This is a genomic window from Lentzea alba (assembly GCF_011067745.1).
Classification (GTDB): domain Bacteria; phylum Actinomycetota; class Actinomycetes; order Mycobacteriales; family Pseudonocardiaceae; genus Lentzea; species Lentzea alba.
This window is the reverse complement of sequence record NZ_JAAMPJ010000002.1, coordinates 566,974-623,206: the sequence shown is the minus strand read 5'-3', so window position 1 is coordinate 623,206 and position 56,233 is coordinate 566,974. Positions and strand designations below refer to the sequence as shown.

57 protein-coding genes and 1 tRNA gene (2 of these 58 running past the window's edge) are annotated in these 56,233 nt (G+C 68.0%); 29 read left to right on the top strand and 29 right to left on the bottom strand.

Annotated features, from left to right (window positions below):
• The 3 genes in view from G7043_RS11350 to G7043_RS11340 are tightly spaced (each overlapping or abutting the next) and all read left to right on the top strand, a layout consistent with a single transcriptional unit that may run on beyond the window.
• Positions 1-775, top strand: partial view of a FecCD family ABC transporter permease gene (locus G7043_RS11350; RefSeq protein ID WP_242642102.1) — the 3' portion only. The gene continues 221 nt to the left of window position 1, outside the view; only the last 775 of its 996 coding nucleotides appear in the window; its start codon lies beyond the left edge, outside the window; its stop codon occupies positions 773-775.
• Positions 772-1,818, top strand: coding sequence for a FecCD family ABC transporter permease (locus G7043_RS11345; protein WP_242642101.1), 1,047 nt, complete (start codon positions 772-774; stop codon positions 1,816-1,818). Before G7043_RS11350 ends, G7043_RS11345 begins: the two co-directional genes overlap by 4 nt.
• Positions 1,815-2,612 (top strand): ABC transporter ATP-binding protein, encoded by a 798-nt coding sequence (locus tag G7043_RS11340; RefSeq protein WP_166045509.1) that lies wholly within the window; start codon positions 1,815-1,817, stop codon positions 2,610-2,612. Before G7043_RS11345 ends, G7043_RS11340 begins: the two co-directional genes overlap by 4 nt.
• 87 nt (positions 2,613-2,699) lie before the next feature.
• Here G7043_RS11340 and G7043_RS11335 read toward each other — a convergent pair whose 3' ends face one another.
• Positions 2,700-3,497, bottom strand: coding sequence for a (2Fe-2S)-binding protein (locus G7043_RS11335; protein ID WP_207310935.1), 798 nt, complete (start codon positions 3,495-3,497; stop codon positions 2,700-2,702).
• 321 nt (positions 3,498-3,818) lie between these two features.
• Between G7043_RS11335 and G7043_RS11330 the strand changes: the two genes are divergently transcribed.
• The 5 genes from G7043_RS11330 (at position 3,819) to G7043_RS11310 (ending at position 9,671) form a co-directional block, all read left to right on the top strand.
• On the top strand, positions 3,819-6,383 hold the full coding sequence (locus G7043_RS11330) for an ATP-dependent Clp protease ATP-binding subunit (RefSeq protein ID WP_086662495.1): 2,565 nt from the start codon (positions 3,819-3,821) through the stop codon (positions 6,381-6,383).
• 372 nt (positions 6,384-6,755) lie between these two features.
• A complete protein-coding gene (locus tag G7043_RS11325; protein WP_390827108.1) occupies positions 6,756-7,427 on the top strand; it encodes a YbaB/EbfC family nucleoid-associated protein in 672 nt (223 codons plus the stop codon).
• The gene (locus G7043_RS11320) at positions 7,424-7,738 is read left to right on the top strand and encodes a WXG100 family type VII secretion target (RefSeq protein ID WP_166045508.1); all 315 of its coding nucleotides are present in this window, start codon (positions 7,424-7,426) and stop codon (positions 7,736-7,738) included. Before G7043_RS11325 ends, G7043_RS11320 begins: the two co-directional genes overlap by 4 nt.
• A 5-nt stretch (positions 7,739-7,743) precedes the next feature.
• On the top strand, positions 7,744-8,877 hold the full coding sequence (locus G7043_RS11315; protein WP_166045507.1) for a WXG100 family type VII secretion target: 1,134 nt from the start codon (positions 7,744-7,746) through the stop codon (positions 8,875-8,877).
• 2 nt (positions 8,878-8,879) lie between these two features.
• Positions 8,880-9,671 (top strand): hypothetical protein, encoded by a 792-nt coding sequence (locus tag G7043_RS11310; protein ID WP_166045506.1) that lies wholly within the window; start codon positions 8,880-8,882, stop codon positions 9,669-9,671.
• Between the two features lie 21 nt (positions 9,672-9,692).
• On the opposite strand, the gene G7043_RS11305 is transcribed toward G7043_RS11310, so the two are convergent.
• Entirely contained in the window at positions 9,693-10,325 is a 633-nt protein-coding gene (locus G7043_RS11305; protein ID WP_166045505.1) for a DUF6928 family protein, read from the bottom strand.
• 74 nt (positions 10,326-10,399) lie between these two features.
• Here G7043_RS11305 and G7043_RS11300 point away from each other — a divergent pair, with 74 nt between their 5' ends.
• Positions 10,400-11,422, top strand: a complete 1,023-nt coding sequence (locus G7043_RS11300; RefSeq protein WP_313887806.1) for an endonuclease/exonuclease/phosphatase family protein — start codon at positions 10,400-10,402, stop codon at positions 11,420-11,422.
• On the opposite strand, the gene G7043_RS11295 is transcribed toward G7043_RS11300, so the two are convergent.
• From G7043_RS11295 to G7043_RS11285, 3 genes are all read right to left on the bottom strand, one after another.
• Positions 11,394-12,188, bottom strand: a complete 795-nt coding sequence (locus tag G7043_RS11295; protein WP_166045744.1) for an SIR2 family NAD-dependent protein deacylase — start codon at positions 12,186-12,188, stop codon at positions 11,394-11,396. The two genes, G7043_RS11300 and G7043_RS11295, sit on opposite strands and share 29 nt — an antisense overlap.
• Complete coding sequence (locus G7043_RS11290) at positions 12,188-12,499, bottom strand: antibiotic biosynthesis monooxygenase family protein (RefSeq protein WP_166045504.1); 312 nt, start codon at positions 12,497-12,499, stop codon at positions 12,188-12,190. The genes G7043_RS11295 and G7043_RS11290 overlap by 1 nt, the downstream gene beginning before the upstream one ends.
• A 97-nt stretch (positions 12,500-12,596) precedes the next feature.
• A complete protein-coding gene (locus G7043_RS11285; RefSeq protein ID WP_166045503.1) occupies positions 12,597-14,051 on the bottom strand; it encodes a M1 family metallopeptidase in 1,455 nt (484 codons plus the stop codon).
• On the opposite strand from G7043_RS11285, the gene G7043_RS11280 reads away from it, so the two are divergent.
• A complete protein-coding gene (locus G7043_RS11280) occupies positions 14,050-14,814 on the top strand; it encodes an alpha/beta fold hydrolase (RefSeq protein WP_207310934.1) in 765 nt (254 codons plus the stop codon). The two genes, G7043_RS11285 and G7043_RS11280, sit on opposite strands and share 2 nt — an antisense overlap.
• Here the strand turns inward: G7043_RS11280 and G7043_RS11275 are convergent.
• From G7043_RS11275 to G7043_RS11265, 3 genes are all read right to left on the bottom strand, one after another.
• The gene (locus G7043_RS11275; RefSeq protein ID WP_207310933.1) at positions 14,763-15,272 is read right to left on the bottom strand and encodes a 2'-5' RNA ligase family protein; all 510 of its coding nucleotides are present in this window, start codon (positions 15,270-15,272) and stop codon (positions 14,763-14,765) included. The two genes, G7043_RS11280 and G7043_RS11275, sit on opposite strands and share 52 nt — an antisense overlap.
• Positions 15,272-16,141, bottom strand: coding sequence for an A/G-specific adenine glycosylase (locus tag G7043_RS11270; protein ID WP_166045502.1), 870 nt, complete (start codon positions 16,139-16,141; stop codon positions 15,272-15,274). The genes G7043_RS11275 and G7043_RS11270 overlap by 1 nt, the downstream gene beginning before the upstream one ends.
• 77 nt (positions 16,142-16,218) lie before the next feature.
• Entirely contained in the window at positions 16,219-16,731 is a 513-nt protein-coding gene (locus tag G7043_RS11265) for a beta-class carbonic anhydrase (protein ID WP_166045501.1), read from the bottom strand.
• A 152-nt stretch (positions 16,732-16,883) separates the two neighbouring features.
• On the opposite strand from G7043_RS11265, the gene G7043_RS11260 reads away from it, so the two are divergent.
• Positions 16,884-17,552, top strand: a complete 669-nt coding sequence (locus G7043_RS11260; RefSeq protein WP_166045500.1) for a hypothetical protein — start codon at positions 16,884-16,886, stop codon at positions 17,550-17,552.
• Positions 17,553-17,555: 3 nt separating this feature from the next.
• Here the strand turns inward: G7043_RS11260 and G7043_RS11255 are convergent, their stop codons facing one another.
• Together G7043_RS11255 and G7043_RS11250 are read right to left on the bottom strand one after the other, a co-directional pair.
• A complete protein-coding gene (locus G7043_RS11255) occupies positions 17,556-18,659 on the bottom strand; it encodes a LacI family DNA-binding transcriptional regulator (protein WP_166045499.1) in 1,104 nt (367 codons plus the stop codon).
• 134 nt (positions 18,660-18,793) lie between these two features.
• Positions 18,794-19,831, bottom strand: a complete 1,038-nt coding sequence (locus G7043_RS11250) for a LacI family DNA-binding transcriptional regulator (RefSeq protein ID WP_166045498.1) — start codon at positions 19,829-19,831, stop codon at positions 18,794-18,796.
• Between the two features lie 223 nt (positions 19,832-20,054).
• Here G7043_RS11250 and G7043_RS11245 point away from each other — a divergent pair, with 223 nt between their 5' ends.
• The 3 genes from G7043_RS11245 (at position 20,055) to G7043_RS11235 (ending at position 23,191) form a co-directional block, all read left to right on the top strand.
• A complete protein-coding gene (locus G7043_RS11245; protein ID WP_166045497.1) occupies positions 20,055-21,314 on the top strand; it encodes an extracellular solute-binding protein in 1,260 nt (419 codons plus the stop codon).
• A 102-nt stretch (positions 21,315-21,416) separates the two neighbouring features.
• The gene (locus G7043_RS11240; protein WP_166045741.1) at positions 21,417-22,295 is read left to right on the top strand and encodes a carbohydrate ABC transporter permease; all 879 of its coding nucleotides are present in this window, start codon (positions 21,417-21,419) and stop codon (positions 22,293-22,295) included.
• Positions 22,295-23,191, top strand: a complete 897-nt coding sequence (locus G7043_RS11235; protein ID WP_166045496.1) for a sugar ABC transporter permease — start codon at positions 22,295-22,297, stop codon at positions 23,189-23,191. The genes G7043_RS11240 and G7043_RS11235 overlap by 1 nt, the downstream gene beginning before the upstream one ends.
• On the opposite strand, the gene G7043_RS11230 is transcribed toward G7043_RS11235, so the two are convergent.
• On the bottom strand, positions 23,188-23,730 hold the full coding sequence (locus G7043_RS11230) for a dihydrofolate reductase family protein (RefSeq protein WP_166045495.1): 543 nt from the start codon (positions 23,728-23,730) through the stop codon (positions 23,188-23,190). The genes G7043_RS11235 and G7043_RS11230 overlap by 4 nt on opposite strands.
• A 55-nt stretch (positions 23,731-23,785) precedes the next feature.
• Complete coding sequence (locus tag G7043_RS11225) at positions 23,786-24,130, bottom strand: winged helix-turn-helix transcriptional regulator (protein WP_166045494.1); 345 nt, start codon at positions 24,128-24,130, stop codon at positions 23,786-23,788.
• 85 nt (positions 24,131-24,215) lie between these two features.
• Here G7043_RS11225 and G7043_RS11220 point away from each other — a divergent pair, with 85 nt between their 5' ends.
• From G7043_RS11220 to G7043_RS11200, 5 genes are all read left to right on the top strand, one after another.
• Positions 24,216-24,974 (top strand): NAD(P)H-binding protein, encoded by a 759-nt coding sequence (locus tag G7043_RS11220; protein WP_166045493.1) that lies wholly within the window; start codon positions 24,216-24,218, stop codon positions 24,972-24,974.
• Positions 24,975-25,054: 80 nt separating this feature from the next.
• Positions 25,055-26,149, top strand: a complete 1,095-nt coding sequence (locus G7043_RS11215) for an ABC transporter ATP-binding protein (RefSeq protein ID WP_166045492.1) — start codon at positions 25,055-25,057, stop codon at positions 26,147-26,149.
• A gap of 98 nt (positions 26,150-26,247) precedes the next feature.
• Positions 26,248-27,159 (top strand): metal ABC transporter solute-binding protein, Zn/Mn family, encoded by a 912-nt coding sequence (locus tag G7043_RS11210; RefSeq protein WP_166045491.1) that lies wholly within the window; start codon positions 26,248-26,250, stop codon positions 27,157-27,159.
• The gene (locus tag G7043_RS11205; protein WP_166045490.1) at positions 27,156-27,947 is read left to right on the top strand and encodes a metal ABC transporter ATP-binding protein; all 792 of its coding nucleotides are present in this window, start codon (positions 27,156-27,158) and stop codon (positions 27,945-27,947) included. The genes G7043_RS11210 and G7043_RS11205 overlap by 4 nt, the downstream gene beginning before the upstream one ends.
• Positions 27,944-28,759 carry a metal ABC transporter permease gene (locus G7043_RS11200; RefSeq protein ID WP_166045489.1) on the top strand — a complete coding sequence of 272 codons (816 nt, stop codon included), beginning with the start codon at positions 27,944-27,946 and terminating at the stop codon, positions 28,757-28,759. Before G7043_RS11205 ends, G7043_RS11200 begins: the two co-directional genes overlap by 4 nt.
• Positions 28,760-28,974: 215 nt before the next feature.
• On the opposite strand, the gene G7043_RS11190 is transcribed toward G7043_RS11200, so the two are convergent.
• From G7043_RS11190 to G7043_RS11165, 6 genes are all read right to left on the bottom strand, one after another.
• Positions 28,975-30,333, bottom strand: a complete 1,359-nt coding sequence (locus G7043_RS11190; RefSeq protein ID WP_313887805.1) for a GGDEF domain-containing protein — start codon at positions 30,331-30,333, stop codon at positions 28,975-28,977.
• Between the two features lie 320 nt (positions 30,334-30,653).
• The gene (locus G7043_RS11185; RefSeq protein WP_166045487.1) at positions 30,654-31,877 is read right to left on the bottom strand and encodes an MFS transporter; all 1,224 of its coding nucleotides are present in this window, start codon (positions 31,875-31,877) and stop codon (positions 30,654-30,656) included.
• Between the two features lie 594 nt (positions 31,878-32,471).
• Positions 32,472-33,443, bottom strand: coding sequence for a 23S rRNA (guanosine(2251)-2'-O)-methyltransferase RlmB (gene rlmB / locus G7043_RS11180; RefSeq protein ID WP_166045486.1), 972 nt, complete (start codon positions 33,441-33,443; stop codon positions 32,472-32,474).
• 5 nt (positions 33,444-33,448) lie between these two features.
• Positions 33,449-34,843, bottom strand: coding sequence for a cysteine--tRNA ligase (cysS, locus tag G7043_RS11175; RefSeq protein WP_166045485.1), 1,395 nt, complete (start codon positions 34,841-34,843; stop codon positions 33,449-33,451).
• Positions 34,840-35,463: an HAD family hydrolase gene (locus tag G7043_RS11170; protein WP_166045484.1), complete on the bottom strand. Its 624-nt coding sequence runs from the start codon at positions 35,461-35,463 to the stop codon at positions 34,840-34,842. The genes cysS and G7043_RS11170 overlap by 4 nt, the downstream gene beginning before the upstream one ends.
• Positions 35,464-35,488: 25 nt before the next feature.
• Positions 35,489-36,436, bottom strand: coding sequence for a toll/interleukin-1 receptor domain-containing protein (locus G7043_RS11165; protein ID WP_166045483.1), 948 nt, complete (start codon positions 36,434-36,436; stop codon positions 35,489-35,491).
• A 53-nt stretch (positions 36,437-36,489) separates the two neighbouring features.
• Here G7043_RS11165 and G7043_RS11160 point away from each other — a divergent pair, with 53 nt between their 5' ends.
• Entirely contained in the window at positions 36,490-36,786 is a 297-nt protein-coding gene (locus G7043_RS11160; protein ID WP_166045482.1) for a DUF6191 domain-containing protein, read from the top strand.
• Here the strand turns inward: G7043_RS11160 and G7043_RS11155 are convergent.
• From G7043_RS11155 to G7043_RS11140, 4 genes are read right to left on the bottom strand one after another with little or no spacing between them, the layout of a single operon-like run.
• On the bottom strand, positions 36,783-37,175 hold the full coding sequence (locus G7043_RS11155; protein ID WP_166045481.1) for a PPOX class F420-dependent oxidoreductase: 393 nt from the start codon (positions 37,173-37,175) through the stop codon (positions 36,783-36,785). The two genes, G7043_RS11160 and G7043_RS11155, sit on opposite strands and share 4 nt — an antisense overlap.
• A complete protein-coding gene (ispF, locus tag G7043_RS11150; RefSeq protein ID WP_166045480.1) occupies positions 37,106-37,633 on the bottom strand; it encodes a 2-C-methyl-D-erythritol 2,4-cyclodiphosphate synthase in 528 nt (175 codons plus the stop codon). The genes G7043_RS11155 and ispF overlap by 70 nt, the downstream gene beginning before the upstream one ends.
• Positions 37,630-38,322 (bottom strand): 2-C-methyl-D-erythritol 4-phosphate cytidylyltransferase, encoded by a 693-nt coding sequence (gene ispD, locus G7043_RS11145; RefSeq protein WP_166045479.1) that lies wholly within the window; start codon positions 38,320-38,322, stop codon positions 37,630-37,632. The genes ispF and ispD overlap by 4 nt, the downstream gene beginning before the upstream one ends.
• Before the next feature lie 44 nt (positions 38,323-38,366).
• Positions 38,367-38,855 carry a CarD family transcriptional regulator gene (locus G7043_RS11140; RefSeq protein WP_065915127.1) on the bottom strand — a complete coding sequence of 163 codons (489 nt, stop codon included), beginning with the start codon at positions 38,853-38,855 and terminating at the stop codon, positions 38,367-38,369.
• Positions 38,856-39,085: 230 nt separating this feature from the next.
• Here G7043_RS11140 and G7043_RS11135 point away from each other — a divergent pair, with 230 nt between their 5' ends.
• Positions 39,086-39,865 carry a hypothetical protein gene (locus G7043_RS11135; protein WP_166045478.1) on the top strand — a complete coding sequence of 260 codons (780 nt, stop codon included), beginning with the start codon at positions 39,086-39,088 and terminating at the stop codon, positions 39,863-39,865.
• Positions 39,866-39,943: 78 nt separating this feature from the next.
• Here the strand turns inward: G7043_RS11135 and G7043_RS11130 are convergent, their stop codons facing one another.
• Complete coding sequence (locus tag G7043_RS11130; protein ID WP_207310930.1) at positions 39,944-40,369, bottom strand: hypothetical protein; 426 nt, start codon at positions 40,367-40,369, stop codon at positions 39,944-39,946.
• Between the two features lie 110 nt (positions 40,370-40,479).
• Here G7043_RS11130 and radA point away from each other — a divergent pair, with 110 nt between their 5' ends.
• From radA to G7043_RS11110, 4 genes are read left to right on the top strand one after another with little or no spacing between them, the layout of a single operon-like run.
• Positions 40,480-41,865 (top strand): DNA repair protein RadA, encoded by a 1,386-nt coding sequence (gene radA / locus G7043_RS11125; protein ID WP_313887804.1) that lies wholly within the window; start codon positions 40,480-40,482, stop codon positions 41,863-41,865.
• A complete protein-coding gene (locus G7043_RS11120; protein WP_166045476.1) occupies positions 41,858-42,418 on the top strand; it encodes a hypothetical protein in 561 nt (186 codons plus the stop codon). The genes radA and G7043_RS11120 overlap by 8 nt, the downstream gene beginning before the upstream one ends.
• Entirely contained in the window at positions 42,387-42,920 is a 534-nt protein-coding gene (locus tag G7043_RS11115; protein WP_166045475.1) for a hypothetical protein, read from the top strand. Before G7043_RS11120 ends, G7043_RS11115 begins: the two co-directional genes overlap by 32 nt.
• Before the next feature lie 28 nt (positions 42,921-42,948).
• Positions 42,949-43,719, top strand: coding sequence for a hypothetical protein (locus G7043_RS11110; protein WP_166045474.1), 771 nt, complete (start codon positions 42,949-42,951; stop codon positions 43,717-43,719).
• A 61-nt stretch (positions 43,720-43,780) separates the two neighbouring features.
• On the opposite strand, the gene otsB is transcribed toward G7043_RS11110, so the two are convergent.
• The 3 genes from otsB to G7043_RS11095 form a co-directional block, all read right to left on the bottom strand.
• Entirely contained in the window at positions 43,781-46,312 is a 2,532-nt protein-coding gene (gene otsB, locus G7043_RS11105; protein WP_166045473.1) for a trehalose-phosphatase, read from the bottom strand.
• Between the two features lie 45 nt (positions 46,313-46,357).
• The gene (locus G7043_RS11100; protein ID WP_166045739.1) at positions 46,358-47,791 is read right to left on the bottom strand and encodes an alpha,alpha-trehalose-phosphate synthase (UDP-forming); all 1,434 of its coding nucleotides are present in this window, start codon (positions 47,789-47,791) and stop codon (positions 46,358-46,360) included.
• Between the two features lie 70 nt (positions 47,792-47,861).
• A complete protein-coding gene (locus G7043_RS11095) occupies positions 47,862-49,208 on the bottom strand; it encodes a threonine/serine exporter family protein (protein ID WP_313887803.1) in 1,347 nt (448 codons plus the stop codon).
• A gap of 260 nt (positions 49,209-49,468) precedes the next feature.
• Between G7043_RS11095 and G7043_RS11090 the strand changes: the two genes are divergently transcribed.
• Positions 49,469-49,541: transfer RNA gene (locus tag G7043_RS11090), tRNA-Thr, on the top strand.
• 62 nt (positions 49,542-49,603) lie between these two features.
• Here G7043_RS11090 and G7043_RS11085 read toward each other — a convergent pair.
• The gene (locus G7043_RS11085) at positions 49,604-51,280 is read right to left on the bottom strand and encodes a hypothetical protein (protein ID WP_166045472.1); all 1,677 of its coding nucleotides are present in this window, start codon (positions 51,278-51,280) and stop codon (positions 49,604-49,606) included.
• A gap of 40 nt (positions 51,281-51,320) precedes the next feature.
• Here G7043_RS11085 and mgrA point away from each other — a divergent pair, with 40 nt between their 5' ends.
• Positions 51,321-52,349, top strand: coding sequence for an L-glyceraldehyde 3-phosphate reductase (gene mgrA / locus G7043_RS11080; RefSeq protein ID WP_166045471.1), 1,029 nt, complete (start codon positions 51,321-51,323; stop codon positions 52,347-52,349).
• A 126-nt stretch (positions 52,350-52,475) separates the two neighbouring features.
• Here mgrA and G7043_RS11075 read toward each other — a convergent pair whose 3' ends face one another.
• Both G7043_RS11075 and G7043_RS11070 read right to left on the bottom strand, forming a co-directional pair.
• Entirely contained in the window at positions 52,476-53,906 is a 1,431-nt protein-coding gene (locus G7043_RS11075; protein WP_166045470.1) for a sensor histidine kinase, read from the bottom strand.
• Complete coding sequence (locus G7043_RS11070; protein ID WP_313887802.1) at positions 53,903-54,601, bottom strand: response regulator transcription factor; 699 nt, start codon at positions 54,599-54,601, stop codon at positions 53,903-53,905. The genes G7043_RS11075 and G7043_RS11070 overlap by 4 nt, the downstream gene beginning before the upstream one ends.
• A 135-nt stretch (positions 54,602-54,736) precedes the next feature.
• Here G7043_RS11070 and G7043_RS11065 point away from each other — a divergent pair, with 135 nt between their 5' ends.
• Together G7043_RS11065 and G7043_RS11060 are read left to right on the top strand one after the other, a co-directional pair.
• Positions 54,737-56,095, top strand: coding sequence for a ferredoxin reductase family protein (locus G7043_RS11065; RefSeq protein WP_313887801.1), 1,359 nt, complete (start codon positions 54,737-54,739; stop codon positions 56,093-56,095).
• 11 nt (positions 56,096-56,106) lie between these two features.
• Positions 56,107-56,233, top strand: partial view of an FMN-binding protein gene (locus G7043_RS11060; RefSeq protein ID WP_166045468.1) — the 5' portion only. 374 nt of this gene lie beyond the right edge of the window; the window shows 127 of its 501 coding nt (coding positions 1-127); it begins with the start codon at positions 56,107-56,109; the stop codon falls past the right edge of the window.

Genomic DNA, 56,233 nt, shown 5'->3' with positions numbered 1-56,233 from the left:
CGCCCTCATGCAGGGCCACACCCGCAACCCGCTGGCCGATCCCGGCATCCTCGGCGTCACGCACGGCGCCGCACTGGCCGTGGTGCTGTCGATCTTCCTGCTCGGCGTCGACTCGCTGGTCGGCTACATCTGGTTCGCCTTCGCCGGCGCGATGATCGCGAGCATCGTGGTGTTCCTGCTCGGCTCGGCCGGGCGGGGCGGGCCTTCGCCGGTGACACTGGCGCTGGCCGGGGCCGCGGTCTCCGCGCTGATGCACGGCCTGGTGTCGGCGATCGTGCTGCTCGACCAGCAGTCGCTCGACGCGTTCCGGTTCTGGCAGGTCGGCGCCATCGCCGGACGCGACATGTCGGTGCTGACCCAGGTGTTGCCGTTCCTCGTCGTCGGTCTGGTCATCGCGGCGTTCAACGCACCGGGCCTCAACGCGCTGTCGCTCGGCGAGGACGTGGCCAAATCGCTCGGCGTACGGGTCGGGATGACACGGTCGTTGGGCGTCTTCGCCATCACGCTGCTGGTGGGCGGGGCTGTCGCGGCGTGCGGGCCCATCGGGTTCATCGGCCTCGTGGTGCCGCACGTGGCGCGCGCGTTCACCGGGCCGGACTACCGCTGGCTGCTGCCGTTCTCCGCGCTGGTCGGCGCGATCCTCCTGCTGCTGGCCGACATCGTCGGCCGCGTGGTGGCCCGTCCGTCCGAAGTGGAGGTCGGCGTGATGCTGGCGCTGCTGGGCGCGCCGTTCTTCATCTACCTGGTGCGCCGCAAGAAGCTGGTGAAGATTTGACCGCGCTCAGGGTCGGGGTGACCTCGTTCAAGCTGCGCCGTCGGCCGCTGATGGTGGTCGCGGTCGCACTGGTGCTGCTGGCCGCGGTCCTGGTCGTCGACATCATGATCGGCGACTTCCCGCTGACGGCGGCGCAGGTCGTGGACGCGCTGTTCGGCGGCGGCACCCGGCGCGACCAGTTCGTGGTGATGGAACTGCGGATGCCGCGCGCGTTGACGGGCCTGCTCGTCGGCGGCGCTCTGGGACTCTCCGGCGCGATCTTCCAGGCGATCGTGCGCAACCCGCTGGCCTCGCCGGACATCCTGGGCGTGACCTGGGGAGCCGGCGCCGGAGCGGTCTCCGTGATCACCTTCGCCGGCTCGCTCGGCGTGGTGACCGGTAGCGCGGCTGCTTACGGTCTGCCGCTGGCGGGCTTGGCGGGCGGGTTGACCGCGGGCCTGCTGGTCTACGCGCTGGCGTGGCGGCAGGGCATCGAGGGCTTCCGGATGGTGCTGGTCGGCATCGGCATCACCGCGGTGGCCGGCAACTTCACCCACTACCTGCTGACCGTCGGCGACGTGCAGGACGCCGGGCGCGCGATGGTGTGGATCACCGGGTCTCTGAACGGCCGCGGCTGGGAACACGTCGTGCCGGTCGCTTTGGCGCTGTTGGTGCTGATCCCGGTCGCTCTGATCGGTGGCCATGTTCTCGGCGCCCTGCAGTTCGACGACCAGACGTCGCGCGGGCTTGGTGTGCGGGTGAACTGGGCGCGGTCGTGCCTGATCATCGTGGCGATCGTGCTGGCGTCGGTGGCCACCGCTGCGGCCGGGCCGATCGCGTTCGTCGCGCTGGCCACGCCGCAGATCGCGTTGCGCTTGGCCGGTACCGCTCAGCCGCCGTTGTTCGGGTCCGTGGTGATCGGTGGGGTGCTCGTGATGTTGTCGGATCTGGTGGCGCGGACGGTTTATCGGGTCGAGCTGCCGGTCGGGGTGGTCACGGCCGTGCTCGGGGCGCCCTATCTGATGTTCCTGCTGGTTCGGAGCCGCCGGGAGGCGCGGGTATGAGTGTGCGTCTTGAGGCCTCGTCGTTGAGTGTCGGGTACGGGGAGCGGCTTGTTGTCGACACCCTGGATCTGTCTGTGCTGGGTGGCACCGTCACCGCGGTGATCGGGCCCAACGGGTGTGGGAAGTCGACCCTGTTGAAGGCTTTGGGGCGGTTGTTGCCGGCTAGGTCTGGGGCCGTGTTGCTGGACGGCAAGCAGATCGAGCGGATGGCCACCCGGGATGTCGCTCGGGTGCTGGGGATGTTGCCTCAGGCGCCTTCTGCTCCTGAGGGGCTCACTGTCGCGGATCTGGTTGCTCGGGGGCGGCATCCGCATCAGTCCTGGTACCGGCAGTGGTCTTCTGAGGATGCGGCGGCTGTTGACGCTGCGTTGGAGATGACTGGGATCTCGGATCTGGCCGAGCGGACTGTGGATGAGCTGTCCGGGGGGCAGCGGCAGCGGGCCTGGATCTCGATGGCGCTTGCTCAGGGGACGGATCTGTTGTTGCTGGACGAGCCGACTACCTATCTGGATCTTGCTCACCAGATTGATGTGCTGGATTTGGTGCAGGAGCTGCATGCGGTGATGGGGCGGACGATCGTCATGGTGTTGCATGACTTGAATCTGGCTGCTCGGTACGCGGATGTGATCGTGGCTATGCGGGATGGGCGGATTGTGGCTCAGGGGACGCCTGCGGAGGTGTTGACCGAGTCGATGTTGCTGGATGTTTTCGGGTTGGATGCTCGGGTGGTCGAGGATCCGGTGGCTGGGACGCCGTTGGTGGTGCCTGTGGGGTCTCGGCATCGGTTGCCGTAGGGGGCGCGACCATGCGGGTGGTCGCCTTGCGGGCGGCGAGGTTGCGCCTTCGCGTCGCCTCGGCCTCGCCGTCGGCGTGATCGCGGGTCAGGAGCAGGTTCGGGGGCAGGCCGTGCACGGCTCTGCGTCCGGGAGCACGTAGTGGAAGCAGCAGCTGTTGCGCTTGCGCTTCCAGCCCTCGTCGGTGAAGTGGAGGGTTGAGGCGGAGACGAATGGGGCGAGTTTTTCGGGGAGGATCAGGGCGGCGTCGGTGACGCCGCCGTTCTCGTCGCCGCAGACTCGGCCTGCTGCCCAGGCGCCGTACTCCAGCATGTCGGTGGCGGCGGCCCAGAGTTGGCGGCGGCCGAAGCGGACCACTTGGCCGAATGAGGCCACGAACTGGGCGGCGTGGGCGGCGTAGCGGGCGCGAAGGAGGGCGGCCAGGGCTGCTTCGTTCTGGACGACGGTGGCGGCTGGGTGGTTCGAGGCCGGGTCGTCGGGGAGGCAGGCGAACTCGTCGCACAGGACGGCGGTGCCGTCCGGGTGCGGGCGGCCGTCCTGGTTCAGGCGGAAGGCCAGGTCCGAGGGTTTGAGGGTGGGCACGCGGCGGGCCGTGTGGAAGAGCAGGCCGGCCAGCTGGCCCGGGATGTGCAGGTACCAGCCCATGATGTAGCCGGCGGTGGCGCGGTCGTCGGACTCGCCGTACTGCTCGACCATCCATTCGGCGAGGTCCTTGCGCCACAGGTCGAACCTCGCGGGCTCGGCCAGCAGGTCCGAACAGATCTCCCAGTCGGCGGGCGGCGTGCCGAAGTGGATCTCGGTGCCGGCGTTCAGACGGGCGATGGATTCGGCCAGTGGCGTGAGCGCACGCGGGTTCTGCTGTGAGACCCTCGCAGGTACGGTCAACGGCGCAAGTCCTTATCTCATGTGTATGAGGCTTGCCTAACCTTACCGAAGATCGCTCTTGTTTCGCCTGTCGTGGTGGGCCCGGTCACACGAGTATCGCCCAGCGGCGGGTTGTTCGCGCTCAGCGGACATCGCCCGATCTGTGGAATCCGTTGCTCCCGACCTGCGTTGATGGTGGTGTCAGAGTTCGCCGGACGCGGCTTGCCGCTGATGGGAACCACAGGCCTCGGGACCGCCCACTACAGTGGAGCCACGGTGCCGCGCTCACCAGGGTAGATCGGTGGAGCCGAGGACCGCCGACGCAGCAGTCAGGGAGTGCGAATGTTCGAAAGGTTCACCGACCGCGCGAGGCGGGTGGTTGTCCTTGCCCAAGAAGAGGCACGGATGCTCAACCACAACTACATCGGCACCGAGCACATCCTCCTGGGTCTGATCCACGAGGGTGAAGGTGTCGCCGCCAAGGCGCTCGAGTCGTTGGGGATCGCGCTGGAGGGCGTCCGCCAGCAGGTCGAAGAGATCATCGGCCAGGGCCAACAGGCTCCGAGTGGACACATCCCCTTCACCCCGCGCGCCAAGAAGGTGCTTGAGCTGTCTTTGCGCGAGGCGCTGCAGCTCGGCCACAACTACATCGGCACCGAGCACATCCTGCTCGGGTTGATTCGTGAGGGCGAAGGCGTTGCTGCGCAGGTCCTCGTGAAGCTGGGTGCCGACCTGAACAGGGTGCGGCAGCAGGTGCTGCAGCTGCTGTCCGGCTACTCGACGGAGAAGGGTTCGTCGGAGTCGCCGGGTCGTGGCGAGGGCACGCCGTCGTCGTCCCTGGTGCTCGACCAGTTCGGGCGCAACCTCACGGCTTCGGCCCGTGAGGGCAAGCTCGACCCGGTGATCGGGCGCACCAAGGAGATCGAGCGGGTCATGCAGGTGCTGTCCCGCCGCACCAAGAACAACCCGGTCCTCATCGGCGAGCCCGGCGTCGGCAAGACCGCCGTCGTCGAGGGACTGGCGCAGATGGTCGTCAAGGGCGAGGTGCCCGAGACGCTCAAGGACAAGCAGCTCTACACGCTCGACCTCGGCTCGCTGGTCGCGGGCTCGCGCTACCGCGGTGACTTCGAAGAGCGCCTGAAGAAGGTGCTCAAGGAGATCCGCACGCGCGGCGACATCATCCTGTTCATCGACGAGATCCACACGCTCGTCGGTGCGGGTGCCGCCGAGGGCGCCATCGACGCGGCCTCGATCCTGAAGCCGATGCTGGCCCGCGGTGAGCTGCAGACGATCGGTGCCACCACGCTCGACGAGTACCGCAAGCACGTCGAGAAGGACCCCGCGCTGGAGCGCCGCTTCCAGCCGATCCAGGTGGGCGAGCCGTCGCTCGAGCACACCATCGAGATCCTCAAGGGTCTGCGCGACCGGTACGAGGCGCACCACCGCGTCTCGATCACCGACTCCGCGCTGGTCGCCGCCGCCACGCTGGCCGACCGGTACATCAACGACCGGTTCCTGCCGGACAAGGCGATCGACCTCATCGACGAGGCGGGCGCGCGGATGCGCATCCGCCGGATGACCGCGCCGCCAGACCTGCGCGAGTTCGACGAGAAGATCGCCGACGTCCGTCGCGACAAGGAGTCCGCGATCGACGCGCAGGACTTCGAGCGCGCGGCGAAGCTGCGTGACGCGGAGAAGCAGCTCCTGGGCCAGAAGGCCGAGCGGGAGAAGCAGTGGAAGGACGGTGACCTGGACGTCGTCGCGGAGGTCGACGACGAGCAGATCGCCGAGGTCCTCGCCAACTGGACCGGCATCCCGGTGTTCAAGCTCACCGAGGAGGAGACCACGCGTCTGCTCCGCATGGAGGACGAGCTGCACAAGCGGATCATCGGCCAGGTCGACGCGGTCAAGGCCGTGTCGCAGGCGATCCGCCGCACCCGCGCCGGTCTGAAGGACCCGAAGCGTCCGTCGGGCTCGTTCATCTTCGCCGGCCCGTCCGGTGTCGGTAAGACCGAGCTCTCGAAGGCGCTGGCGAACTTCCTGTTCGGCGAGGACGACGCGCTCATCCAGATCGACATGGGCGAGTTCCACGACCGCTACACCGCGTCGCGGCTCTTCGGTGCTCCTCCCGGTTACGTCGGCTACGAAGAGGGCGGTCAGCTCACCGAGAAGGTGCGCCGCAAGCCGTTCTCCGTCGTGCTCTTCGACGAGATCGAGAAGGCCCACCAGGAGGTCTACAACACGCTGCTCCAGGTGCTGGAGGACGGCCGCCTGACCGACGGTCAGGGCCGGACGGTGGACTTCAAGAACACCGTCATCATCTTCACGTCGAACCTGGGCACGTCCGACATCAGCAAGGCCGTCGGCCTCGGCTTCACCTCGGGTCAGGACACCGCGTCCAACTACGAGCGCATGAAGAACAAGGTCAACGACGAGCTGAAGAAGCACTTCCGCCCCGAGTTCCTCAACCGCATCGACGACATCATCGTCTTCCACCAGCTGACTCAGGACGAGATCATCAAGATGGTGGACCTGATGATCGCTCGCGTCGAAACGCAGCTGAAGAACAAGGACATGGCGATCGAGCTCACGGATCGTGCCAAGTCCCTGCTCGCGAAGCGCGGCTTCGACCCGGTGCTGGGCGCCCGCCCGCTGCGCCGGACGATCCAGCGCGAGATCGAGGACACCCTGTCGGAGAAGATCCTGTTCGGCGAGATCCAGCCGGGCCAGATCATCATCACCGACGTCGAGGGCTGGGACGGCGAGTCGGACCAGCACGACAAGGCGAAGTTCGTGTTCCGCGGCGAGGCCAAGCCGAACCGCGTGCCGGACGCCCCGCCGGTCGACCTCGCAGCGCCCGCGGCGGCCGCCGAGCCGCAGGACGCTCCGGCGACCGAGACCGAGTGATCTAGTCGCTCTGTGAGAACGGCTCCCAGGCTTCGGCCTGGGAGCCGTTTTCGTCTGTGCTCAACATCCGGTGCCTGCGGCGAGTTGAGAACTCCAACGGGCGTCGCACCAGCCCGACCTGACCCTGGAGTTCCAGCGCGGACCGTGGCACGTCCGGGTCACCGAGGCCTCCGCTGGTGGACATGATCCTGGAGACCCTCGAACTCATGCCCGGCGTGGAGCCGAGGGATCCCGCCGCGGCGGCGTGACACGGATCGCGTCACCTCGCACCAACGATTCGTCCGTTTCGCCGCGCCCCCGAAACCCCTCCTGGCACTATTGCGCCCGCTCACGTGATCTTGCGCGAGCAGGTGTTCCCAGGAGGAGGTCCTTGTGCCGTCGGCCGCGTTCGAACAACTGGTAGCTCAGTTCGAGCAGTTCCAGTCCCGGATGCAGCGCGTTGACCAGCAGTTCGCCAACATCGGCGAGATGCAGCAACAGCTGACCGAGTTGGAAGCCGTGGCCACCTCGGCCGACAGAGCGGTGACCGTCGTGGCGGGCCCGTCCGGCAGCATCAAGGCCATCCGCCTCACCGACCTCGCCATGCGCAGGCCACCGCACGCCCTCGCCGCCGAACTGATGTCGACCCTGCAACAGGCCGTCGCCGAAGCCGCCCGCCGCCAGGCAGGCATCGTCGAAGGCGCGGTCGGCGACGACATGAAACTCTCGGACCAGGTCCTCGAAACCCAGGCGCAACTCTTCGGAATGTCCAAAGAGGAACTCCGCGCCGTCAGGGCGGAAGAGGCGGCGCCGCAACCGTCCGCCGCACCGGCACCGTCGCGTCCCCCGATGCCTCCGATGCCGCCTGTGCCGCCGGCGGCCCAGGGGCCGGTCCGGCAGCCCGCACCGCCACGCAGGCCCGCGCCCGAGCCGCACGACGACTTCTCCGACCAGAACATCATGCGCGGCAACGCGTGGACCGACAGGTCGCCGCAGCCGCCCGCTGCTCCGCCCAAACAGGACGGCAAGTTCCTGAACCTCTACGACGACGAGGACGGCCGGTGAGCGGGTACAGCGTCAGCCCGGAGGAGTTGCGGGCGTACGCCGACAAGCTCGACGGTCACCGCGCGACGGCGAGCGCCATCAAAGGCCTCGTCGACAAGGCCGACGTGTCTGGCAAGTCGTGGGGTGTGGTGGGCGTGTTCGTCTTCGACACCTACACGAACATGTTGAACGACCTCAGGGACACGTTCACGGCCATGGAAGAGGGCCTGCAGTCCGGCGCGGGCAAGTTCCGCGACACCGCCCAGGGCTATGTGGATCAGGAAGAGGCTCTGCAGCAGATTCTCAACGGCATCAAGGTCGACAGGGGGTAAACCGCGTGGCAGAGGAAGCCATCAAGGCCGGTGGCGTTGAGATCACTGTCGGTGAGAAGACCACCGGGGAAAAAGCCGTCGAGGCGATCCCGATCTACGGCAACTTCGCCAAGGCGACCGAGGCACTGGGCAAGACAGGCGAGACCGGTGGCGTGTCGGCGTTGTCCTCCGAAGGCAGCGCTCTGATCAACGGACTGGTCGAAGCTGGGCAGGGCCTCGCGATGGACCCGCTCGGCTGGTTGGTCGGACAGGGGCTCAACTTCCTGATCAGCGTGGTGCAGCCGCTCGAGGACGCGATCCACTTCGTGAGTGGTGACGGTCCCGCGCTGCAGCAGGCGGGCGAGAACTTCGGTGCCATCGCAGCGGGCATCGCCGAGCTGCGCACCACGTTCGCCGATGACCTGCAGAGCACGGTGCAGAGCTGGGACGGCAGCGCTTCCGAGGCGGCGGGCACCAAGCTGGGGGAGTTCGCCCACGGGATCGACGGTGTTGCCGCTCAGGCCGGGGAACTGGCCGAACTGCTGATGATGTCGTCGATGGTCATGCAGGTCATCGAGGACGTCATCAAGGCGATTCTGACCGAGCTGATCACCTGGCTCATCATGATCTGGATACCTGCGCTCGCCGCCGCGGTTCCGAGTTGTGGCGCGTCGACAGCAGCAGCGGGCGCGGCGACCGGAGTGCGGGTGGCCTCCACTGCGAGCCGGGTGTCGCGGATTGTCGCCAAGCTGCGTCAGCTGCTGACCAAGATCATGGACTTCCTGCGGAACCTGGCGACGAAGGCCAAGAACCTCGGTACCGGCTTCAAGAAGGCCATGGCGGACAAGAAGGCCGCCGTCGCGACCGCGGACAGGAAGCTGAAGCCGGTGCTGGACCAAAACGGCAAGTGGTCCCGGGAGTGGTTGACGGCATCGCCTCGCGACAAGCTGAACAGCTCTGAGGGCATGGTCGGCGAACGCATGAATCAGGGTTTCTGGCGGTCAATGGGGGACGCGGCCGGGAACGAGGCGCTGGCTCAGGGCAACATCGCGCACGAGAAGGGCGGGCGGAACTCGTCCATCCAGGAGAAGGCGAACGAGTACGACCAGACAGGCACCGACTACTCGAAACAACGCATCGAAGGGTATCTGGACATCTGATCATGGAGCCCTACAAGTGGAAACTCCTGCTACTGCTGCTGGGTCTCGCTCTGCTGTTCACGCCACTGTGGTGGTGGTCCTGGCGCAAGAACCGGCAGGAAGCACTTGAGCACGAGGACAAGCTGGCAGCGTTCGCGAACAAGGTCGGCGCGACGGTGACCGATGCGAGTGGTGACGTGCTGCCTTGGTCGGCCGGTCTGGCATCACCGTTCCTGGGTGAGCACGACGGCGTGATGGGGATGATCAGCAGCGCGGGTGGGCCGCAGTTCGACTATGCGCTCGAGTTCGAGCGCAACGGGTGGCGCGTTCGTGTGTGTGAGGCATCGGTGGAGGTGCGTACCGCGACCACAGCCGGCAACACCGTCACGGACTACGAGCACCGGATCGAGGTGGCTACGTCAGAGCTGGTCCCCCTGAAGATCGTCACCAGGCACTGGGCCCAGGGAAGGCGCTTCAGGAAGTGGGCGGCCGAGATGCCGCAGAGCGTTGCAGATCAGGAACGTCCTCTCTGGATGGAACTGCGTCTGGCTGAAGCTGTCGACCAGGCGCACCTCGCGTTCACGAGTGACCTGGTCGAGGCGGACGCGGTGCTGAGCCCACAGGTTGCCGGGTGGTTGCAGGCTCAGGCCGACGGACAGCTGTTCCGGCACCTCACCTTCGAGGCTGGAATCGTCTACACGACGGCAGACGGGCAGATAGCCGAGGAGTCCGTGCTGAGCAGGGTCGACGCACTGCTCGATCTGCTCGGCCACATGCCCGGTGTGCGGCCGAGGAATCCGGTGACCGCCGGCTGAGGACGCCGGCTTCGCGGTGAGTCAGCTGGGCGTCACCGCGAAGCCGGACAGCACGATCTCCTCCAGGGCCGGGTCGTCGTCCTCCCACATCCCCTCGTAGTTGAAGCCGAACAACGCGCGCAGAGCGGCCTCGGCCAGGTCGAGCGGGTGGAAGCGGAACGGGTAGTCGTCGTCCTCGTCGAGGGTTTCGATGAACTCCGGGTCGCCCGCCAGGTACTTCTCCTCGAACGGCAGCGGTGTGCCGATGTCCTCGATCACGCCGCTGTCCGGCGAGAGGCTGAACGAGCGGCGCACCGAGCCGTCGGGCGACCAGATCGCGTAGGCGAAGAAGTCGACGACGCTGTGCATGGCGTGCAGGTAGAGGGTGCGGCCGGCGGCCTCGCGGACGAAGCGCGGGGACAGGTCGGTGGGGGCGTCGTTGGCGGCTTCCCAGGTGCAGACGATGGACAGGCCCGGGAAGACGCCGGCGTAGACCTCGCCTTCCGGCGGGTTGCCCAGGTACAGGCTTCCGTCGGCGATCGGGCGGATGTCGTGTCCCTGGTAGAGGCGCTCCACCAGGGCGGTGGTGGCTTCGCGGTCGATCTTGGGTGACGACCGCAGAACCTTGCTGACGTCGTCGGATGCGTAGAAGAGCATCCAGTCCTTGGCTCCCATGAGGTCAGCATGCCGGAAGGGTCTGACAATTTTTCGGCGGGCAACGAGGGCGCGCTCTCGGCCGTCCTTCAGGTGTGAGCACCACACCGGAGACCGACGCGCACTCGGGCACACTGCACGACGTGGTCACCACCGAGGTGAAGGCCGAGAAGAGCGGTTTCGCCACGTTCTTGCTGGTCGTGTGCGCGATGGCGTTCGTCGCGGCGGCCATGATCAGGCTGCTCGGCATCGACGGCACGCGGTACATGATCGCCACGACCTCGCTGACCCCGTACATCACCGTCGCGGGGCTGCTCATCGGGTTGTTCGCGCTGTTTCGCAAGAGGTGGGTCGTCGGGCTGACGATGACGCTGGTGGCGATCGTGCTCGTGGCGAACGTGGCGCCGCGGGCGTTTCCGGACGCACGGCCGAACGGGGTCGGGCAGCAGGTCAGGCTGATGACCGCGAACCTGCTCACGGGCATCGCGGACGCCGACGCCATCGTGCGCGAGGTGAAGGCGCGCAAGGTCGACATCCTGGCCATGCAGGAGCTGACCCCGGAGATGGTGCGCGATCTCGAACGGGCGGGCCTCAACCAGGTGTTGCCGAACCGGGTCTTCCTGGACGAGCCGGGCGGGTCGGGCAGCGGGATCGCCGCGAAGTACCCGCTCGCGCAACGGAACCTGACCCCGCCGGGCACGTTGCAGCAGGCCGGCGCGCTCGTGGACCTGCCGGGCAAGGACATCGAGGTCGTCTCGGTGCACCCGTTGCCGCCGGTCGTCACCGACGGGCCGGAGGCGTGGCAACGCGAGATGGCCGGGTTGCCCACTCCCGACTCGACCGGGGCGATCAGGGTGCTCGCCGGTGACTTCAACGCGACGCTCGACCACGTCGGCATCACGCGGTTGCTGAACAAGGGGTACGTGGACGCCGCCGACCAGGTCGGCAAGGGACTGATCCACACGTGGCCCAGCAACAGCGGGCCCTGGCCGCCGCCGGTCACCATCGACCACGTGCTGGTGGACACGCGGTGCCCCGTCGACGAGCTGGACGTGTTCGACGTGCCCGGCAGCGATCACCGGGCCGTCGTCACGCAGTTCGTCGTGCCAAGGCTGTGAGGGCCTCCAGCGCGCCCACCGGCAGGGAGACGCCCCGGCCGTGGCGGACTTCGGGCTCGCGGGTGTTGATCCGGATCAACGAACCGGACGCCGCGCTCGCCAGCTCGGCCTGACGCCGCACGGTCGGCACCGCGGTCCCGGCACCGATCTCGATCACGACCAGGTTCCGGTGCGCACGCCGCCACTCCGTCAGCGCGTCGAGCTGCGCCTGACTGCGGTGCGGCACCCAGCCCCAGTCGCCGAACATCAGGATGTTGGGCCGCACCAGCCCACCGCAGAACTGGCACGACGGCAACGAACCGACCGCGCGCATCGTCTCGGGATCGACCGAGACGTCGAACGCGCACTCCCAGATCTCGTCGGTGCACGGTTCCACGCATTGGACGTGGTGGATCGAACCGTGGACCTCGGCGACGTCCGCGAAGCCCGCCCGCTGGAACTGGCCGTCCACATTGGACGTGAACGCGCGGGCGCCCCACGAGCGCAGGATCGCGAAGCCCTTGTGCGGCACGGTCGCGCGGTAGAGCGCTAATCGGTGGCCGTAGAAACCCCAGGCCAGCTCGGGATCGTCGGCGAAGTGCACGGGATCGGCGATCTCCTCGAACTTCAGCCCGAGCCGCTCGTACGGCGGATAGGCCCGCCAGAAGCCCTCGGTGCCGCGGAAGTCCGGCAGACCGGAGTCGACGCCCATGCCGGCACCGGCGCAGACGAGCACCGCGTCCGCGCCGGCGATCAGCTCTGCCGCCTGGTCGTAGGCCTGCTCGATCACTGCTTCGGCTTGCTCCCCAACACGACCTCGAACTCCAGCAGGTCGGCGCCGGTCGACACCGGCTTCGCACGCTCACCGGAGTGCGCCGCCGCACCCGCCTGGCCGTCGCGCCACGCCACGAAGTCCTCATGGGTCTCCCAGTGCGTCACGACGAAGTAGCGGTCCTCGCCCGCGACCGGCCGCAGGAGCTCGAAGCCGAGGAACCCCGGCTGGTTGTCGACCGCGCCGAGGCGGGCGCCGAAACGCTTCTCCAGCTCGGGGCCGGCGCCCTCGGGGACCTTGATCGCGTTGATCTTCACGACTGCCATGACACCGACTCTAGCGGCGTGGCCCGAATCCTTGGCGGCCCTTCCACGCTCAGCAGGACGTATCGCGAAATGACCGGCAAGTCTTCGGGCCACGTCGCTAGCGGCGCACCCCGACAGGCAGCAGGTACTGCTCTTCCGGAATGCCCGATCCCCGGAACCAGGCCTGGAAAAACCCGTCCAGCTGCTGCCCGGAGGTCTTCTTGAAGAGGTTCTCGAACTCCGGCCAGGACGCGTTGCCGTCGCGGTGCTCGGCCGTCCACGTCTTCAGGGTCTTGAAGAACACGTCGTCACCGACCTGCTTGCGCAACGCGTGCATCGCCATGATGCCCTTGTCGTAGACGCCCCGGAACTCGTTGCCCTTGCCCATGTCGTAGAGCTTCGGCGCCCAGAACGACGACCGCTGGCGCAGCTCCTCCACGCGGTTGCGGTAGCGCTCGTCGAGGTTCGTGCCCTGCTTCTCCAGCCACATCCACTGCGAGTAGGACGCCAGACACTCGTTCAGGCAGATGTCCGCCCAGTTCGAGATCGTCACCGAGTCGCCGAACCACTGGTGCGCGTTCTCGTGCACGACCGTCTCCAGGTCGGCCCACGACGCGTAGATCGGCCGGGTCTGCGTCTCCAGCGAGAACCCGATCTGGTCGGCCACCCAGATGCTGCCGGCCGCGCGCTGCGGGTACGGGCCGAACTTCGTCTCCAGGTAGGCGATGATCTCCGGCATCTCCGCCTGCAGCGGCTTCTTCTGCCCGGACGTGCCGGGCGCGTACGCGTCGAGCACCGGGGTGCCGTTGGGCAGTTTCGAGCGGACGATCTCGAACTTGTCGATGGCCACGGTGACCAGGTAGGTCGCGAGCGGCGTCTCCTCCGACCAGTTGAACGTCGTCCAGCCGCCATCACGCGTGACCGGGCCTTCGAGGCCGTTCGAGACCGCCGTCCAGCCGTCGGGGACGCGGGCCGCGAGCTTCAGGGTCGCCTTGTCGCGCGGGGTGTCGTTGGCCGGGAACCAGGACGTCGCGGAGTGCGGCTGACCTGCGGCGAACGCCCCGCCGGTCGACGAGATCTGCCAGCCGCTGCGGCCCAGCGAGGCGTCCGCGACGGCCTTGGGCTCACCGCCGTAGGTGACGACCGCGGTGAACGGCTTGGTCTTCGCGAGCGGCGTGGACGGCGTGATCACCAGCTCGTGGTCGCCCTCCTGCACGAACTTCGCGGGCTGACCGCCGACTTTCACATCGCTGACCTTCAGACCCTCCAGGTCGAGGTTGAACCTCGACAGGTCCGCGGTGGCGGTCGCGGTGATCGTCGCGACGCCCTCCAGCTGCTTCGACTTCGGGTCGTAGGTGATCTTCAGGTCGTAGAGCGTGACGTCGTAACCGCTGTTGCCGTCCGTCGGGTAGTAGGCGTCGCCCGCGCCCGCGCCGGCCTCCACCGCGGCCTCCGGCGACGTCTCCTGACGCTGCTGCTGCGCGTTGTCGCCACTCGGCGTGCGGAACACGACGAGAAGGCCGGCGACGAGCACGAGCAACACCAGGGCGATCAGGTACGGACGGGCCTTCATGCGTTTAATCATCCCTGTGTCGGTGGTGGAGTTCGGCGGAACGGGTCAAGGCGTACTGCTCCTGCACGGCCTGATGAGCAGGGCCACCGCTTGGTGGCCGGTCGCGCAGTGGCTCAAACCTTTCGGCCGTGTCGTCGGGATCGACCAGCGCGGGCACGGCAGAAACCCGCAGCGGGGGCCGTTTCGCACCGAGGACTTCGTCGACGACGCCGCGAAGGCGATCGAGGATCTGGACCTCGGGCCCGCTGTGGTGATCGGGCACTCCATGGGCGGGCTGCACGCGTGGTGTCTCGCGGCGACCCGTCCGGACCTGGTGCGGGCGATTGTGGTCGAGGACTTCGCCCCGGACAACAGGGGCAGGACGATCGACGAGTGGAAGTGGTTCTTCGACGCCTGGCCGGTGCCGTTCCAGTCGCTCGGGCACGTGACCGAGTTCTTCGGCATGCCGCTGTTCGCCGAGTACTTCGAGGAACGCGAGGACGGCTGGCACCTGATCGCCTCGATGGACGACCTCTACGAGATCGCGGCCGAGTGGGGCACGCGGGCGTACTGGGACCAGATCGACCGCGTGCAGTGCCCGTCGCTGGTCATCGAGGCAGGTCAGGGCGGCCAGCTGCCAGGGCAGATGGAGGAGGCGGCGCGGCGTTCGGGCGGCCGGTACCTCTACGTGCCGGAAGCCGGACACGTGGTGCACGCCAGCGCGCCGTGGGTCTACCGGGGTGCGGTGGAGGCCTTCTTGAGCACGTCGATCTCGCCGGTCTGAGTGTCGACGATCGAGACCTCGCGGACCTTCGCGCGGATCGGCTCGACCGGGAACACTTCGGCGAACGCCGCCTTCATGGCGTCGTCGTCGATGTTGTGGACGAGCGTGCAGTGCGGCACCCAGCTGCCGGGCAGGTAGTACGCGCTCGGGTTCTTCACGTGGCCCGCCAGCACGTCGTGGATCGCCGAGTGCACGGCCAGCAGCTCGGCGTCGACCACGGCGGCGAGCATCAGCACGTTCTCGACCGTCGAGAACGTGCTGAGCGTGTGCAGCCAGAGATCCGGCATCCACAGCCGTTCCAGATCCTCGCGCAACTCCTTGCGGACCTTGGGGCCGATGGTGCTCGCGACGGCGTAGGTCAGGTGCGGCGGGTACTCGAGTTTCGCGCCGACGCGCCGTTGCAGCTCGCGGACCTTGGCGTCCGCCTCGTTGTCGAAGAACGCCACGAGCGCGTGCATCAGTGCTCTCCAGGTAGTGCGAACAGGCCGTCCCGCGTTTGCTCCAGCAACCCGTCGTCGAGCAGCGAGACCAGGCACTTCTCCCGCTGCGTGATGTCGTTCCAGACGAGGTCGAGCTGTGCCTTGGGCACCGGTCCCGGCGCGCCGCGCAGCACGTCCAGCAACTTGCCTCGGACCTGCCGGTCGGTGCCCGCGAACTTCTGCACCTTCTTCTCCGGCCCCGCATAGGCAGGCCGGCCAGCCAACTGCCAGGCGCACTCGGCGTACAGCGGGCAGTCCGCGCACTTCTGGTTCTTGGCCGTGCAGATCAACGCCCCGAGCTCCATCAACGCCGCCGAGAACACCGCGGCGTCGTCCTGAGCGTCGGGCAGGATCGCTTCGACGTCCCGCAGGTCGCGCTTGGTCGACGGCGGCCCGGCGTCACCGGCTCCGTGTACCGCGCGAGCCACCACGCGCCGCACGTTCGTGTCGACGACAGCGCACTTCTGCCCGTACGCGAACGTGGCCACCGCACGAGCCGTGTAGCTGCCGATGCCCGGCAACGATTCCAGCGTCTCAACGTCCGAAGGCACCACATCGTCGTGATCGCGCGCGATGGCCGTGGCAGCCTCGTGCAGCCGCAGAGCACGGCGCGGGTAACCGAGCTTGCCCCACATGCGGAGCACCTCGCCCTGGGACGCGGCCGCCATCGCGGACGGCACCGGCCACTTCGCGAGCCACTCGTGCCAGATCGGTTCGACGCGGGCGACCGGCGTCTGCTGCAGCATGATCTCGCTGACCAGCACACCCCAGGCGGTGCAGTCGGGACGGCGCCACGGCAGGTCGCGGGCGGCGGTGTCCCACCAGCCCAGCAGCAACTCGTGATTCATCGCCGCCATTCTCGCAAACGCACGCGGGGCCCTTTCGTACTATCAGTCAGTACGAAAGGGCCCCGCGTGCCGAAAAATCAGGCGGCGGCGGTGTCCACCGCGTCTACCTCGCGGAGTTCGCCGGTGTGCACGTCGTACACGAAGCCGCGGATCTTGTCCGTGTGCGGGATGAACGGGCTGCGACGGAGGCGAGCCATGGAGCCGCGCACGCTCTGCTCGACCACCTTGAACGCCTCGACGGCCCAGGTCGGGCGCAGGCCGGTGTCGGCCTCCAGCTCGTCCTTGAAGTCGTCCTCGGTCACCATCTCGAGGCCGCAGTTCGTGTGGTGCACCAGCAACACCTCGCGCGTGCCCAGCTTGCGCTGGCTCAGCGCGAGCGACCGGATGGCGTCGTCGGTGACGACTCCACCCGCGTTGCGCAGCACGTGTGCCTCGCCCTGCTTCAACCCGAAGATCTCGAACACCCGGATGCGCGAGTCCATGCAGGTCAGAATCGCCACCTGCAGGGACGGCTTCGCGGACGAACGGTCTCCCGGAACCACGTTCCCGAGCTCGTAGTTCCGCTTGAGCAGTTCGTCGATCGCGGTCATGACAACCTCCATGGCCTACCGGCGGACCCCTGCGTCGATTGGAACCGGAGTTAGCAGGCGTTCACAAGGGGTAGAGGGTCAATATCACGTTCACCGGATCGAGCGATGCTCGCCTACCGCTGGATTCCACCTGGTCGGGCTACGTTCGGGCCGTGATCGAGCCCACAGGTCCGCTGCCGTCCACGGTGTACTGGCGCCGCCGCATCGCCGCGATCGGGGCCGCGCTGGTCACACTGCTGCTCGTGATCTGGCTCGTCGGGATGTTCGGCTCGGACGACCCGCAACCCCAGCCGGCCAACGCGGCCGCCGCGTCGTCGTCGAACCCGCCGCCCAGCATCTCCGAGACGGCGTCCGCGTCGTCCTCGACCACTCCGCCGCCGAGCGAGACCACGCCGCCGGCCCCGCCGCCTCCGCCTCCCGGACCGCCGCAGCCCTGCCCGGACGACGTGATCGGCGTGGTGGCGAAGGCCAACAAGCCGTTCTACACCATCGGTGACCAGCCGGAACTGTCGATGGACGTGGCCAACAACGGGCCGGTGCCGTGCATCAGGGACATCGGGCGCCAGCACCGCGAGCTCACCGTGCTGAGCGCCGACGGGGCGACGTTGCTGTGGTCCAGCAACCACTGCCTGGCGACCGCGGGTTCCGAGGTGCGGGTCATGCAGCCCAAGGAGATCTTCAACTACGGCACGAAGTGGGCGGGCTCCACCTCGAAGCCGGGGTGCGGTGCGCACACCCGGCTCGGGCCCGGCGACTACCTGCTGGTGGCGAAGCTGGCCGGAAAGGCCAGCTCACCCGTGGTGTTCAGACTGGAAAACTGAGCCTCACGGCCCGAACCAACGCTCCTCGGCACCGCCGCGCGGCGGCCCGGACGTCTTGCCGATGATCAGCTCGGTCGAGAGGTTCACCGACCGCGGCCGTGACCGCTCGCTCGCGTCGAGCAGCAGCTTGCCCGCCGCCCGGCCCTTCTCCAGCACCGGCTGACGAACCGTCGTGAGCCCGGCCTCCTCGCCCGCGCGGATGCCGTCGAAGCCGGTCACCGTCAGGTCGTGCGGCACGCGCAGGCCACGCCGTGCGGCCTCGGTCATCGCGCCGAGCGCCAGCACGTCCGAGGTGCAGATCAACGCGGTGATCTGCGGGTCCTTGTCGAGCACCTGCGCCGCGCCGGACGCACCGGAGGCCGTGTTGTGGTCGAAACGCTCGACCACGGGCACCTGCGACCAGTCGACGCCGGCCTCGCTGAACGCCTCGGCCAGGCCGGACAGGCGGTTGCGCTGCACGTGGAAGTGCGCGGCGTGCTGGCGGTCCGCGGTCACGAAGCCGTCGTTGCGGTCACGCGCGAGGCGCATGCACACGACGCCCACGCGACGGTGGCCCAGCGAGATCAGGTGCTTCGCGAGCTCGTACATCGCGCCGCGGTCGTCGATGCCGACGCGGTCCACGGTGCCGAGGTCCGGCTGGTCGCAGACGACGGTGGGCACCGGGCGCTCCAGCACGGCGGCCAAGTGCGGGTCGTCGTCCGGGACCGAGTAGACGACGAAGCCGTCGACGCCGGCGCGGTGGACGGACGCCACGTCCTCACGTTCGGGGTTGGCGGGCACCAGCAGCAGGCCGGTTCCCGCGTCCTCGCACGCCAAAGCGAGGCCTTCGAGGAAGCCGATCGCCGCCGGGTCGCGGAACGCGTAGGAGAGGTTCTCGGTGAGCAACAGGCCCACCGCCCCGGCCTTGCGCGTGCGCAACGAGCGCGCCACAGGATCCGGGCCGGGATAACCCAGCCTTCGGGCCGTGTCCAACACCCGCCGCCTCAGCTCGGGAGAGAGCTGGTCGGGACGGTTGTAGGCGTTGGACACCGTTGTCCGGGAAACGCCCAGCTCAGCGGCCAGAGAGGCCAACGTTGCCGGACGTCGCACATGCATCGACCGCGCCATGAAAGGACCGTAACGGTTCAGAACCAATTCGTGAAGCGAGGGTGACCCGTGTCCCTCAAATGACGCATCCGCCCTGGTTGACCCATCTGCCTTGTTCAGAAGTTGGTCCAGACCAAATTCGCCCATCGGGCGTCTCACTTCGGAGGCGCGGACGATTCCCTCGCGACGAGCCGGGGCCGGAACACGCGGGTGTAGTTGTCGGTGCCCTGCCTGCGGCGATCCGGGTCCAGGCGGAGCACGAGCTCGTCGATCGCCGCCGCCGCCATCTCCTCGATGGGCTGCGCGAGCGTCGTCAAAGTGGGCGATGAATAGGCGGCCAACGGAATGTCGTCGAACCCGACGACGGACAGGTCGCCCGGGATCGAGATCCCCCGTTGGTGAGCCTCACGCATCACGCCGAGCGCCATGTGGTCGGACGAGCAGATCACCGCGGTGGGTGTCACGGTGTCGAGCAACTGCGCCACGGCCAGACCGCCACCCTCCGGGCTGAACGGCCCATGCGCGACGTACTCCGAACCCGCCGGCAGGTGGTTCTCCTCAAGGGCGGCGGCCCATCCGGCGCGCTTCAGCCGCGACGGCAGCGACCGCGCCGGACCCGAGACGAACCCGATTCGTTCATGCCCGAGTTCGATCAGGTGTTTGGTGGCCATGTAGCCCGCGAGCTGCTCGTCCACCGTCACGTCGGGCACGTCCAGCGCAGGCGTGGCACCGTTCAGGAAGACCATGTGGACGCCGTCCGCGACGAGCTTCGCGTAGTAGCTCGGCCGGGGCGCCTGACCGAGCGGCACCTCGACGTTGGTGATCTCCGGTGACACGAACACCATGCCCTCGACACCGCGGGCCAGGAGCATCCGGACGTACTCCTCCTCGCCCATCGGGGCACCGCTGCGGGTGTTGCACAGCAGCGACGAGTAGCCGAGGCGGGCCGCCCGCGTCTCCAGGGCTTCGGCGAACGCGGGGAAGACCGGGTTCGAGAGCTCCGGCACCAGCAGGCCGATCACGCCGGTGCGTTGCAACGCACCGAGTCCGCGCGGGGTGTACGGCATCTCCGCGAGCACCGACAGCACCCGCTGCCGGGTCTCCTCGTTCACACCTGCGCGCCTGTTGAGGACACGGCTCACGGTCGAGATGGACACCCCGGCTGCCCTGGCGATCTCGGACAGTCCGGACACGTTGCCTCCCTGGTCAAGCTCGGTTGGGCGCAAGCTTGCCGCGTGCAGAAAAATTTTGCAACGAGCGTTTGCAAGACGGTGTCGTTACGGCTTGGTTACGGTCGACGTCTTGACCTGACCATGGTTCTGGTAGTGAAATCGCCCGCAACATTATCGCAAAAACTTGCAAGACCCCCTCATCTCACCGGGAGATGAGGCCCAGCTGGAGGGAACGGCAGCAACGATGCGACGGACAACCCTCGTGACCGCCATGGCGACGGGTGTCGCCCTCGTGCTCACCGCCTGCGGAAGCGGCGGATCGGGCAGCAACAGCGGATCCGACTCGGGCGAAGTGACCTTCTGGGACACCAGTGGCCCCAACGAGAGCCCCGTGTTCACCAAGATCGCGAACGACTGCGCCTCGAAGGGCGGTTACAAGGTCAAGACCGAGACCGTCGCGTTCGACCAGGCGCTGAACAACTACAAGACCGCCGCACAGGGTGGTCAGGGGCCGGACGTGTTCCGCTCCGAGGTCGCCTGGGTGCCGCAGCTCGCGAAGAACGGTCTCATCGCCGACCTGAGCGACACCGACCTCGCCAAGGACACCGGCGACTTCCTCGAGGTCCCGCTGGGCTCCACGAAGTACGAGGGCAAGTCCTGGGGCGTCCCGCAGGTCACCGACTCGCTCGCCCTGCTCTACAACAAGAAGAAGCTCGCGGACGCCGGTGTCGAGCCGCCGAAGACGTGGGACGAGCTCAAGGCTGCGGCCGCCAAGCTGGGCGGCGAGAAGTCGTTCTTCCTCAACAACGACGCGTACTACGCGCTGCCGTTCATCTACGGCGCGGGCGGCGACCTGGTCGACGCGGACGCCAAGAAGATCGTGGTCAACTCGGACAAGAACGTGAAGGCGCTGCAGACCGCCAAGGGCCTGCTCGACGCCAAGGCCGCGACGACCGCGCTCGACCCGACGAACTCCTATGCGAACATGCAGGCCGCGTTCTCGTCCGGCGAGGCCGCGATGGTCGTCAACGGTCCGTGGGCCGTCGCCGACTACCTCAAGGGCGCCGCGTTCACCGACAAGGCGAACCTCGGCATCGCGCCGGTTCCCGGTGACAGCGCGGGCAAGGGCAGCGCGCCGGTCGGTGGCCACGACTACGTGATCCGCCAGGGCACCAAGGCGAAGCAGTCCTCGATCAAGTTCATCCAGTGCATGAGCTCGGCCGAGTCGCAGGCGCAGGTCGCCAAGGAGCTCGGCCTGCTGCCGACCCGCAAGTCCGCCTACAGCAACGCCGACGTGAAGGCCAACGCCGTCGTGTCCGCGTTCGAGCCCGTGGCCAAGGCCGCGCACGCTCGCCCGTGGATCCCCGAGGGCGGCCAGCTGTTCGACCCGCTGAAGATCGCCTACGCGGACGTGCTGGCCGGCAAGAAGGAGGCCAAGGCGGCGCTCGACGAGGTCGCCAAGGCCTACAAGGACACCGTCGTCACCGAGTACTCGATCGGCTGAGTGAGCTCGTGAGCGGTCCGGTCCGCCGGGCCGCTCACGACCACGCTGGAGGGAGAGATTTCGGTGCGCCGGTTCTTGGAACGGCACTGGTACGCGTACGCGATGGTCCTGCCCGTCGTGGTGGTCATCGCTGTGTTGGTGCTCTACCCGCTCGCGCAGGGCGTGTTCTTCACCTTCACCAACATCAACGAGGCCAACATCGCCAACCCGGTGCTCGACCGGCCGGCGACCTACGAGGGCGTTGGTTTCAAGAACTACCTGAACGTGCTGTCCGGCGACTCGTCGTACGGCGCGTTCTGGGGCACGCTGCTCCGGACTTTGATCTGGACGTTCGGCTGCGTGTTCTTCCACTACACGATCGGCCTCGGCCTGGCGTTGCTGCTCAACCGCGAGGTCAAGGGCCGCACGCTCTACCGCGTCCTGCTGATCCTGCCGTGGGCCGTGCCCGCGTTCATCAGCGCGTTCGCGTGGAAGTACATGTTCAACGCGCAGTACGGGATCATCAACCAGCTGCTGCGCGCGGTCGGCCTGCCCGACCCGGTGTGGCTGGGTCAGTCCGACTGGGCGCTGTTCGCGGTGATCGTCGTCAACGTCTGGCTGGGCGTGCCGTTCATGATGGTGGCGCTGCTGGGCGGTCTGCAGTCGATCCCGGGGGATCTGTACGAAGCCGCGGAGATGGACGGCGCCACGCCGTGGCAGCGGTTCCGCAACGTGACGCTGCCGGGCCTGCGTTCGGTCTCGTCGACGGTGATCCTGCTGGGCATCATCTGGACGTTCAACATGTTCCCGGTGATCTACCTGATCGCCGGCCCGAACCCGAACACCCGCATCCTCGTCACGTACGCGTTCGAGCGCTTCTTCTCCGGCGCCTCACGTGACTACGCGATCGCGTCGACCTACGGCGTGCTCATCCTCTCCGTGTTGTTGGTCTTCGCCACGGTTTACCGCCGTGCACTGCGCAAGCAAGGCGAGGTGTGGTGATGACGCTCGACGCTTCTTCGTTGCAGGTGGTCCGTGCCACGGATCGCCGGCTCAAGCGCAGCGACCGCTCTCTCGCCGCGTCCATCGGCCTGCACGCCGGGCTGATCATCGCGTCGCTGGTCGCCGTGTTCCCGGTTTTCTGGGTGCTCGTCACGTCTTTCAAGCCGGACGCCCGTGCGGTGGAGACTTCGCCGAAGTTGTTCAACGAGTCCTCTTTGGACAACTACACGCGGATCCTGGGCGGTGAGAAGGGCGCGTTCCTCACCTGGTTCGGCAACTCGGTGCTGATCGCGTTGCTGACGACCGTGATCGCGGTGTTCCTGTCCGCGACGACGGGCTATGCGGCGTCGCGCTTCCGGTTCCCCGGCAAGCGATCGCTGATGATGTCGTTCCTCGTCGTGCAGATGTTCCCGTTCGCGGTGCTGATCGTGCCGCTGTACAACATCCTGATCGCCTTGGGACTGCAGGGAACCTCGATCGGCCTCGTGCTCGTGTACTGCACGACCGCGGTGCCGTTCTGCACCTACATGCTCAAGGGCTACTTCGACACGATTCCGACGGACATCGACGAAGCCGGTCGGGTGGACGGCTTGTCGCCGTTCGGCGTGTTCTGGCGGTTGGTCATGCCGCTGGCCAAGCCGGGTCTCGCGGTCACGTCCTTCTACGCCTTCCTGACCGCGTGGGGTGAGGTGGCGTTCGCGTCGGCCTTCCTGTCCGCTGCCGACGACTCGAAGACGTTGGCGGTCGGGCTGCAGGTGTTCGTGCAGCAGAACCGCACCGAATGGGGCCACCTCGCGGCGGCGTCCATCCTGGTCGCGATTCCCGCGGTGATCGTGTTCTACCTGGTGCAACGGTTCCTGGTGACCGGGCTGTCGTCCGGTGCCGTGAAGGGTTAGCCGCTCTGCCGCACCGGCCGATACCGCACGTTCACCTCTGAGTGGGGGTCGGCGGTGTCGAGCCGGTGCAGGTGGATCGGCGCCCCACCAGGGTTGTCGTAGAGCCTGAGGCCGTCGCCGAGCAGCACGGGCGCGATGTGCAGTGCGATCTCGTCGAGAAGTCCTCGTTCGATCAACTGACGGCCGATGGTCGGCGAGAACACCTCGAGGTCCTTGCCGTCCGCTGCCTCCAGCCCGATCCGCACAGCCTCGGCCACGTCGCAGGTCAGGAACGTGACACCGGCCGCGGGCGTCGCGTCCTCCGGGTGGTGGGTCAGGATGAAGAGCTTGCCTGCGAACTGGCCCCCGTACGGTGCGGTGGGATCCGGGATGGCGTTCCAGCCGTTGCGGCCGCCGAGGATGGCGCCCGTGCGCTCGGCGTAGGAGTTGACGAGTTCGGGCTGGTCGGTCGTGTGGGCCAGCCAGCCGAAGCCGTTGGCCGCGTCAGCCACGAAGCCGTCCAGTGACATCGAGAAGTGCAGTCGCACCTTGCCGGTCATCGGTTTCCTCCTGCGTTCGGGTTGTGCGGAGGTAGACCTGGGCGCTGTGGGAAACTCATCGGTCGTAGCGCGACCTGGCCTTCTCGACTTCCGGCAGGTTGCGCTTCGACCACTCGGCGAGGTTGTGGAAGATCGGCGCGAGACTGCGCCCCAGCTCGCTGATCTCGTACTCCACCCGTGGAGGAACCTCCGGGTGGTAGGTCCTGGTGATCAGGCCGTCTCTTTCGAGCTGCCGCAGCCGCTGCGTGAGGACCTTCGGCGTGATCGTGCCGATCCTGCGCTCCAGCTCCACGAATCGCATTCGGCCGTGCTGGTTCAGCGTCCACAGGATCGGTGTCGTCCAGCGGCTGAAGACCAGGTCCACGACCGGGGCGATCGGGCAGGCCAGTTCCGACTCCATGGATAGTCACTTTCCTCTAGGTACCTACTAACTTCACGATGTTAGCTTTCCTCGCGATACCGAATCAACGGCTGAGGAGATGCTCGTGATCGTGGTGACTGGGGCGACCGGAAACGTTGGCCGTCCGTTGATGGAGTTGTTGGGGGACAAGGCTGTCGGGGTGTCACGGCCGCAGGTGGATCTGTCCCGGCCTGCTTCGCTGGAGCCGGTGCTGGAGGGTGCGGAGGCGCTTTTCCTGTTGTTCGCGGGAGATCTGCTCGGGCCGGACACGGACATCGCCGCGGTGCTGGACGTCGCGAAGGCCGCTGGAGTGCGGCGGGTGGTGCTGTTGTCGTCGCAGGTCGCGGGTACGCGGCCGGAGATCGGTTCGCACTCGCTGCTGGCTTCGTTCGAGGAGGCCGTGCGGCAGTCGAGTCTGGAGTGGACGATCCTGCGGCCGAGCGGGTTCTTCACCAACGCCTACGCGTGGGCCGGCGGGGTGGCCGCGGCGCCGTTCGCGGACGTGGCGCTGCCGTTCGTCGATCCTCTGGACATCGCTGCCGTTGCTGCAGTGGCGCTTCAGGGCGGCCATGAGGGGCGGACGTACGTGCTGACCGGTCCGGAAGCGTTGACTCCGCGCGAGCGGGCTGAGGCGCTTTCGTTGCCGTTCGTCGAGCAGTCCGAAGAGGAAGCTCGCGCGCAGATGTCGCAGTTCATGCCTCCGCACGTGGTGGAGGGAACGTTGACCGTTCTCGGGTCGCCTCTGGCTGAGGAGCAGCAGGTCAGCGGCGATGTGGAGCTGGTGACCGGGCGGAAGGCGACGCGTTTCGCCGACTGGGCTGCCCGCAACGCGGAAGCCTTCTGAAACGTAAGCGCTTACGTCTGTTCCCGTAAGCGCTTGCAATGCCTAACGTCGCGCCCAGACAAAGGTGAAAGGTGCGTCACATGGCTGAGGTGTCCTACGTCAAGGCGTCGCGCGTGTTCTCCGGCAACCCGCCGGTCCGCGCGGTCGACGAGCTGTCTCTCGAAGTCAGCGACGGCGAGTTCCTGGTGCTGGTCGGACCGTCCGGTTCGGGCAAGTCGACGGCGCTGCGCATGCTCGCGGGCCTCGAGGACGTGGACGAGGGCGCCATCCAGATCGGTGGCAAGGACGTCACCAACGTGCCGCCGAAGGGCCGGGACATCGCCATGGTGTTCCAGTCGTACGCGCTGTACCCGCACATGACGGTCGCGGAGAACATGGGCTTCGCGCTCAAGCTGCGCGGTGTGCCGAAGACCGAGATCAAGGCGAAGGTCGACGAGGCCGCCAAGATGCTCGACCTCTCCAAGTACCTGGAGCGCAAGCCGAAGGCGCTGTCCGGTGGTCAGCGGCAGCGTGTCGCGATGGGGCGCGCCATCGTGCGTGAGCCGTCCGTGTTCCTCATGGACGAGCCGCTGTCCAACCTGGACGCCAAGCTGCGCGTCGAGACCCGTGCGAACATCGCGGCGCTGCAGCAGCGGCTCGGCACCACGACGATCTACGTCACGCACGACCAGGTCGAGGCCATGACGATGGGCCACCGCGTCGCGGTGCTCAAGGACGGTCTGCTGCAGCAGTGCGACACGCCTCGCGCGCTGTACGACCGCCCGGCCAACGCGTTCGTCGCGGGCTTCATCGGTTCGCCGGCCATGAACCTCAAGACCGTGCCGATCTCGTCGGAGGGCGCGAAGCTCGACGGCATCATCGTGCCGCTCAGCCGGGCCGCGCTCGACGCCGCCGGTGGTCTGGACGAGGTCACCTTCGGCATCCGGCCCGAGGCCCTCGGCATCGTGCCGTCGGGTGACGAGGGCATGGACATGACCGTCGAGCTGGTCGAGGAGCTCGGTGCCGACGCGCTCGTGCACGGTGCGGTGAAGATCGGTGACTCCTCGCAGCGCTTCGTCGTCCGCGTCGACGGCCGCACGCCGCCGACCCTGGGGCAGAACGTCAAGGTCGCGGTGCGCGACCACAGCGAGATCCACCTGTTCCACCCCGAATCGGGCGAGCGCCTGGAGGCGTGACTCACACGCGAAAGCCCCCGGCGTGACCGTCGGGGGCTTTTTCGTGTTCTAAACTGAACTCGACAACGGTTTCCATTACCTGATCGAGGGACGGCGTGATGACTCTCCGCAACGTTCTGGTGGGCGCGCTCGCTGTGGCGAGCCTGACCGCCTGTGGCACGACCACGCCGTCCGCCGACAGCGGCAAGATCCAGGTCGTGGCCTCCACGAACGTGTGGGGCAGCGTGGTCAAGGCCGTCGGCGGCGACGCCGTCGAGGTCAAGGCGCTGCTGGACGACCCAACAGCTGACCCGCACTCGTACGAGAGCAAGCCCGCGGACGCCGCGCTGGTCAAGGACGCCAAGCTGGTCGTGTTCAACGGCGGCGGCTACGACGACTTCTTCGCCAAGCTGATCACCAGCGACGCCACCAAGAAGATCGAGGCGTTCCCGCTGCGCGACAACCACGCCGAGCCGCAGACCGGGACACCGGACGCCGACGGTCACGACCACAGCGTGAACGAGCACGTCTGGTACGACCTGCACACCGTGGCCGCGGTGGCCGAGGCGGCCCAGAACGAGCTGAGCGCCCTCGCACCGGACAAGAAGGCGACGTTCGAGAGCAACACCAAGCAGTTCACCGCGGCGCTCGAGGACCTCGAGAAGAAGGTCGACGGCATCGGCAAGGGCAAGAAGGTCGTCGCTACCGAGCCGATCGCGCACTACCTGATCGACGAGACCGGGGCCGAGGACGTGACGCCCGAGGCGTTCAGCAAGGCCGTCGAGGAGGAGTCGGACGTGCCGGCCGCCGCGCTCGCGTCGATGAACCAGCTGGTCGAGGGCAAGCAGGTGAACGTGTTCATCGACAACACGCAGACGGAGAACCAGGTCACCAAGGGCCTTGTCGAGAAGGCCAAGACGGCAGGCGTGCCGATCGTCGCGGTCACCGAGACGTTGCCCGCGGGTGTGACCGGCTACCTTGACTGGATGAGCAAGCAGGTGGACGCGTTGTCGACGGCCCTCAAAGCATGAGCGCTATCTCGCTGCGCGGGGCCCGGCTGTCCTACGGGGACAGAGTGTTGTGGGACGGGCTCGACCTCGAGGTCGAGCCCGGTGAGTTCCTCGCGGTCCTCGGACCGAACGGGTCCGGCAAGACCAGCCTGATGAGGGTGCTGCTGGGACTGCAGCCGCTGTCGTCGGGTTCGGTCGAGGTGGTCGGTGGCAACCGCGCCATCGGGTACATCCCGCAGCAGCGAGCGCTCGACCAGTCCATGACGTTGCGCGGCCGGGACCTCGTCGGTCTCGGCCTCGACGGCTACCGGTGGGGCTTCGGCCTGCGCAACCGCCGTGAGCGCCGGATCCGGGTCGACGCGGCCATCGCCTCGGTCGGTGCCACGCGGTACGCCGACGAGCCGATCGGTGTGCTGTCCGGTGGTGAGCAGCAACGACTGCGCGTCGCCCAGGCGTTGGTCGGCGACCCGACCGTGATGCTCTGCGACGAACCGCTGCTGTCCCTGGACCTCGCGAACCAGCGGGTGGTCTCCGAGCTGATCGACAAACGGCGTCGTGAGGCTGACACGGCCGTTCTGTTCGTCACTCACGAGCTGAACCCGGTGCTGCCGTTGGTGGACCGAGTGCTTTACCTGGTCGGTGGACGGTTCCGGGTCGGCAAGCCGGACGAGGTCATGAACTCCCGGACGTTGTCCGAGCTCTACCGGACGCCGGTCGAGGTCGTGCGGGTGCGCGACCAGATCCTGGTCGTCGGTGCCGGGGCCTGCGAGGAGCAGACCCACCACCTGACGGCGGAGGCCGCGTCGTGACGTTCCTGGATCTGCTCGAACTGGACTTCGTGCGGACCGCGTTGATCGCGGCCGCCGTGCTGGGTCTCGTGGCGGGTGTTCTCGGGCCGCTGGTCGTGACCCGCAAGATGGCGTTCGCCGTGCACGGCACCAGCGAGCTCGCTTTCACCGGTGGCGCGGCGGCCCTGCTGCTGGGCGTCGGGGTCGGCTACGGCGCGCTGGCCGGGTCGATCGTCGCCGCGGTGCTGCTCGGCGTGTTGTCCCGCCGGGAGAGCGACCGCGACTCGGTGATCGGCGCGATCCTGGCGTTCGGGCTCGGCATGGGCATTCTCATGCTCGCGCTCTACAAAGGCCGTGCCTCCAACAAGTTCGGCCTGCTGACCGGTCAGATCGTCGGCGTCGACTCGACGGACCTGAACCTGCTGGTGGTGTCGTCGATCGCGGTGCTGGCCGTGCTGGCGTTCATCTACCGGCCGCTGTTCTTCGCCTCGGTCGACCCGGACGTCGCGATCTCGCGCGGTGTTCCGGTGCGCGGCCTGTCGATCGTGTTCGCCGTCCTGGTGGGTGTCGCGACGGCTCTTTCGGTACAGGTCGTCGGCGCGCTTCTGGTGCTGGCGCTGATGATCACGCCGGCCGCGGCCGCCATGCGCATCACCGCGTCGCCTTTGCGGGCGACCGTTCTTTCCGTTGTTTTCGCCGAAGTCGCGGCGGTCGGCGGCATTCTGCTGTCGTTGCAACCCGGCCTTCCGGTCTCCGCTCTCGTCACGGCGGTGAGCTTCGTCATATACCTCGTATGCCGAGGTATTGGGGCTGTGCAACGACGTTCCACCTGATGGACTTGCCGGGCGTCGGCACGGTAGTCGTGGCGACTGAACGGGCTGCCGCTGTCGCTGGACCTCACGTACCTGGCCCTGGACGTCGGCGAACCGTTGCTGGACCAGGACCTCGTCAACCGCGAGGCAGGGCATCAGGCACGACTCGTGACGGGACCCCACCCGGAGCGCACGCGAAGAGCAACAGCGCCTCGGCTTCACCATCGCCTTGATCGTCAGGCGGTTCGCGACGTGATCGGCTTGGTGATGTCGTCTTGGCGTGGTGCCGGCATCAGGCGCGGTGGGATGTCCAGGCCTGCTACGCGGACCTGGTTGCGGCCGTTTTCCTTGGCCTTGTAGAGGGCCGCGTCGGCCGAGTGTTGGGCTGTGGCCATGTCCGGGCCGTTGTCCGGGATCACGGCTACGCCGATTGAGGCCGAGATTGCTTGCAGCTCCACGCCTTCTGGTTCTGACGGTTGCATTTCGCGGCCGTACAGGGTGACCACGTTGCGGTGCTTGTCGGTGGTCGGGACGGCCAGGGAGCCGATGGCCTCGCGGATGCGTTCGGCGATCGTCACGCCTTGGGCCACCGGGGTGTCTTTGAGCGCTACTACGAACTCTTCGCCGCCGTCGCGGCCTGCTACGTCGCCTGGGCGGAGCTTTTCGCGCAGGATTCGGCCTACTTCGGCCAGGACGGCGTTGCCTGCCGGGTGGCCCCAGGTGTCGTTGATGCGCTTGAAGTGGTCCAGGTCGATCACCAGGACGGTCATCGGTTCGCCGTCCAGGCGGCAGCGTTCGGCCAGGCGGCCCGCGTACTCGGCCAGGCCGTTGGTGTTGAGCAGGCCGGTTCGGTAGTCGGTGTGGGCGTCTGCGGCCAGGCGTTGGTGGAGTTGTTCTTGCTCGCGCAGCAGGCGTTCCAGGTGGGCTCGGCGTTCTCCGGCTCGGGACAGGAGGGCGTTCACGAGAATTACCGGGACTACCAGGAGCAGTGGCCCCACCCAGTGCGAGGTCATGAGCATTCCGAGCATGGCGCCGGCGCCGAGGGTGCTCATTTCGAGCATGTTGTCGACTTTTGAGCCGAGGAAGTCGAGGACCTTCGAGTTCGGGGTCACGATCTTGAAGGCGACCGCGACGGTCATCACCTGGACGAACCAGTAGAGGACCGCGGCGATGGCCAGGACCAGTACCAGGCCCAGGTCGGTCGGGACGTTTCCGGTTGCTGCCAGTGAGACACCCGAAAGGTGGACGAGTGCCCACGAAAGGAGGGTGCTGGCGAGCATGGAGGCGGTGCCGAAGACGAAGCGGTACGGCTGGCGGCGGGCGATGGGCTGGATCAGGATGCGCATCCAGATGGTGGCCACTACGGCCAGGCCGCCGGGGAGAGCCACGGCTGCGGCGAAGGTCCAGACCGAGGTCAGGTCGATGTGGGGGCCCGAGGCCTCGTTGCGGCGGGCTTCTTCGGCTCTGCGGACGACGGTCAGGTGGATCGTGATCGCGGCGATGAGCGCGCCGAAGCGCAGCCAGTCGGAGGTCGAGATCGAAGTCAGTTGCGTCAGCAGCCAGATGGAGGCCACGAGCACGGCCGCTTCGAGCACGAAGAAATACGCGATCGCACTAGGCGCAACGGTCCAAAGGTCCCAGTTGCGAATCGGAGTCAAGCCGAGTGCCCGCGATCGCCTGCGATCAGTCAAACTGTTCTTCACCACGACCCCCTACGCTCATGGCACATCATGAGCAAAGCCGCCGCTGACCAGGTCGTAGACCACCGCGCTGCTGCTTGTCGCAACGAGGAGGTGTCCTTCCATGTGCAACAACCGTGACTTCTGAACGCCGCCTCTCCTCGATCGACTTCATTCGCACCTTGGATCATCATGGTGCCTCTGCTACGGATATCGCTTTTGGTGACCGTTCTGTTTCAGATTGCCACCGCCTTCGAGTCGTTGCGACCTCGGGCGCGTCGCCAGGCGAAGGTGGCCTGCGTCGCCAGCAGCAGTCCGATACCGCCCGCTCCCGCGATCGTGGCCGTGATCGAGCCGATCGAATGGGCGACGACACCGGCCAGCGCCATTCCTCCGCCCTGGCTCGAGCGCAACGCGGCGCGCCCAATACCGTAAGCCCTTCCTCGGTACTGGTCCGGTAGCAGCCGCATCCAGGCTGAACGAGCAGGCGTGTGATAAGCCCCGCCTATACCGGCGAACACCAGCAAAACGATCGTCCACGTCAGGTTCGGGTTGAACGCGAACATGATCAATGGTGCCAGCGACAGGATCGCCAGTGGACCGATCAGCCGTTCTCGCTTCGCCGGATCTCGCACGAGACGGAAGAGCAACGCCACGCCCAGCACGTTCGCGGCGGGTTCGATGGCGAGGATCAGGCCGACCGCCCACACCGCGTTCAGGCTCGCCGCGAGCGGTACCGCGAGTCCTTCCGGGACCATCGCGAGGCCCGCGAGGAGCCGGACGCCCAGCAGCGTCCTCAGGCGCGGCTCGGACACCATCAGGGCCAGGACGCCGCGTGGTTCGTCGTCCTTCTTCTTGCGGCCCAGCGGGTCTGCGGCTGGCCGGTGTCGCACGGAGACCTGCACCAAGATCGCCAGCAGGGCGAACGTGCCGGCGTTGATGGCGAGTGCCACGCCTGGGCCGGTGTAGGCGACGAGGAAGCCGGCGGCGGCGAGACCGGCCATCTGAGCTATGTCCACGGACGTGCCGAACAGCGCCACGCCGTCGTCGTAGCGCTTGGGCGGCAGGACGTGCGGGAGGCTCGCCTCCTGGGCCGCGAGGTACGGCGAGGAGATCGCCAGCACCGTCACCAGCAGCACGATCATCGCCCAGAGCGGCATGCCCGGAATGGCCATCGCGGCCATCAGGCCGGCCTGCAACCAGGCGGTCGTCACCATTACCGTGCGTCGCGGGAACCGGTCGGCCACCCAGCCGAGCAACGGGCCCGAAATCAGCGGCGGGAAGAGCGTCAGCGACCAGGTGAGGGCCGTTGCGGCAACGGATCGTGTTCGTTCGAATACGAGCAGTGATAAAGCGACCGCCGCGAGTTGGTCTCCGGCGGTCGAAACGGTCGAACCGACCCACATGGCGCGGAACTCACGCAAACCTACGAGCTCGCGGAGGGCGCCGCGGGTCGTCATGCGCGACCTCGGCGAGCGGCGCAGCGCGCGCGGCGAATCAGCACGTCCTGATTCGCTCTACGCCGAGTCACGTCGCCCCCGCCGGTGGTAATCAATTTCTATCGACAATCACGGTAGAAGCTGCCTGACCGTTCAACGTCTGTCCTACCACAGTGTGTACCTAAACGGAGCAGGCTGGTTACCTAAAGTAGTTACAATAGCGAAACGTAGCGCTGATCTTCTTCACAGTTGACCTGGGCGTCGCCTGATTGGACCCCAAATGGTCACGTTGTGTGTCAACCGGTGCCAAACGGGTGTCATCTGATCGGCCAACCGGTGCAAGCGGCTCCGACTCCTGCCCGGTGGAACTGGTAATTGGTGATCCAGCCAGAACGTACCGGGGCTCGGGAGTCACGCGTAATAGGCCGCGCCGTTTGTCTGCGCGGTCACTCGCAACCTGCTGGCAGCAAGTGGAGTTCGCCGTTTTCCCGCCTGCGAACCTAAACCGGTTTCGCAGGCAGGAAAACGATCACTAACGTCGGAGAATGAGTGCGCTTGGCGTCGCGAACCAGCCGATAACGTCAGACCGCCTGAGTCTGATCGGCCTCGGCCGGCTCAGCCCTTGGCGACGATCCGGCGGCGACGCGCGACCTCGGCCAGCACGACACCGGCGGCGACGGACGCGTTGAGCGACTCGACGCCGGTGGCCATCGGGATCGACACGGTCTGGTCGCAGGTCTCCTTGACCAGACGCCCGAGACCACGGCCCTCCGAGCCCACGACCACGACCAGCGGGCCCGTCGCGAGCTCCAGACCGTCGACGTCCACGTCACCGTCGGCGTCCAGGCCCACGATCATCAGGCCTGCCTCGGCCCAGTCGCGCAGCGTGCGGGTGAGGTTCGTGGCCATCGCGATCGGCAGCTTGGCCGCCGTGCCCGCGCTGGTCCGCCACGCAACAGCCGTCATCGACGCACTGCGCCGTTGCGGCAGCACCACGCCCTGCGCGCCGAACGCCGCGGCCGAACGCACGACGGCGCCCAGGTTGCGCGGGTCCGTCACGCCGTCGAGCGCCACCAGCAGCGGTGGCACACCGGCACGCTGTGCGGTTTCGAGCAACTCATCGGGTGACGCGTACTCGAACGGGGGAACTTGCAGGCCGAGGCCCTGGTGCATCGCGCCGCCGGTGATCCGGTCGAGCTCGCCGCGGGCCACCTCCAGCACGGAGATGCCCCGGTCGGCGGCCAGGCGCACGGCCTCGGCCACGCGGTCGTCCGCGTCGATGCCCAGCGCCACGTACAGCGCCGTTGCCGGGGTGCCCGCGCGCAGGCACTCGACGACCGGGTTGCGGCCGGCCACGGTCTCGGCCTGGGCCTTCTCCGTCTTCTGGCGCCGCTGGCTCTTGACGGCCTCGGTCTTCGCGACCACCTTGGCCCGCTTGTACGCGGGGTGGTTCGGGCGGTCCGACGCCTTCGGGGTCGGACCCTTGCCCTGCAGGCCCTTGGACTTCTGTCCGCCGGAGCCGACGACCGCGCCCTTCTTCGAGCCCGGATTGCGCATCGCGCCCTTGCGCTTGGAGTTGCCAGCCACGGAAGTCAGTCGTCCTTCAAAGTCCACTGCGGACCGTCGGGGGTGTCCTCGACGGCTATGCCCGCCTCGAGCAGCTGGTCGCGCAACGCGTCAGAGCGTGCGAAATCCCTGCTCTTGCGGGCTTCCTGGCGCTCGACGAGCAGCCGATCGACCAGCGTGGTCAACGCCTGCCGCATGCCGAGGTCGGCAGACGACTGGTCGTTCCACTTCGGCGACAACGGGTCGACGCCGAGGATGTCGGCCATCCGGCGAACGCACTCGGCCGCCTCACGGGCCTTGTCGTGGTCGCCGTCGGCGAGCGCCGTGTTGCCCTGGCGCACCTTGTTGTGCAGTGCGGCCACGGCCTGAGGCGTGTTCAGGTCGTTGTCCATCGCAACGACGAAGTCCGGGCACATGTCGCCGCGCAGCTGAATCTGGCCCACGCGTTCGGCGACACGGCGCAGGAACGACTCGATGCGCGCGTAGGACGTCACCGCCTCCTGCAACGCCTCTTCGGAGTACTCGATGTGCGAGCGGTAGTGCGGCGAGACCAGGTAGTACCGCAGCTCCTGGGCGCGGACCAGCTTCAGCATCGCCGGGATGGACACGGTGTTGCCGAGCGACTTGGCCATCTTCTCGCCGGACATCGTGACCCAGTAGTTGTGCATCCAGTAGTTCGCGAAGCCGTCACCGGCCGCGCGCGACTGGGCCTGTTCGTTCTCGTGGTGCGGGAAGATCAGGTCGAGCCCGCCGCCGTGGATGTCGAACGTGCCGCCGAGGTACGTCGTGGCCATCGCGGAGCACTCGAGGTGCCAGCCGGGCCGTCCGTTGCCCCAGGGCGTCGGCCAGCTCGGCTCACCGGGCTTCGCGGCCTTCCACAGCGTGAAGTCGCGCGGGTCGCGCTTGCCGCGGACCTCGGTCTCGCCCTGCTGCTGGTCGTCCAGCTTGCGTCCGGACAACGCGCCGTACTCGGGGAACGAGCGCACGTCGAAGTAGACGTCTCCGTCGACGTCGTACGCGTGCCCCTTGTCGATCAGCCGCTGCATCAGCTCGACCATCTGCGTCACGTGCCCGGTGGCCCGCGGCGCGTAGGTCGGCGGCAGGCAGCCGAGCGCGTTGTAGGCGTCCTCGAACGCGAGCTCGTGCTTGTAAGCCCAGGCCCACCACGGCTTGTCGTGCTCAGCGGCCTTGGTGAGGATCTTGTCGTCGATGTCGGTGACGTTGCGGACCAGCGTGACCTCGGCACCGTCGCGCGCGAGCCAGCGGCGCAGCACGTCGAAGTTCAGGCCGCTGCGCACGTGCCCGATGTGAGGTACGCCCTGCACGGTCGCCCCACACACGTAGATCGACGCCGTTCCGTTGACCTGCGGGTGGAACTCCCGCATGGACCGGCTCGCGGTGTCGTAGATGTGGAGGCTCACACGGGAATGGTACGGGCCACATCCAAAAGAGCGTTGGGCCGGTCACTCGTCGGAACGGGGTTGACGAGCCGGAAGGAGCAACCGATCGCCTCTGCTCCGCCGTCCGCCTCCGCGCTGTCGCCGACCATTAGTGCGTTGCGGGGATCGACGCCCAGCCGTTCGCAGGCCGCGGTGAAGATCTTCGGGTCCGGCTTGATCACGCCTTCCTCGTAGGAGAGCACGAACTCGTCCACGAGATGGGTGAGGCCGTGGCGCTCGAAGATCGGGCGGATGTCCCAGCCGATGTTGCTGACGACCGCGAGCGGGATGTCGGCGAGGTGCTCCAGCGCGGCCTTCGTGTCCGGATAGGGCTGCCACGACTCGGGATCGAGGAGCTGGTCGTAGAACGCCTCGGCGCCCGGCACCAGCGCGTCGTTGAGCACCTTCACGTGCACCCAGCGGTGCACGTCCGGGTCGAGGTCGCGGCGGTGCCAGGCATCGGCCAGTTCGGGGTCGACGCCCTCGGCCAGGCCGACCGGCGAGGTGAGTGCACGCATCAGGTCACCGTTGGACTCGAGCTCGGGGTGCTCGAGCCGGAAGAGCGTGCCGGAGAAGTCGAAGAGCGCGGCGCGGATCGTCACGCCCCCGACTCTACGTTCTTCAGGGTTAAGTGGTCTGGACCTTTTTGAGCTCCGCCTCGACCGGTCCCAGGTCGTAGGACAGGAGCAGCTGCAGGTCGCCGGCACCGCGTTCGGTGGCTGCCGCGAACTGCGCCACGAACTCCTCGATCTGCCTGAGCGGCTCGTCCGCCAGCCGGGCGGTGGCCTGGTACAGCGTGCGGTAGCGGTCCGGGGTCGTGGTGCCGCGCAGTTCGGCGGCCCAGTCGAGCAGGCTCTCGTACGACTCCACGAAGCGGTTGGCCAGCAGCCGGATCCGGTCCCGGTCACCCGGCCGCCCCGCCGGGCCGAACGCCCACTGCTGCTTGCCCGGTGAGAGCAGGTCCGCGATGCGGTTGACGATCTCGTCGAACGTGCGGGTGCGCGCCAGGTAGTTGTCGTGCGCGTCGGTGTCCGAGGTGATCGTGCGCCCCGGCGAGACGTCGCCCAGCTCGTGGCTGATCTGCTTGTCACCGAGCTTGCTCATGTGCAGTGCGACGGTGTCCGAGAACAGCTGGTACTCCCAGCCCGCGTCCTGCGCGCCGACCGCGACGCCGACCTTCTTCGCGATCATCTCGGCCAGTTCGCGCGGCGTGCGGGTGCGCAGGTCCAGATAGCCGACGCTGGGGCGGAGACCGGGGACCTCGGTGTCGTCGAACCGCGCCGGCAGCACGTACTCCTGCTCCGGGTTCTGCAGGCCGCGGGCGAGCGCGCTGCGGCGTTCGTGGATGGTCCACATCTTCCGCACATAGTGCTCGGACACGAACATGACGCAGAACCGCGAGTTCTTGCGGTAGATGTCGTCGAGGTGCTCGCTGAGGTCCTTGCCCCAGAGCTCCGCCTGCTCGTTCACGTCGTAGAAGTGGTCGATCCCGAGGTTCTTGAGGTGTTCGGCCACTTCGGCGACGTACTTGCGGTCTTCACCGGCGAACGACAGACAGACGGCGTACTTGGTCACCGGGTGGATGTTAGTGGCGGGAACCACAGCGCTGTGGGGGGAGTTGTCCAGGTATGACCCTGGGGTTCCTTTTCGCGATCTCGTTACCGGCATTGGTGGCGGCTCTGTTCCTGCTCGCCGTGATCGAACGCTTCGCGCGCGGGAAGACGAAGGGCACGCCGATGGCCACGGCCGGCATCGGTGAGCTCGGCGCCACGTTCGAGGCCGGCAAGCGCGAGGAGATCGAGTTCCGCAAGGAGGAACGGCAGCTGCGCGACGAGGAGGGGGACGGCGCGCCGCCGCGAAGCCGGGTCGACCTCGACGGCGGCACGGCTGTCCTGAAGGTGCCGAGCCAGCGAGTGCCGGACTAGACGTTGCCCGTGGTCTTGGCGACCTGCACGCGGACGATCACGCGCACGTTGTCCGTGCCGACGTCGCCGGGGTAGTCCTTGCCGAGGTACTTGTGCGACAGCTCGTTGATGAGCTCGTCGCCACCTTCGGTCGTCAGCGACGCGTCACCGCGGAACTCCGTGTACTGGTACGGGTTGTCCTTGTTGATGACGGTGATGCTGACTCGCGGGTCGCGCTTGAGGTGAACTTCCTTCGCGCGGCCGACGACGGTGGAGAACAGCACGTCGTCGCCGTCGCGCTTGATCCACACGACCGAGGTCTGCGGGCTGCCGTCCTTGGTCAGCGTCGCGACCGTGGCGTAGTTCGCGCTGTCCAGGAGACCGCGCTGCTGTTCTGAGAGGGTGGCCATGCGATCAACAACGCCGTGGCGATCGCTGCGATTCCCTCGTTTCGCCCCGTGAGACCCAGCCCGTCGGTGGTGGTGCCGGCCACGGAGACCGGGCCGCCGACGGCCTCGGAAAGCGTTTTCTGGGCTTCGGCGCGGCGCTTGCCGATGCGCGGCTCGTTGCCGATGACCTGCACTGTGGCGTTTCCCACACGGAAACCGGCCTCTTCGACGAGGCGGCGCACCTCCGTGAGCAGCACCACTCCGTGCGCTCCGGACCAGCGCGGATCCGATGTGCCGAAGACCTCACCCAGGTCGCCGAGGCCGGCCGCGGAGAGCAGGGCGTCGCACAGCGCGTGCGAGGCCACGTCGCCGTCGGAGTGACCCGCGCAACCGTCGACGCCTTCCCACAGCAGTCCGGCGATCCAGCACTCACGACCTGCTTCGATCGGGTGGACGTCGACGCCCTGGCCGATCCTCACGCGCTTCCTCCAGCGAACAGTGCTGCCGCGACCGCGAGGTCGAACGGGGTGGTGATCTTCATGGCGTGCGCGTGTCCGGGAACCGTGTGGACCTTGCCGCCGTTTTTCTCTACGAGACCAGCGTCATCAGTTGCGGCAACACCGGAACGATAGGCGGCTTTGAGAGTCTCGACGCGAAAACCCTGCGGGGTCTGGACGACTCGCAGACCGGCTCGGTCAGGTGTGGAGACGACTACTCCGACCTCGTCCACCTGCTTGATCGTGTCGGCCACCGGCAGCACAGGGATGACGGCGTCGTGTCCGTCGCGCACCGCGGCCACGACGTCGGCGATGACCTCGGGAGGGGTGAAGGCACGAGCAGCGTCGTGAACCAGAACGATCGAGGTGTCCGGAATCACGCGGAGTGCGTGTTCGAGGGCGAGGCGTACCGAGTCGGTGCGTTCGGCACCCCCTGAAAGCACGTGCACCGCCCCACCGGCCGGAGCCAGCGAGGCGGTTGCAGTGTGCACCAGGTCCACATCGGACGGTGGAGCGGCGATGACCACGTGCTGAACCTGGCCTGACGCGAACAGGCCTTGCACGGCACGGGTCAGGAGCGGTACTCCGTTGACCGGCACGAGCGCCTTGGGCATCCCGTAGCCCAGACGCTCACCCCGCCCTGCCGCAGGCACGAGCGCGACAACACTCATGTTGCGACTTTGTCCGATGCTCTGTGTTTTTTGTTTTTTGAAACCTACGACGCGGTGGCGAGAACTTCGTCGAGGAGAACCTCGGCCTTGTCCTCGTCGGTGCCCTCGGCCAGCGCCAGCTCGCTGACCAGTATCTGCCGCGCCTTCGCCAGCATCCGCTTCTCGCCGGCGGACAACCCGCGATCCTTCTCGCGCCGCCAGAGGTCGCGCACCACTTCCGCAACCTTGTTCACGTCGCCGGAGGCGAGCTTCTCAAGGTTGGCCTTGTACCGCCGAGACCAGTTGGTCGGCTCCTCGGTGTGGGGAGCACGCAAGACCTCGAAGACCCGGTCGAGCCCTTCCTGGCCGACAACGTCGCGCACGCCTACGATCTCGGCGTTGTCAGCGGGAACCCGAACGGTGAGGTCGCCCTGCGCCACCTTGAGAACGAGGTACTTCTTCTCCTCGCCCTTGATCACGCGGGTCTCGATTGCTTCGATGAGAGCGGCACCGTGGTGCGGGTAGACGACGGTCTCTCCGACCTTGAAAACCATGTGTCCTCTGCCCCTTTCGCTTCCTCCATACTAACACGTCCAGCAACCCTTCGATCGCAGGTCGATGATCCGTTAGCGCTGGTCAGGGCCGTGTGGGGGGTTGACAAACCACCTGTTTGCGTGCAACGTACGGGCTTGTCAAGATCGATTGGCACCACGTCGAGTCCGGTTTCCGGGTCCCGGTTAGGCTCCTTGCCTGGTGGTTGTTCCCTAGGAAGGACGCTGGAGCCGTGAACTCAGGAGTGTCTCGCCGGATGATCGTGACGGCAGCGCTGGCCGCGGGCCTCGGCCTGGTGGCGGTCGGCTGCAGCGCCGGTCAGGTCACCCAGACCGACACCCAGGTCGCCGCCGTCGACGGTGCGAGCGGCAACGCGGGCCCGATCGCGGTGCGCAACGTCATGCTCGCCTTCCCGCCGGACGGCAACCGGTACCACGAGGGTGACGCCGTGCCGATGACCTTCGTCATCGCGAACACGGGCGAAACCCCGGACAAGCTGCTGTCGATCAAGTCCGACGCCGCCGAGGGCGAGGCCGAGGTCCTGGGCGGCAAGGACATCCCGTCCCGGTACGCGCTGCAGGCCGAGTACGACGCCTCGCAGGCGCCGACGAAGACCTCCGCGCCGTCGTCCTCCGCGCACGCCTCGGAGTCGTCGCACGCGCCTTCTTCGTCGGTCTCGCCGACGTCCAACAGCGTGCCTTCGTCGTCCTCGGTGTCGCCGACCTCGAACTCGGTGACGCCGTCGTCGTCCGGCTCGCCGGCGTCCTCCTCGGGCCGCCCGTCCGGGTCGTCCTCGGTGTCGCCGACCTCGTCGTCGGCCGCGCAGGACCAGTCGCTCGAGGTGCTGCAGATCCGCTGCACGCTGAAGAAGGTCAACCGCGACATCGTGGCCGCGCAGACCATCAAGGTCACGTTCCTCTTCGAGAAGGCCGGTTCGGTCACCCTCGAGGTGCCGATCGCGCCGTCCGAGCACAAGCGGGTCAGCGAGGGCCACGAGTCCGGCGGTCACTGAGTCCTCTGCCGCTGCTCCGCTTCTCGAACGCCGAAAACGCCGCTCCCTCGACGTGAGGGGGCGGCGTTTTCCGTCGGGTCAGGCCTTGAGCATCGGGCGGAACTTGTCGCGGTAGGCCCACGCGAGCCCGATCTCGGCAGCGACCACGAGCAGTGCCATGCCGATGCCGCTCGGCTCCAGGAAGACGTGGAACAGGAAGATGTTCACGACCATCGGGGCCAGCAGCGCGAGCGCCAGCGGCACGAACCGGCCGACGATCAGCAGGACGCCGGCGAGGAGCTGGACACCGGACGTGAGCTGCAGCATGTAGCCGGTCGCGTAGAGCGCGGCGCTGAACGCGACGCCTTCGGGCGCCATCGTGCTCGGGTCCGGGGCGGGCATGAACATGATGAAGCCGTTGAGCCCGGTGGTGGCGAACAGCAGGCCGGTCAGCACGCGAGTGACGACGGTGGCGTAGCGGCCGAGGGCGAACTTGCGGGTCTGGGTCGCGATTGCGGTGGTCACTGTGTCCTCCAGGCTGTCGTGTCCTTCCACTCATGCGTCGAACGGGCACCACGCCGGATCGACAAGCCCGCGAAAATTTTTTGTCAGACCTCTCCTCTAACGTTCGTCGCGTGGCGAAGACAGCGCGGCCGATCTTCCGTTGTGCCGAGTGCGGGCACGAGGTGGCGAAGTGGTTCGGCCGCTGCCCCGAGTGCCAGGCCTGGGGCAGCATCGAGGAACGTGGCACGGCGTCGGTGACCCGCGTGGTGGCGGGAGCGCCCACGTCGGCGGCGCGGCCGATCGGCGAGGTCGACATCGAGTCGGCGCGGGCGCTGACGACCGGCGTCAGCGAGTTCGACCGGGTGCTCGGCGGCGGCCTGGTGCCGGGAGCCGTCGTGCTGCTGGCCGGTGAACCAGGCGTGGGCAAGTCGACGCTGCTGCTGGAGACCGCGCACCGCTGGGCCGAGTCGCACGGCCGCTGCCTCTACGTCACCGGCGAGGAGTCGGCGGGCCAGGTGCGGTTGCGCGCCGAGCGCACCGGCAACCTGCACGGGGAGATGTACCTGGCGGCCGAGAGCGAGCTCAGCGCGTTGCTGGGGCAGGTGGACGCGGTCAAGCCGTCGATGCTGATCGTCGACTCCATCCAGACCATGTCGACGATGAGCGCCCAGGGCGGGCCCGGCGGCGTCACGCAGGTGCGTGCCGTCGCGTCCGGCCTGATCGCGATGGCCAAGGAACGCGGCCTGCCGATCGTGCTGGTCGGGCACGTCACGAAGGACGGATCCGTTGCGGGGCCCCGGGTTCTGGAGCACCTCGTCGACGTGGTGCTGCAGTTCGAGGGCGATCGCCACTCGACCTTGAGGCTGTTGCGCGGCATCAAGAACCGCTACGGCGCGGCGGACGAGGTGGGCTGTTTCGAGCTGCGCGACGACGGCATCGTCGGGGTGCCGGACCCGTCCGGGTTGTTCCTGACCCGTCGCGACAAGGCCGTCGAGGGCACCTGCGTCACGGTGATCGTCGAGGGCAAGCGCCCGATGCTCGGAGAGGTGCAGGCCCTGGTGGCCAAGACGAACCTGCCGGCGCCCCGGCGCGCGGTCAGCGGGCTTGACTCCGCGCGGATCTCGATGGCGCTGGCGGTGCTGGAGAAGCGCGGCAAGGTCAACCTGTTCCAGAAGGACGTGTTCACCGCGACCGTGGGCGGCATGCGCCTGGTCGAACCCGCCGCGGACCTGGCCGTGGTGCTGGCGGTGGCGTCCGCGGAACGGGAGATCGCGCTGCCCGCCGACCTGGTGGTGCTCGGCGAGGTGGGGCTCGCGGGGGAGATCCGGCGCGTCAACGGGGTGGGCAAGCGGTTGGCCGAGGCGGCCCGGCTGGGGTTCAAGAAGGCGCTGGTGCCACCGGACCACGGACCGTTGCCGGACGGGGTGCGGGCGCTGGTGGCGAACGACCTGGTGTCGGCGTTGGAGGTGCTGGGGCTGAACCGGCGCACGCGTGCCGCCAAGACCGAGGATGACTGAGCTGCTGCGTCGCGCGGTCGCGCTCGTGCCCGACGACGCGTGCAGCGACGCGGGGTGTTCGGCCGCGGACGTGCGGGAGTACTTGAAGCAGGACGAGTGGGAGTTCGCGCTCGACCTGCTCGGCGACTTCGACGGCCTTGTCTGGCAGACCTCGGAGTACTGGAAGCTGCTCGCGGCCGCGGCGGAGGAGATGTACCTGCCGTCCGAGTGGTTCCACTGGCGCGAGGCCGAGACACGGCTGGGCCTGGTCCGCGTCGATCTCCACCTGGTGCCCGGCGCCAGGAAGGTGCCGATTCCGCGTGCGGGTGTGCTGCGGCCGTTGTGGGACGTCGGTGGCGGCGACCTGCGGGTGGCCCGGATGTGGGTCGAGTCGAAGCCCGAGCTCGAACCCGGTGGCCGGGCGGTGGTTCGGCTGCTGGCGAGGTCGCCGGAGGCGTGGCGGCACCTCGCGGTCGGAGACGAGATCACCATGCACGAGGCGCCGCCGGTGGCGGGCAGAGCGACTGTGATCGAATACGTCGGTGTTGGGGAGACACGACCGCGAGATCGGTGAGTTGTTGCGGTTCGCGGCGGGCATGGTGCCGGCGGAGGTGCAGAGCGAGGACGTCCTCGACCACCTCGACCACGAGGAGTGGGAGCTGGTGCTCGACCTGCTGGGGGAGTTCGACGGCAACACCTGGCAGACACCGCGCTACTGGGCACTGCTGGCCGAGGCGGCCGTGCAGCTGGACGTGGACGGGTCCTGGTTCCAGTGGCGGTGCGTGGAGTCGATCCAGGGCGTGTTGCGGGTCGAGCTGGTTCTCGGACTCGACGCGGAACCGTTGCCCGCCAGGGGAGAACGGCCCACGTGGGACGTGACCGGGAAGTACGAGCGGGTGGCGGCGCTGTGGATCGAGTCCAAGCCCGTGCTGGGGCCGGGTGAACGCGCCACGGCCCGGTTGCGGCCGTTCGTGCCACCGGCGTGGGCTCATCTGATCCGGGGCGACGTGATCACGCTGCAGGGGAGCTCGCCGGGCACGGCGAAAATCATCGAGCGAGTGCCGCCGCGACCCTGAACACTCATGCCCTCAGGGGGGAGGCACGATGATCAACTTTCATCAGTTGCGGGCGTGGCAGCTGGACGGTGCCGACGAACGCGTGATCACCCGTCGGCTCGCGGAGAGCACCATGTCGAAGGACGAGATCCTGAGGGCGTGGAGCCTGGCGTTCGAGGTTTCGCTGGAGGACGCGGACGCGGCCATGCAACGGGGGTGTGCCGCGCAGGTCCAGTACGACTTCATTCGCCTGCTGGAGCGCCTCTCGGACGGTGACCTGGACGAGGTGGGCGCCGTGCTGAGACTCGCCGTCGCCGAAGTGCCACCGGAGGCGCGCACCGCGACGGGGTTGACGCGGGCCGACATCGAGGGCGACGTCGACGTCGACCACGAGTGGTGGAACGTGTTGAAAGCCTTGGGGGACTTCGAGGACGGCACCTGGCAGACCTACCGGTACTGGGACCTGCTGGCGGACGTCGCGGTGCAGCTGGAGACCGACCCCGCCTGGTTCCGCCGGCGGCGCGCGGAGGTGCTGCACGGGCTCGTCCTGGCGGAGCTGACCCTGGACGCGACCGCGGAAGCCGTGCGAGAGCGGGAAACGCGGCCGGTGTGGGTCCTCGGCGAGGGTGAGCGCGGCGTCGCGGCCATGTGGATCGAACAGCCGGTGCTGGAGCCGGGGCAGCACGCGTCCGTGCGGCTGCGACCGTTCCTGCCGAGCGGCTGGGAGCGGCTGAACGCGGGTGACCTGATCACCTATCAGCAGTACGGCGAGAACCAAGGCACGGCGAAGATCGTCAAAACCGTGTCCCCGCGCCGTTGAGACGCACGCGGGGCCCTTTCGTACTGTCAGACAGTACGAAAGGGCCCCGCGTGACAGAAAATTACTGCGAGAGCAGCTGGGCGCAGCGGATCAGGCCCAGGTGCGAGTACGCCTGCGGGTGGTTGCCCAGCGAGCGCTCGGCGACCGGGTCGTACTCCTCCGGCAGCAGGCCGGTGGGGCCTGCAGCGGCGACGATCTGGCCGAACAGCTCCTCGGCCTCGGTGCGCCGGCCGGTCAGCAGGTACGACTCGATCATCCACGCCGCGCACAGGTGGAAGCCGCCCTCGTCGCCCGGCAGGCCGTCGTCGCGGTGGTAGCGGTACACGGTCGAGCCGGACCGCAGCTCGGCCTCGATGGCCGTCACCGTCGACTGGAAGCGCTCGTCGGCCGGGTCGATCAGACCCGACAGGCCGACGAACAGCGAAGCCGCGTCCAGGTCGTCGCCGTCGTAGGCGGTGGTGAAGGACTGGACCTCGTCGTTCCAGCCGTTCTTCAGCACGTCCGTGGCGATCGTGTCGCGCAACGGCACCCACGACGGGTCGAGCTCCCGGCCGAACTGCTCGCCGAGCTTGATCGCGCGGTCGATGGTCAGCCAGCACATGACCTTCGAGTACACGTGGTGGCGCGGCGCGTGCCGCTCCTCCCAGATGCCGTGGTCGGGCTCGTGCCAGCGCCGCGAGACGGCTTCGGCCATCGCCTGGACCATCGCCCAGTCGGCGTCCGACAACGAACCGCGCGCCGACGCCAGCTGCACGACCAGGTCCACGACCGGGCCGAACACGTCGAGCTGCACCTGCTGGTTCGCGAGGTTGCCGACGCGGACGGGGCGTGAGCCCGCGTAGCCGGGCAGCGTGTCGATCACGGCCTCGGCACCGAGCTGGGTGCCGTGCAGCGTGTACAGCGGGTGCAGGCGCTCCGGGCCGGGGATGGTCTCCAGGACGCCGTGCAGCCACGCCAGGAAGCCGTCGGCCTCCGCGAACGAGCCCACGGACACCAGCGCGGCGGCGGTCATCGCGCCGTCGCGCAGCCAGCAGTAGCGGTAGTCCCAGTTGCGGACACCGCCGAGCTCCTCCGGCAGCGACGTGGTGGCCGCCGCCATGATCGAGCCGGAGTCCTTGTGCACCAGGCCGCGCAGCGTCAGCGCCGAGCGCAGCACCAGGTCCGTCTGCACGGTCGGGAGCTTCAGCCCCGCCGCCCAGTCCGACCAGTAGCCGGCCGCGCGGTCCCGGCGAACGGACTCGGCCTGGGCGTGCTCGGAGATGTCGTCGGTGCCGCAACGCAGCTCCAGCAACACGGGTGCGCCCTCACGCGGACGAACCACAGCGCGCGCGGTCTCCTGCACGCCGTCGGAGGTGATCTCCCAGTCGACGCCCGGCGAACGCAGCACCATCGGGTCCGAGGTGCCCACGACGCGCAGGCCGTCGCGCTCGCGGAGGAAGCGCACGGGCACCTGACCGAACTCCGGCCGCGGCGCGAACGTGATCACCGCGTTGGTCGAGCCGGAGATCCGGCGCACCAGGTCCGTGCGGTGCGAGGCGAGGTCGTGCTCCAGGTAGTCCGTCACCAGGAGCCGTGACCAGCGGGTCTCCACGATCATCGTGCCCGGCAGGTAGCGCTGGCCCAGTGGCAGCGACCCGTGCTCCGGCTTGATCGAGAAGTGGCCCGCGGCCGGACCGCCCAGCAGGTCCGCGAAGATCGCCGCGGAGTCCGGTTCCGGGTGGCACAGCCAGTTGACCTTGGCGTCCGGCGTCACCAGCGCGACCGAACGCTCGTTCGCGAGCATGGTCAGGCGCTCGATCGGCACGGCCTGGTCGCCGTGCAGCCACGCCCGGCGCTCCTCCAGGAGGAACGCGAGGACGGTGGCGACGTCGGCAGGGTCGTTCACGTAGTGCGCGGCCAGGGACTCGCCGGCACCGACGCGAATGCCCAGGTCAGGGCCGGACAGGCGGGCGAACGCCTTCTCGTCCGTCACGTCGTCGCCCAGGAAGATCGCCGCGGTGGCGCCGACCTGGTGACGCAGGATGTCCAGCGCCTGGCCCTTGTTGGTCTCGACGACCGCGAGCTCGATGACGGCCTTGCCCTCGGTGACCTGCACACCTTCCCAGGTGCACGGGCCCGAGCGGACGGCGGAGAGGACGGCCTCGCCGATGGCCTCGCTCGCGGCGCGGCGCACGTGCACGGCGACGGACGCGGGCTTGACCTCGAGGTGCACGCCCTCGTGGCCGTCGACGATCTCTTCGAGCTCGGCTTCGATGCGCCGGTGCAACGCCTTGGCGTTGGCGTCGAGCGCGTGGACGAAGCCGACGTCGAACTCGGAGCCGTGCGAGCCCACCAGGTGGACCTCGCCCGGCAGGCGGGAAAGGGTGGCCAGATCGCGCAGCGCACGACCGGAGATCACGGCTGAGGTGGTCTCGTGCAGGCTCGCGAGCGAACGCAGCGCGTTCACCGACTCCGGAAGCGGGCGAGCCTGCTCCGGGTCGGCCACGATCGGCGCGAGTGTTCCGTCGTAATCGCTGGCGACCAGAAGTCGCGGGGTCCGCGCGAGCTGACAGATAGCTCGGCGCAGTTCGGCGGGGAGGGCCTCGGCGGTCAACGCCCCTCCTGGAGCACTCGATGGGTCAGTGGGATCTGAAAGGATTCAGACCGAGGTCTGCGTGCCCAACGCCTCCAGGAACGACCTTGCCCAGCGGTCAACGTCGTGGGTGAGGACTTGTCGGCGCAGAGCGCGCATCCTACGGCGGCCTTCGGCGGGATCGATGTCGAGGGCGGCCTGCAGTGCGTTCTTGACACCGTCCAGATCATGGGGGTTCACCAGGAACGCACTGGTCAGTTCTGCGGCAGCGCCGGCGAACTCGCTGAGCACCAGAGCTCCACCAAGATCATATCGGCAGGCCACGTACTCCTTGCACACGAGGTTCATTCCGTCCCGAACAGGCGTGACGACCATGACGTCCGCCGCGCTCATGAACGCGACGAGCTCCTCGCGGTTCACCGACTGGTGCAGGTAGTGCACGACGGGTTTGCCGACCCGGCCGAACTCGCCGTTGATCCGGCCGACCGACTGCTCGATGTCCTGGCGCATCGTCTTGTAGTGGTCGACCCGCTCCCGGCTGGGGGTGGCGAGCTGGACCATCGTGACGTCCTCGGGGTCCACGCGTCCGTCCGCGATCAGCTCGTAGAGAGCGCGGATCCGGACGTCGATGCCCTTCGTGTAGTCGAGACGGTCCACGCCGAGCAGGATGCGCTTCGGGTTGCCGAGATCCGCTCGAATCTGCTTCGCGCGGGCCTGCGTCTCCTTGCGCCGCGCCACCGCGTCGAGCCCGGCGCTGTCGATCGAGATCGGGAACGCGCCCACGCGCACCGTGCGGTCGCCGACCTGCACGACACCCGGCCGGGTCCGGACACCGACCGTGCCGCGGCTCGGCTCCAGGCCGACGAGCCGGCGGGCCAGCCAGAGGAAGTTCTGCGCGCCACCGGGCCGGTGGAAGCCCACCAGATCGGCGCCGAGCAGGCCGCGGATGATCTCCGTGCGCCACGGGAGCTGCATGAACAGCTCGACCGGCGGGAACGGGATGTGCAGGAAGAAGCCGATCTTCAGGTCGGGTCGCTGCTCGCGCAGCATCGCCGGGACGAGCTGCAGCTGGTAGTCCTGCACCCAGACGGTCGCACCCTGCGCGGCGATCTTCGCGGTCGCGTCGGCGAACCGCTGGTTGACCTGCCGGTAGGAGTTCCACCAGTGCCGGTGGAACGCGGGCTGCGCGACGACGTCGTGGTAGAGCGGCCAGAGCGTGCCGTTGGAGAAGCCCTCGTAGTAGTCCTCGACCTCTTTGGCCGACAGCGGCACGGGGTGCAGCAGCAGGCCGTCGTCCTCGAACGGCGACACGTCGGCGTCGGCCACGCCCGGCCAGCCGACCCACGCGCCGCTGTGTGAGCGGAGGAACGGTTCGAGTGCGCTGACCAGCCCTCCAGGGCTGTGTTTCCAGCGCTCTGTGCCGTCTGGCAAGCGCTCCAGGTCAACCGGCAGCCGGTTGGCCACGACTACGAATTCCGCCCCGTTCTCGCCAATGTCCATGCTCACAAAAGCCCAGGCTAGTGCGGTTGCGTGACCCTTGCGTGTCGTGTAACCCCCGTCACAGCGAGGTTCACTCCAACCGACGCTTGGTGGGTTTGAGCGGCCCGGACATGCGCGGACCAGCGAACTTGCGCTCCAACCGGCCGAGTCCGGTGCGCACCGGCTGGGCCAGGTACTCGCCGAACACCACCCCTCCGGCCAGGGCGAGAGCAATACCACTCGCGAACACCAGCGTGTTCACACCGGCTGGATCGCCCTCCGCGGTGAGCTGGAACAACCCCCGGTAGGTGGTCCATCCGGGCAGCAGCGGGACGACCCCGGCCTGCACGACGACGAGCGTCGGGATGCGCAACCGGCGGGTCATCGTGGCGCCGCCGAACCCGGTGATGGCGGCGGCCACGGCCGACCCGAGCAGCGCGTCCAGGCCGAAGCTCGTGACCAGACCGTAGGAGGCGGTGCCGATCGCGCCGGAGATCGCGGCGGCGACGAGCGCGCGTGGCCGGGCGTAGCAGGCGAGCGCGAAGAACGCGCTGGTCGCCGCACCGGCCGCGAACTGCATCGGCACCGCGGAGATCAACGCGGGCAACGGGTCGCTGAGCTTGATGTCCAGTCCGAAGTGGACGGCCGTGCGGATCGCGATCGCGACCCCCGCGATGAGGCCGGCGCTGAGCAGCACGGTCTCGACGGTGCGGCCGGCGGCGGTGACGTTGTAGCCGGAGATCGCGTCCTGCACGGTGCTCACCAGCGCGAGCCCGGACAACAGCACGACGATCCCGACGGCGACCAGCAGGCTCGGCCGGACGTTGGGCAGCAGCCCCGTGGCGAAGACGGTCAGCGCGGCACCCGTGGCGAGCGCACCGCCGACGAGTTGCTGGAAGAAGAACGGCAACGCACGGCGGTTGAGGATCCGGCCGACCCGGTCGATCAAGGCGGTGACGATCGCGGCGGTGATCGCGAGCTCCCACCCGCCACCGACGAGGAACGCGACCGCGGCGGCCATCCCACCCCACGCGGCGGTGGCGACCCAGCGCGGATACGGGTGCTTGGCGTTGGTGATGTCTTCGAGCTGGGCGTGCGCGTCCTCGATGGGCCCGAGATGACGCACGAGATGTTCGACCGCCGCGAGCCGTGTGTAGTCGAGACTGCGCTGCCGGACGACCCGCACCGCGGTGATCGGTGGCGCCTCCGTGCCGCGATGACACGACACGCTGATAGAGGTGTAGATCACGTCGACTTCCGTGTGCGGAAGTCCATAGCTCTCGGTGACGGACAGAATCGTGGCAGTTACGTCCGCCGCGCCCGCCCCGCTGGACATCTGGACCTCGCCGATCTTCAGAGCGAGATCGAGTACCAGGTGAACCGTGGTGTCGTCGGGCAGAGCGGGGCCGTGCAGGTTGTTCGTGGAAATCTCGCGCACCTCCGTCGTGTGATCGTGAGGAGTCGTTCGACTGTTGCTGTGTCGTCTGCCACCTCCGATCGGGCGACCCAAAACGGAGGACACGATCACTGTCTGTTGGTTACCCTCCTGACCTGGTCAAGGCGGCCCGTCCGGCGCTTTGATCCACTCAGTTGGTTGGTCTGACTCCGGTCGGAGCAATCCGATCACACTGAGAGCAGACCGTTCGCCGCAGGTAGCACCCGCAACGGGCGCTTACCATGTTCGCGAACACGAGCCAGGCCGGCGTAGCTCAATTGGCAGAGCACTCGCCTTGTAAGCGAAAGGTTAGGGGTTCGATTCCCCTCGCCGGCTCTTTTGCAACGGGGGTTCGCCCAGGTGGGCGGGCCCCCGTCTCAATTCGGCGTGACGCTTCGTCAGCTTTTGCGAACGAGTCCGGTAAAGCCCGCGACGCTCAGCGTGGCGAACGACCAGCCCAGGATCTGCACCACCCAGCCTGCTCCGGTCGCCCACTGTCCTGCTGGGCCGTTCGCCAGTTCGCACCTCGGTGTGCCGCCGAGCTTGACCAGCGGGATGGCGAGATCGGCCGCAAGACTGATTCTGTTCACCGGTGAACAGGCGTCGGCTGGGCGGTCCTTGGCCGGGGTCAGGCCGTGGTAGGTGCCGGCTGTCCACACCAGACCGATCGCCAGGACGAACGTCGCCAGCAGGCCGGCCAACGCTCGGGACGGCTTGTAGCCGTAGCCGAGGGTGACGCCGAGGATCCGGTGCCAGAGCTTGTTGCCGGGGTCGCCGCGGTGTCTGAGGTCCCGTTGCTGGGCGATCAGGACCTTGCGGGCGGTGTGCTCGTGTCCCGCCGCACGGTGCGCGGCCGCGAGTTGTTGGTACGGCTGAGCTTCGTACCTGAACGTGTGATTCCGGAGCATGGTGAGCCACGCGTTGGTGTCGGCGGGAGGTTCGGGGTAGGTCAGGCCGTTCACCGACGTGGCGAACTCCGGGCTGTCGATCAGCTTCGGGACGTCGAGCCGAAGCGCCCGCCCGACTCTCGTGCTGAACAGGTCGACCGTGAGCCCACCGCCGTGGTTGGCGATCTTCTCGGGACGGAGGGTGAGCTCACCACCGACGTCGGCGTCGCTCACCTCCAGCGCGGGGAGGCCGGTCGTGGCTTCGACGCGTTCCCCGCCGATCAGCACGTTGCCGTCGACGGCCGCTCGGTGCACGGAGATCGCCTGGCCGCCCCGGTTGCGGATCGATCCCCCGATCACGAGTGCGCCGCCCAGCTTCGCGTTGGTCACCCGGATCGTGGCGTCCGCTCTGGTCGACAGAGCGTCGAAGTCACCGACGAGACTCATGCCGGAGCGGATGTGGGCGCCGTCGGCACACAGGGCGTTGCCCCCGGCGCTGCGCAACACGGTGTCGGTCATGGCCAGTCCGCGTGCCGAGGCGTCGATGAAGGTCACCGCGTCACCTGCCCCGCCTGCTCTCAAGAAGGCGCCGTGGAGGTTGACCATGCCGCCGATCTGTCCGCCGTTGAGGTTGAGCGCGGTACCGCCGGCATCGACGACGGCGTCGTTGAGGATCAGGTCGATGCCGATCTCGCAGCTGTCGAGCCAGCACCCGACTCCTTCGGCGGCGATGAACACGTCGGACATCCACACGTCGCGGCTGATCCTCATGCTGCCGCCGGAGAGCCCGCCCAGGCTGCTTCCCTGGAGCAGCAGCGGGCCGTCGATCCGCGCGTTGTCGAGGTCCAGCACACCGGCGCAGCGGACGTCCCGCATGGCGAGGTAGCTCGTGCGCAGACCTTCGGCGTTGACGCCGGGCAACGTCGAGTCGTCGAGCGACAGCCCGGGAAGCTCTGTGTGGAACAGCGACAGCGGCTCTTCGAACAGGCAGTTGTCCAGCAACAACGGGTTCGGCGACTGGAAGAAGTCGAGAGCGAGCTGACCGGTGATCCGCGCACCGGACACCTGCAGCCCCACCGGACCGAGATCGCCGGTCTGCAACAGGCCGTGGATCGCGTCGGCGCGCAGCACGTTGTTCCCACGACGTGAGAGGTCGAGGACTTCACCCGCCTCAGCAGCGCGTTTCATGTCCTGCTCTGTCTCACTAGGACGTGACATCGTGGGCACCATGTCCTACCTCGCGGATAGCGCGCGCTATGACCAGATGACGTACCGGCGGACGGGTCGCAGCGGCCTCAAGCTGCCGGCCATCTCGCTCGGTCTGTGGCACAACTTCGGCGGAGACCGGCCGTACGAGCTGGGCCGCGGGATTGCGCGGAGGGCGTTCGACCTCGGTGTCACGCACTTCGACCTCGCCAACAACTACGGCCCGCCGTACGGCTCGGCGGAGATCACCTTCGGGCAGATCCTCAAGGATGATCTCAGGCCGTACCGCGACGAGCTCGTCATTTCCACCAAGGCGGGCTACGACATGTGGCCCGGGCCGTACGGGGAGTGGGGCAGCCGCAAGTACCTGCTGAGCTCGCTCGACCAGTCGCTGACCCGGATGGGGCTCGACTACGTCGACATCTTCTACTCGCACCGGTTCGACCCGGAGACGCCGCTCGAGGAGACGATGGGCGCGCTGGTCAGCGCGGTGCAGCAGGGCAAGGCGCTCTACGTCGGCATCTCGTCGTACTCGCCGGCCAAGACCCGTGAGGCGGCGCAGCTGCTCAAGAGCGCGGGTGTGCCGTTGCTGATCCACCAGCCGTCGTACTCGATGCTCAACCGCTGGATCGAGCCGGAGCTGATGGACGCGCTGGAGGAGGTCGGCGCCGGCTGCATCGCGTTCTCGCCGCTCGCGCAGGGCATGCTGACCGACCGCTACCTCAACGGCATTCCGGAGGGCTCGCGGGCGTCGCAGGGCAAGTCGCTGTCGACGGACCTGCTGACCGAGCAGAACCTCGGCCGCATCCGGTCGCTCAACGAGGTCGCCAAGTCGCGCGGGCAGTCGCTCGCCCAGCTCGCGCTGACCTGGACCATCCGCGACCCGCGCGTCACGTCGGCGTTGATCGGCGCCTCGTCGGTCGGGCAGCTGGAGCAGAACCTCGCGGCCCTGCAGGCGCCGCCGCTGACCGACGACGAGCTCGCCGAGATCGACAAGTACGCCGTCGAGTCGGGCATCGACCTGTGGGCCCCCAGCTCCCAATCGGAGTAGTCCCCGACCGCACGCGGGGAGCTTTCGTACTGTCACGCAGTACGGGAGGGCCCCGCGTGCGAGCAGCTGAAGTGCACGCGGGGAGCTTTCGTTCGCTTGGAGCGCTCGGGAGGGCCCCGCGTGCGGTCAGTCGAGCGGGTGGCGGGGGAGGCGGATGGTGAAGGTGGTTGAGCCAGGGCGGCTGGTCAGGGTGATGGTGCCGCCGTGCGCCTGGACCAGGGACTGGACCACGGCCAGGCCCAGGCCGCTGCCGCCGCGCTGGCGGGTTCGCGAGTTGTCGACGCGGTAGAACCGGTCGAAGATCCGCGCCTGGTCGGCCTCCGGGATGCCGGGGCCGGTGTCGCTCACCTTCACCACTGCCCAGCCGTTCGAGGCCGTCACCTGCAACGACACCGCGGTGCCCGGCGGGGTGTGCACGGCCGCGTTGGTCAGCAGGTTGTCGATCACCTGCCGCAACCGGGTCGCGTCCGCGGTCATGGTCACCGTGTCGGCGTCCACCGACAGCGCGTGGGACGGACGGGCCGCCCGGAACGCGTCGGCGGCCGCCTCGGCGATCACCGACAGGTCCAGTTCCTCGGGGCGCAGCGGTGGTTCGGACTCGGCGGAGTCCAAGCGCGCCAACAACAACAGGTCGTCGAGCAGCACGCTCATCCTGGACGCCTCCGACCGGAGCTTCTCCAGGTGCTTCTCGCGTTCGCCCGGTTCGTTGGCCGCCGCGTACCGGAAGAGGTCCGCGTAGCCGCGCAACGAGGTCAACGGCGTGCGCAGCTCGTGCGAGGCGTCGGCGATGAACCGCCGGAGCCGTTGTTCCGCGGCCGTGCGGGCGGCCAAAGAAGAGTCGATGTGCGCGAGCATGTTGTTGAACGCTTCGCGCAGCTCCTCGACCTCGACACCGCCGCCGCGACCGTCCACGCGCACGGCGAGGTCGGCCGAGTCGGTGAGGTCGTGCGAGGAGATGTCGTGCGCGGTGTCGGCCATGTCCGACAGCGGTTGCATGCCCTTGCGGATCAGCGCCTGGCCACCCACGACCAACGCGACGAGCGCGGCCAGGAACGCGATCACCCCGACCGTGATGAGCTGGGAGATCGTGCCGTCGCGGTCGTGCATCGGGGCCGCGCTGACCAGCACCCACTCGTTCTTGACGACCTGGCAGGCGCGAATGCGGAACTTGCCCTCGCCACGCAGGTATTCCGTCTCGAACCCGTCGGCGACCAGCGCCTTCTTCGCGAGGGCGTCGAACTCCTCCCGGTCGGCCGGGTGCTGATCGCCCGGCTGGGGCAGCACCTCGCCGTTCTCCACCTTGTAGACGACGGCGAACCAGTCCGGCGGGAGCTTGGTGACCTTGCCGTGGTACGCGATCTCGTTGGCCGCGCCCGTCTGGCTGATCACCATCTGGTCGTCGAGGCGGCGGTCGAGGAACGACTGCATCGACGCGACCATGACCCAGCCGATGATCACGAACACCGTCAGCGCCAGCGCGCCGAGGCCCAGCGCGAGGCGGGTGCCGAGCCGCCATTCGCGGACGGGCTTCACCGCGAGCTTCGTGCCGAGTCTCATTCCGCGGCCCGGCGCAACACGTACCCCACCCCGCGCACGGTGTGGATCAACGGCTCGCGGCCGTCGTCGAGCTTGCGGCGCAGGTGGGAGATGACCAGCTCGACCACGTTCGAGCGGCCGCCGAAGTCGTACTCCCACACGTGGTCGAGGATCTGCGCCTTGGTCAGCACCGCCGGTGAGCGGCGCATCAGGTACCGCAGCAGTTCGTACTCGGTCGGGGTCAGCGTCGCGAGCTTGCCGCCGCGCCGGACCTCGCGGGTGTCCTCGTCCATCACCAGGTCGGAGACCTTCAGCACAGACCGCTTCCACGACGGACCCGTCGAGCGGCGCAGCACGGCCCGCAGCCGGGCCATCAGCTCCTCGACGGAGAACGGCTTCACGAGGTAGTCGTCGCCGCCGCGAGTGAGTCCCGCCACCCGGTCCGCGGTGCCGTCACGAGCCGTCAGGAACACCACCGGGACCATCGCCCCGGCCGCGCGCATTCGATCAAGAACGGTGAATCCGTCCAGGTCAGGCAGCATGAGGTCGAGTACGACTATGTCCGGCTGGAACTCGGCGGCCTCCCTCAGGGCATCCTCGCCGTTGAGGGCGGTCGCGGCCTGCCAGCCCTCGTAGCGGGCGACCGTCGCGACCAGGTCAGCGATGTGCGGCTCGTCGTCCACGACGAGCAATCGAACCGAGTTCCCCTTGTCCACGTGCTCATGGTGCGTCACCTGATGAGCTCTCCGCTCGATCGACAGGAAGTCGACAGCGCGTGCAAAGCGGAGGCACAGCTCGGACGCACAGGATCGTGAAAGACCGCCAGTGACCGCCTGACCGAGGAGCCCGCCGTGACGACCACCCTGCCGCAGACCGTGCGACCGGCTCCGGCCGGCCGCGCGACGCCGCACAAGGTGCTGGCCAAAGCCGGCCTCTACGTGTTCCTCCTGGCCAACGTGGCATTCGTGACCTACCTGTTCAACACGGCGGGCGTGGGTTCGAACAAGCTGGTCAACTTCGGTCGGCTGACCGGTCTCTACGGCGCGCTCGCGATGGCGTTCCAGCTGCTGCTGGTCGCCCGGCTGCCGTGGCTCGACCGCCGGTTGGGCATGGACAAGCTGACCTCGTGGCACCGCTGGGTCGGCTTCACGATCTTCTGGATGCTGATCGGCCACCTGACCTTCATCGCGTTCGGCAACGCCGGTGACGACGGCCCGATCGCCGAGATCATCCGCCAGGCGACCGAGCTGGAGGGCATCCTCCGCGCGCTGGTGGCGTGGACGATCATCATGGTCGTCGGCGTGGTCTCGGCCCGCTTCGCGCGGCGCAAGCTGGCCTACGAGACCTGGCACTTCATCCACCTGTACACCTACATCGCGATCTTCCTCGCGTTCACGCACCAGGTCGCGGTCGGCAGCACGTTCCGCAAGTCCGAGCTCGCGACGGCCTACTGGTGGGGCCTCTGGGGGTTCGCGCTCGGGTCCGTCCTCATCGGACGGCTGGTGCTCCCGTTCTGGCGCAACTGGCGCCACCAGTTCCACGTCGCCGCCGTGGTGCCCGAGGCGCACAACGTCGTCTCGGTCTACATCGAGGGCAAGGACCTGGACCAGCTGGGCGCCAAGGCAGGCCAGTTCTTCCTGTGGCGCTTCCTGACCAAGGACCGCTGGTGGCAGGCCAACCCGTTCTCGCTGTCCGCGGCGCCGAACGGCAAGTACCTGCGACTCACCGCGAAGGCCCTGGGCACCGGCAGCGCGGACATCCGCAACATCAAGGTCGGCACTCGCGTGTTCGCCGAGGGCCCGTACGGCGCCTTCACGACCATGCACCAGACCAAGCAGAACGCGCTCCTCGTCGCGGGTGGTGTCGGCGTCACGCCGATCCGCGCGCTGCTGGAGGAGATCAAGGGCCACGTCGTCGTGCTGTACCGGGTGACCGACCCCCGCGAAGCCGTGCTGCTGCGTGAGATCGAAGGCCTCGCACGGGCCAAGGGTGCGGTGTTGCGCCTGGTCACGGGGTCGTCGAAGACCATCACGGCGAACGGGCCGTTGCTCGGCCCGGAGAACATCGCCGCGCTGGTGCCGGACGTGCAGGACCGCGACGTGTTCATCTGCGGCCCCAACGGCATGACCGACGCCGTCGTGCGCAGCCTCGACGAACTGGGAGTGCCCAGCAACCAGATCCACGCCGAGCGCTTCGCGCTGGCCAACTGAGAGGGTTCGACGTGAAGAGGGCAATTCCCGTTCTGGCACTGAGCGTCGCCGGCCTGGTCCCGGTGTGGCTCTACTCGCCGGGTGCCGCGCACGAGGGCGAGCTCACCGAGGTCGCCGCGCCGGAAGTCCCGCAGCAGC

Coding starts and splice junctions, on each gene's coding strand:
- G7043_RS11235 (WP_166045496.1), top strand. CDS start 22,295: ATGACGCTCGACGCTTCTTCGTTGCAGGTGGTCCGTGCCACGGATCGC.
- G7043_RS11340 (WP_166045509.1), top strand. CDS start 1,815: ATGAGTGTGCGTCTTGAGGCCTCGTCGTTGAGTGTCGGGTACGGGGAG.
- G7043_RS11245 (WP_166045497.1), top strand. CDS start 20,055: ATGCGACGGACAACCCTCGTGACCGCCATGGCGACGGGTGTCGCCCTC.
- G7043_RS11160 (WP_166045482.1), top strand. CDS start 36,490: ATGACCCTGGGGTTCCTTTTCGCGATCTCGTTACCGGCATTGGTGGCG.
- G7043_RS11255 (WP_166045499.1), bottom strand. CDS start 18,659: ATGGCGCGGTCGATGCATGTGCGACGTCCGGCAACGTTGGCCTCTCTG.
- G7043_RS11275 (WP_207310933.1), bottom strand. CDS start 15,272: ATGCACGCGCTCGTGGCGTTCTTCGACAACGAGGCGGACGCCAAGGTC.
- G7043_RS11085 (WP_166045472.1), bottom strand. CDS start 51,280: ATGAAACGCGCTGCTGAGGCGGGTGAAGTCCTCGACCTCTCACGTCGT.
- G7043_RS11225 (WP_166045494.1), bottom strand. CDS start 24,130: ATGGAGTCGGAACTGGCCTGCCCGATCGCCCCGGTCGTGGACCTGGTC.
- G7043_RS11285 (WP_166045503.1), bottom strand. CDS start 14,051: ATGAAGGCCCGTCCGTACCTGATCGCCCTGGTGTTGCTCGTGCTCGTC.
- G7043_RS11280 (WP_207310934.1), top strand. CDS start 14,050: ATGCGTTTAATCATCCCTGTGTCGGTGGTGGAGTTCGGCGGAACGGGT.
- G7043_RS11210 (WP_166045491.1), top strand. CDS start 26,248: ATGACTCTCCGCAACGTTCTGGTGGGCGCGCTCGCTGTGGCGAGCCTG.
- G7043_RS11100 (WP_166045739.1), bottom strand. CDS start 47,791: ATGGACATTGGCGAGAACGGGGCGGAATTCGTAGTCGTGGCCAACCGG.
- G7043_RS11270 (WP_166045502.1), bottom strand. CDS start 16,141: ATGAATCACGAGTTGCTGCTGGGCTGGTGGGACACCGCCGCCCGCGAC.
- G7043_RS11330 (WP_086662495.1), top strand. CDS start 3,819: ATGTTCGAAAGGTTCACCGACCGCGCGAGGCGGGTGGTTGTCCTTGCC.
- G7043_RS11240 (WP_166045741.1), top strand. CDS start 21,417: ATGGTCCTGCCCGTCGTGGTGGTCATCGCTGTGTTGGTGCTCTACCCG.
- G7043_RS11230 (WP_166045495.1), bottom strand. CDS start 23,730: ATGACCGGCAAGGTGCGACTGCACTTCTCGATGTCACTGGACGGCTTC.
- G7043_RS11075 (WP_166045470.1), bottom strand. CDS start 53,906: ATGAGACTCGGCACGAAGCTCGCGGTGAAGCCCGTCCGCGAATGGCGG.
- G7043_RS11110 (WP_166045474.1), top strand. CDS start 42,949: ATGATCAACTTTCATCAGTTGCGGGCGTGGCAGCTGGACGGTGCCGAC.
- G7043_RS11120 (WP_166045476.1), top strand. CDS start 41,858: ATGACTGAGCTGCTGCGTCGCGCGGTCGCGCTCGTGCCCGACGACGCG.
- mgrA (WP_166045471.1), top strand. CDS start 51,321: ATGTCCTACCTCGCGGATAGCGCGCGCTATGACCAGATGACGTACCGG.
- G7043_RS11215 (WP_166045492.1), top strand. CDS start 25,055: ATGGCTGAGGTGTCCTACGTCAAGGCGTCGCGCGTGTTCTCCGGCAAC.
- G7043_RS11290 (WP_166045504.1), bottom strand. CDS start 12,499: ATGGCAGTCGTGAAGATCAACGCGATCAAGGTCCCCGAGGGCGCCGGC.
- G7043_RS11185 (WP_166045487.1), bottom strand. CDS start 31,877: ATGACGACCCGCGGCGCCCTCCGCGAGCTCGTAGGTTTGCGTGAGTTC.
- G7043_RS11305 (WP_166045505.1), bottom strand. CDS start 10,325: ATGGGAGCCAAGGACTGGATGCTCTTCTACGCATCCGACGACGTCAGC.
- G7043_RS11265 (WP_166045501.1), bottom strand. CDS start 16,731: ATGACCGCGATCGACGAACTGCTCAAGCGGAACTACGAGCTCGGGAAC.
- G7043_RS11140 (WP_065915127.1), bottom strand. CDS start 38,855: ATGGTTTTCAAGGTCGGAGAGACCGTCGTCTACCCGCACCACGGTGCC.
- ispD (WP_166045479.1), bottom strand. CDS start 38,322: ATGAGTGTTGTCGCGCTCGTGCCTGCGGCAGGGCGGGGTGAGCGTCTG.
- G7043_RS11205 (WP_166045490.1), top strand. CDS start 27,156: ATGAGCGCTATCTCGCTGCGCGGGGCCCGGCTGTCCTACGGGGACAGA.
- G7043_RS11155 (WP_166045481.1), bottom strand. CDS start 37,175: ATGGCCACCCTCTCAGAACAGCAGCGCGGTCTCCTGGACAGCGCGAAC.
- G7043_RS11310 (WP_166045506.1), top strand. CDS start 8,880: ATGGAGCCCTACAAGTGGAAACTCCTGCTACTGCTGCTGGGTCTCGCT.